General features: G+C 54.1%; 37 protein-coding genes and 1 riboswitch (1 of these 38 running past the window's edge). Of the genes, 30 read left to right on the top strand and 7 right to left on the bottom strand.

All coding sequences use genetic code 11. The features are described from left to right. The 17 genes from DFP98_RS30225 to DFP98_RS30145 all read left to right on the top strand — a co-directional run. On the top strand, positions 1–320 hold the 3' end of the coding sequence (locus DFP98_RS30225; RefSeq protein WP_116064370.1) for a response regulator transcription factor. 1,303 nt of this gene lie to the left of the window's left edge; 320 of the gene's 1,623 nt are visible here — the last part of the coding sequence; its start codon lies off the left edge, out of view; its stop codon occupies positions 318–320. A gap of 123 nt (positions 321–443) precedes the next feature. Next, complete coding sequence (locus tag DFP98_RS30220) at positions 444–2,180, top strand: extracellular solute-binding protein (protein WP_116064369.1); 1,737 nt, start codon at positions 444–446, stop codon at positions 2,178–2,180. Positions 2,181–2,296: 116 nt separating this feature from the next. Continuing rightward, entirely contained in the window at positions 2,297–3,211 is a 915-nt protein-coding gene (locus DFP98_RS30215; protein ID WP_116064368.1) for an ABC transporter permease, read from the top strand. Between the two features lie 16 nt (positions 3,212–3,227). Beyond that, positions 3,228–4,112, top strand: a complete 885-nt coding sequence (locus tag DFP98_RS30210) for a carbohydrate ABC transporter permease (RefSeq protein ID WP_116064367.1) — start codon at positions 3,228–3,230, stop codon at positions 4,110–4,112. A 37-nt stretch (positions 4,113–4,149) separates the two neighbouring features. Beyond that, positions 4,150–4,881: an MOSC domain-containing protein gene (locus DFP98_RS30205; RefSeq protein WP_116064366.1), complete on the top strand. Its 732-nt coding sequence runs from the start codon at positions 4,150–4,152 to the stop codon at positions 4,879–4,881. Positions 4,882–5,279: 398 nt separating this feature from the next. After that, the gene (locus tag DFP98_RS30200) at positions 5,280–9,131 is read left to right on the top strand and encodes a sugar-binding protein (protein ID WP_116064365.1); all 3,852 of its coding nucleotides are present in this window, start codon (positions 5,280–5,282) and stop codon (positions 9,129–9,131) included. 57 nt (positions 9,132–9,188) lie between these two features. After that, positions 9,189–10,508, top strand: coding sequence for a GH39 family glycosyl hydrolase (locus DFP98_RS30195; protein ID WP_116064364.1), 1,320 nt, complete (start codon positions 9,189–9,191; stop codon positions 10,506–10,508). A 243-nt stretch (positions 10,509–10,751) separates the two neighbouring features. Beyond that, positions 10,752–12,728 (top strand): beta propeller repeat protein, encoded by a 1,977-nt coding sequence (locus DFP98_RS30190; protein ID WP_116064363.1) that lies wholly within the window; start codon positions 10,752–10,754, stop codon positions 12,726–12,728. 225 nt (positions 12,729–12,953) lie between these two features. Then, positions 12,954–14,129 (top strand): GntR family transcriptional regulator, encoded by a 1,176-nt coding sequence (locus DFP98_RS30185; RefSeq protein ID WP_181918029.1) that lies wholly within the window; start codon positions 12,954–12,956, stop codon positions 14,127–14,129. A 179-nt stretch (positions 14,130–14,308) separates the two neighbouring features. Further along, positions 14,309–15,904, top strand: coding sequence for an ABC transporter substrate-binding protein (locus DFP98_RS30180; protein WP_116064361.1), 1,596 nt, complete (start codon positions 14,309–14,311; stop codon positions 15,902–15,904). A 95-nt stretch (positions 15,905–15,999) separates the two neighbouring features. Further along, positions 16,000–16,899 (top strand): carbohydrate ABC transporter permease, encoded by a 900-nt coding sequence (locus DFP98_RS30175; protein WP_116064360.1) that lies wholly within the window; start codon positions 16,000–16,002, stop codon positions 16,897–16,899. Then, positions 16,896–17,723 carry a carbohydrate ABC transporter permease gene (locus tag DFP98_RS30170; protein WP_116064359.1) on the top strand — a complete coding sequence of 276 codons (828 nt, stop codon included), beginning with the start codon at positions 16,896–16,898 and terminating at the stop codon, positions 17,721–17,723. The genes DFP98_RS30175 and DFP98_RS30170 overlap by 4 nt, the downstream gene beginning before the upstream one ends. A gap of 22 nt (positions 17,724–17,745) precedes the next feature. After that, entirely contained in the window at positions 17,746–20,529 is a 2,784-nt protein-coding gene (locus tag DFP98_RS30165) for an alpha-mannosidase (RefSeq protein WP_116064358.1), read from the top strand. Further along, a complete protein-coding gene (locus DFP98_RS30160) occupies positions 20,517–22,622 on the top strand; it encodes a glycoside hydrolase family 36 protein (RefSeq protein ID WP_147310299.1) in 2,106 nt (701 codons plus the stop codon). The genes DFP98_RS30165 and DFP98_RS30160 overlap by 13 nt, the downstream gene beginning before the upstream one ends. A 43-nt stretch (positions 22,623–22,665) precedes the next feature. Beyond that, a complete protein-coding gene (locus DFP98_RS30155) occupies positions 22,666–23,997 on the top strand; it encodes a glycosyl hydrolase family 28-related protein (protein WP_181918028.1) in 1,332 nt (443 codons plus the stop codon). A 34-nt stretch (positions 23,998–24,031) separates the two neighbouring features. Continuing rightward, positions 24,032–26,590 (top strand): glycoside hydrolase family 2 protein, encoded by a 2,559-nt coding sequence (locus tag DFP98_RS30150; RefSeq protein ID WP_116064355.1) that lies wholly within the window; start codon positions 24,032–24,034, stop codon positions 26,588–26,590. Positions 26,591–26,752: 162 nt separating this feature from the next. Next, positions 26,753–29,917 (top strand): glycosyl hydrolase, encoded by a 3,165-nt coding sequence (locus tag DFP98_RS30145; RefSeq protein ID WP_116064354.1) that lies wholly within the window; start codon positions 26,753–26,755, stop codon positions 29,915–29,917. Between the two features lie 91 nt (positions 29,918–30,008). Here DFP98_RS30145 and DFP98_RS30140 read toward each other — a convergent pair whose 3' ends face one another. After that, a complete protein-coding gene (locus tag DFP98_RS30140) occupies positions 30,009–32,090 on the bottom strand; it encodes a serine hydrolase domain-containing protein (protein ID WP_116064414.1) in 2,082 nt (693 codons plus the stop codon). Between the two features lie 230 nt (positions 32,091–32,320). Here DFP98_RS30140 and DFP98_RS30135 point away from each other — a divergent pair, with 230 nt between their 5' ends. The 11 genes from DFP98_RS30135 (at position 32,321) to erm (ending at position 48,306) form a co-directional block, all read left to right on the top strand. Further along, positions 32,321–34,360: a hypothetical protein gene (locus DFP98_RS30135; RefSeq protein WP_116064353.1), complete on the top strand. Its 2,040-nt coding sequence runs from the start codon at positions 32,321–32,323 to the stop codon at positions 34,358–34,360. Positions 34,361–34,545: 185 nt separating this feature from the next. Continuing rightward, positions 34,546–36,939, top strand: a complete 2,394-nt coding sequence (locus tag DFP98_RS30130) for a cellulase N-terminal Ig-like domain-containing protein (protein WP_181918027.1) — start codon at positions 34,546–34,548, stop codon at positions 36,937–36,939. 89 nt (positions 36,940–37,028) lie between these two features. Further along, a complete protein-coding gene (locus tag DFP98_RS30125) occupies positions 37,029–37,895 on the top strand; it encodes an ABC transporter permease (RefSeq protein WP_116064351.1) in 867 nt (288 codons plus the stop codon). 72 nt (positions 37,896–37,967) lie between these two features. Continuing rightward, positions 37,968–38,858: a carbohydrate ABC transporter permease gene (locus DFP98_RS30120; protein ID WP_116064350.1), complete on the top strand. Its 891-nt coding sequence runs from the start codon at positions 37,968–37,970 to the stop codon at positions 38,856–38,858. A 35-nt stretch (positions 38,859–38,893) separates the two neighbouring features. Then, complete coding sequence (locus tag DFP98_RS30115) at positions 38,894–40,615, top strand: extracellular solute-binding protein (protein WP_181918026.1); 1,722 nt, start codon at positions 38,894–38,896, stop codon at positions 40,613–40,615. A 49-nt stretch (positions 40,616–40,664) separates the two neighbouring features. Further along, entirely contained in the window at positions 40,665–43,142 is a 2,478-nt protein-coding gene (locus tag DFP98_RS30110; protein WP_116064348.1) for a GH116 family glycosyl hydrolase, read from the top strand. Between the two features lie 2 nt (positions 43,143–43,144). Next, entirely contained in the window at positions 43,145–44,218 is a 1,074-nt protein-coding gene (locus DFP98_RS30105; protein ID WP_116064347.1) for a LacI family DNA-binding transcriptional regulator, read from the top strand. Positions 44,219–44,237: 19 nt separating this feature from the next. Continuing rightward, complete coding sequence (locus DFP98_RS30100) at positions 44,238–45,053, top strand: AraC family transcriptional regulator (protein WP_116064346.1); 816 nt, start codon at positions 44,238–44,240, stop codon at positions 45,051–45,053. Positions 45,054–45,129: 76 nt separating this feature from the next. Next, a riboswitch (ZMP/ZTP riboswitch) is annotated at positions 45,130–45,209 on the top strand. A gap of 56 nt (positions 45,210–45,265) precedes the next feature. Further along, on the top strand, positions 45,266–46,114 hold the full coding sequence (locus tag DFP98_RS30095) for a bifunctional 5,10-methylenetetrahydrofolate dehydrogenase/5,10-methenyltetrahydrofolate cyclohydrolase (RefSeq protein WP_116064413.1): 849 nt from the start codon (positions 45,266–45,268) through the stop codon (positions 46,112–46,114). Positions 46,115–46,137: 23 nt separating this feature from the next. Next, a complete protein-coding gene (locus tag DFP98_RS30090) occupies positions 46,138–46,989 on the top strand; it encodes a nucleotidyltransferase domain-containing protein (protein ID WP_116064345.1) in 852 nt (283 codons plus the stop codon). A 480-nt stretch (positions 46,990–47,469) separates the two neighbouring features. Continuing rightward, positions 47,470–48,306 carry a 23S ribosomal RNA methyltransferase Erm gene (erm, locus tag DFP98_RS30085; RefSeq protein ID WP_116064344.1) on the top strand — a complete coding sequence of 279 codons (837 nt, stop codon included), beginning with the start codon at positions 47,470–47,472 and terminating at the stop codon, positions 48,304–48,306. Positions 48,307–48,372: 66 nt separating this feature from the next. Here erm and DFP98_RS30080 read toward each other — a convergent pair whose 3' ends face one another. Then, positions 48,373–49,557 (bottom strand): YhgE/Pip domain-containing protein, encoded by a 1,185-nt coding sequence (locus DFP98_RS30080; RefSeq protein ID WP_116064343.1) that lies wholly within the window; start codon positions 49,555–49,557, stop codon positions 48,373–48,375. Positions 49,558–49,582: 25 nt separating this feature from the next. After that, complete coding sequence (locus DFP98_RS30075) at positions 49,583–50,242, bottom strand: TetR/AcrR family transcriptional regulator (protein WP_116064342.1); 660 nt, start codon at positions 50,240–50,242, stop codon at positions 49,583–49,585. A 230-nt stretch (positions 50,243–50,472) separates the two neighbouring features. On the opposite strand from DFP98_RS30075, the gene DFP98_RS30070 reads away from it, so the two are divergent. After that, positions 50,473–50,976, top strand: a complete 504-nt coding sequence (locus DFP98_RS30070; RefSeq protein ID WP_116064341.1) for a CYTH domain-containing protein — start codon at positions 50,473–50,475, stop codon at positions 50,974–50,976. A 104-nt stretch (positions 50,977–51,080) separates the two neighbouring features. Here DFP98_RS30070 and DFP98_RS30065 read toward each other — a convergent pair whose 3' ends face one another. The 4 genes from DFP98_RS30065 to DFP98_RS30050 all read right to left on the bottom strand — a co-directional run bounded on the left by DFP98_RS30065 (position 51,081) and on the right by DFP98_RS30050 (position 56,509). After that, the gene (locus DFP98_RS30065; protein ID WP_116064340.1) at positions 51,081–52,073 is read right to left on the bottom strand and encodes an ABC transporter substrate-binding protein; all 993 of its coding nucleotides are present in this window, start codon (positions 52,071–52,073) and stop codon (positions 51,081–51,083) included. Between the two features lie 92 nt (positions 52,074–52,165). Beyond that, a complete protein-coding gene (locus tag DFP98_RS30060) occupies positions 52,166–53,773 on the bottom strand; it encodes an AraC family transcriptional regulator (protein ID WP_116064339.1) in 1,608 nt (535 codons plus the stop codon). A 29-nt stretch (positions 53,774–53,802) separates the two neighbouring features. After that, on the bottom strand, positions 53,803–55,461 hold the full coding sequence (locus DFP98_RS30055) for a helix-turn-helix domain-containing protein (protein ID WP_116064338.1): 1,659 nt from the start codon (positions 55,459–55,461) through the stop codon (positions 53,803–53,805). Between the two features lie 19 nt (positions 55,462–55,480). Beyond that, positions 55,481–56,509 carry an ABC transporter substrate-binding protein gene (locus tag DFP98_RS30050; protein WP_181918025.1) on the bottom strand — a complete coding sequence of 343 codons (1,029 nt, stop codon included), beginning with the start codon at positions 56,507–56,509 and terminating at the stop codon, positions 55,481–55,483. A 263-nt stretch (positions 56,510–56,772) separates the two neighbouring features. On the opposite strand from DFP98_RS30050, the gene DFP98_RS30045 reads away from it, so the two are divergent. Beyond that, positions 56,773–57,432: a DUF4386 domain-containing protein gene (locus DFP98_RS30045; RefSeq protein ID WP_116064336.1), complete on the top strand. Its 660-nt coding sequence runs from the start codon at positions 56,773–56,775 to the stop codon at positions 57,430–57,432. Positions 57,433–57,671: the final 239 nt, after the last annotated feature.

The following is a 57,671-nucleotide window of genomic DNA, read 5'->3' as shown; positions in this document are numbered from 1 at the left end:
ATCGGATTATTCACAGATTGAATCAACACATTCGCGAGCATTTGGATGGCGACTTGTCGCTCGATCGGCTCTCGGAGCTCGTTCATCTCAATTCGTCCTACCTTTCGACAATGTATAAGCAATATACCGGCCGCAATTTATCCGACTATATCTCGTTTCTGCGGGTCGAGAAAGCCAAGGAAATGTTAGCCGATTCCTCTTGCAAAATTCACGAAATTTCACTGCGGGTGGGCTTTGGAACGGCGGGTTATTTTACGCGTTTCTTCAAGAAATTCACCGGTCTTACGCCCAAAGAATACCGCAATTCACACTTGGAATGAATCGGCCGACAAGTGACAAACGAAAGATAAGCATTCTAGAAGAAGTGAAATATACGGAGCTCCCTTGCGGGTTTATACTGAAAACGAAAAATAAAACCTACGGTAATTAGGGGAGGAACAACGTTGATCCACTCATCGAAAATCAAGCTGTCCTATGCGTTGCTGACGATGGCCGTCGTCCTATCCGCATGTTCGGGAGGCAACAACGCCAAGCCGACAAACGGCTCGTCCGCGTCTCCGTCTGCGTCGCCTTCCGCGACGGCCTCCGCGACAAGCTCCGCCTCCGCTTCGCCGGCAACGAGCGAAGAGACGGAAGCCGACCTGCAGTTCGGCAAATACGATCCGCCGATCGAGGTGTCTACGGTTCGCGCAGTCGGCAGCGATTTGAAATTTCCGGAGGGGCAGTCTTGGGAGGATAACGTGTGGACTCGCAAGCTTATGGACTCCTTGGGGATCAAGCTTAAGCACCAATGGATCGTCAACACGGATCAAGGCACGGAGAAGATGAATATTTCCATTGCCTCGGGGAACCTTCCGGATTTCTTCTCCGTCTCCGCTACGCAGCTCAGCCAGTTGGTGGAAGGTGGACAGATTATGGATATGACTGAAATCTATCAGAAGCATGCCTCTCCGACCTTCAAGAAATATACGGAGAGCGTCACCAACGGCCTGGCGACAGCCACTTTCGACGGCAAAATGATGGCGCTTCCTACCGGACAGGCGACGAGCGACAGTGCGCCCTTGCTCTGGATTCGGAGGGACTGGCTGAAGAAGCTGGACTTACCCGAGCCCAAGACGATGGCCGACGTGCTGGCCATCTCCGATGCATTCACAAACCAAGATCCAGACGGCAATAACAAGAAAGATTCTTATGGATTGGCCGTCAATAAGACGCTGCTGATGTATAACGGCGGGCAGGCATTCGGCTCGTTGGAGGGCTTCTTCAACAGCTATCACGCTTATCCGCAGAGCTGGATTAAGGGCGAAGACGGCAAGCTGGTCTATGGCAGCATTCAACCGGAGATGAAGCAGGCGCTTGCTTCTTTGCAGCAAATGTACAAGAACGGGCAGATTGACAAAGAGTTCGGGGTGAAGGGCGACGCTAAGGTTCTGGAGCTCGCCAGCGCGGGCAAGCTAGGTATGGCCTACGGTCCGATGTTCTTCTCGCTGACGCTGCTGGATAGCCGCAAGAACGATCCGAACGCCGATTGGCAGGCGTATCCGATCGTCTCCACCGACGATCAAGCAGCCTATTCCCAGACGCAGGCGAACGCGATCAGCGACTACTACGTAATCAATAAAAACGCCAAAAATCCGGAAGCGATGTTCAAAATGATCAACGTCTCCGTCGATATGGACACCAACCCGAACGTCTCCCAGGAGGAGTACGAAGAATTGAACTACGTCGACGGTATCGAGGTCTGGCAGTACTTCCCGTTCTTCGTCGTGAATCCGAACAAAAATCTGGAGGTTCACAAGAAGGTCGTCGCGGCACTGGACAGCAAAGATACGACGGGATTGAACCAGGAGCAGTTGGATGCCTATAAGAATAGCTTGGCAATGGAAGAGGGCACGGGCGATGCGACTAATTGGGGCATGAGTAAGGTGTTCGGTAGAGAGGGCTCCTATTCGGTCATCGACAAGCTTCTGTCCGCAAACTTATTCAAACCAAGCGAATTCATCAAATCGCCGACTAAGACGATGACGATCAAGAACGCGACGCTGCAGAAGCTGGAGATTCAGACGTACACGAAGATCATTATGGGCGAGTCCCTTGATTCCTTCGATAAGTTCGTCGAGGATTGGAAGAAGCTCGGCGGCGATCAGATTACGGTGGAAGTCAACGAAGCAATGCAATAGAGACGATAGGGTCGACCACCGAGTCGGCGATGGAAAAGCGGGGGCGGTCAAGGGAGGTTCCTTGCCGCCCCAAGCTTTATCGAATGCCCCTCGGCGGGGAAGGAGCGCAATTAAAAATGAAGATTCGATGGACTGGACAAATAGGAAGAATGCGAACCCTTCCCTTGCATTTCATGATTTTGCCCGGCCTGGCTCTAGTGTTGATCTATTGCTACGGCCCAATGATCGGAATCGCCATGGCGTTCGAGAGATATATTCCGACGCGAGGAATTACGGGCTCCGAATGGATCGGATTGGACAACTTCCGGTATTTGCTCGATATGCCGGATTCCATGGACGTTCTAAGAAATACGATCGTCATCTCGTTCATGAAGATCGTCGTGGGTTTGTTCGTTCCGATTGTTGTCGCGCTTTTGTTAAACGAAGTGAGGAAGGAGAGCTTCAAGCGCGGAATTCAGACGATGATTTATTTGCCTCACTTCCTTTCGTGGATTATTCTTGGCGGCGTGCTGATCGACATCCTCTCTCCGACGAACGGATTCGTGAACGATATTTTGGGTTGGTTCGGGATCGAGCCGATCTATTTTCTGGGCAGCAACAATTGGTTTCGTGTCGTGTTGGTTACTTCGGACGTATGGAAGGAATTCGGTTTTAATACGATCGTTTATTTGGCGGCATTGACGGGTATCAATCCGAGCCTCTACGAGGCCGCGATCGTGGATGGGGCTAACCGCTGGAAGCAGACTTTTCATGTGACGCTGCCGGGTATGCTACCGATTATCGTGCTGCTGGCGGTTCTCAGTCTGGGCAATGTTCTGAATGCGGGCTTCGATCAAGTGTTTAATCTATACAGTCCCCAAGTATACGAAACGGGGGATATTATCGATACGTTCGTCTATCGAACCGGATTGGTTGAGACGCAATACGGCGTAGCTACGGCGGCCGGGTTGTTCAAATCCGTCGTGTCGTGCATCTTCGTCATCGCGGCGTACGTGATGGCATACCGTTTCGCCAACTATAGAATTTTCTAGAGGGAGCAACAATCCTATGGTAGAACGCTACTCCCGCGGCAGAGTCGCTTTCGTCGCGTTTAACTATATCTTTTTGGCCTCGATGGCTGCGGTTTGTTTATTGCCTTTAATTCACGTGCTCGCCGTATCGTTTAGTTCAAGCCAGGCCGCGGCAGCCGGATACGTCAAGCTGTGGCCCGTTCAGTTCACATTAAGAAGCTACGAATTCGTGAGCGGCAAACAAGAATTTCTCGACTCGCTGCTCATTACGTTGGAGCGGGTCGGCATCGGCGTTGCGCTTAACATGCTGCTGACCGTTCTTATTGCCTATCCGTTATCCAAGGAGACGTCGGCATTTCGTTCCCGAACGCTTTACGCATGGATATTTGTTTTCACCATTCTATTCAGCGGGGGACTAATCCCGCTGTACATGATTGTGAAAGATACGATGATCATGGATTCGATCTGGGCGCTCGTACTGCCCGGAGCCGTTCCCGTCTTCAACGTTATCCTGATGCTTAATTTTTTCCGCGGGCTGCCGAAGGAATTGGAAGAAGCGGCTTATATCGACGGAGCGGGGCATCTGACCGTACTGTGGAAAATCTACATTCCGCTCTCCATGGCATCGCTGGCGACGGTGACGTTGTTCTCGACCGTCGGCCATTGGAACTCCTGGTTCGACGGCTTGATCTTCATGAACTCGCCCACGGATTACCCGCTGCAGAGTTATCTTCAGACGGTCGTGATTCAGCAGGACCTCAGTTTGTTCTCGGTCAAGAGCATGGAGCGCTTCTCGGAAATCAACGATCAAACGGCTAAGTCGGCCCAGATTTTCTTGGGCGCGCTTCCGATTTTGCTACTTTATCCGTTCCTGCAACGTTTTTTCATCAAAGGGATTGTTCTGGGCAGCGTCAAAGAGTGACGCTCGCCCGCATTTCACGGGGAAGGGATGCACAAGGATGGCGATTGTCGGCACTGTTCGCGAAATGTACCGGTACCCCGTCAAATCCTTTGCGGGAGAACGGTTGGAAACGGAATGCAGAATTGAATCCTACGGGATATTCGGAGATCGTCTTCATGCTTTCATAGACGAGACGAAGGAAGGCTGGAACAGCTTTATTACCGCGAGGGGAATCCCGGCTATGTTAAGCTATCGCGCGATTCTTGAGGAGAAAAGCGCCGAGGACGGGGAACCCTGCGTCATCGTGACGGCTCCTGACGGGAAGCAGTACCGCTGGGACGAAGAGCTTCTTCGCGAAGTCCAGCAATTCGCCCGTGTGAAAATAAGCATGAAGAGCTATAGACCGAAGAGCGGGGGCGGGACCGGAATTGACGACAGCCATATTCTGATCGTCACGGACCGTTCGCTTCTCCGGCTCGAAGCGTTATGGGGGAAGGAGCTGGATCCGCGCCGATTCAGGGCAAATCTCATCGTTTCGCTCAACGACGAAGAGGCGGAAGAGTCGGAGTGGATTGGCAAAAACGTGACCATAGGAAGCGCGGAGCTGCGAATCGATAAAGGCTGCGAGCGCTGCGCGATGATCGGCCTGCATCCGGACACGCAGGAACGGGATCCTTCGTTGCTGAAAGTCGTCAACAAGGAGCTGAAGCTAATCTTCGGCGTCTATGCCTCCGTCGTTAAACCGGGTGCGATCGCGGTCGGCGACAAGGTTCTGCTGAGGAGTCCGTAAGATTCATATTTTGGAATCGAGTCAAGGGGCTGTCCCATAAGCGAAGTTGCTTAAGATGATCCATACACAAAGTAAGGGGTATGTACCTCCTGTAGATTGCCTCATACGCTCCCGAAATTACTCTGTAACGGGTTTACCCATTCAGATTTCGGGAGCGTATAGCATCGGAAGGAGGTACATACCCCTTTAACCTTTAGTAGGGATCATCTTTGAGAGCAACTTGAAGCGATTACGGGACAGCCCCTTGGCATATTCGTAGCCAATGAATCTTGCGAACGGAAGATAAGAGTTCTATAGAAAGTGACATATACGCTCTAATCCCCCTTTTGTATACTGGGAAGCGAAAGGCTTGGAAGCAAGGCTGGATCGCGCTACACCACTACTGAAGAGGGGTGTCCATGATGAGAGCTTCAAAGCACGGGAGCAGCAAAGGTTCGTTAATGACGCTTGCGGCAAGAGTATTCACGGTCTTACTGGCATTTGCAATGATCGCAGGTAATGCAGGGAACGTAGGCCGTTTTTTACCGCAACCGCTAACGGCTTACGCCCAACAAGGGACCGTCGAACAGACGATCAGCGATTTCGAAAGCAACGACGAAGGCTGGATTTTCCACAACGGGCCTGAATACCCCGGCGCGACCGGCGGCTTGGTTGCGGAAACTAACGATTCCTACGAAGGAACGAAATCCGGCAAGCTAACGGGGGACTTCTCCGGCGGAGGCAACTACGTCTCGATGTACATGGACTTGGCCGACGTAGACATGCAAGAGCTGCGGTTCTGGATCAAGACGGAGGATTTGGCTTGGCTGGCGCTCCGGCTCACAGACAGTACCGGCCAAATCCATCAGCAGGAAATCGATATTACGCCCGGTCCGAACTGGCAGGAGATCGTGATCACGGATCTGGCCGGCGGGAACGAACCCGGAACGTATCATTGGGGCGGAGCGGAAGACGGTTTATGGCACGGTCCCGCTATCCGCGTGGGCTTGAATCTCGAGTACGGGGCTTTCGTGAACACGCCGACCACCGGAACGCTGCTGGTCGACAAGGTGACCGCTACCGTCCCTGACGGTCCGGCCGGGCCGTATTACGACGACGAGATCATCAGCGACTACGAAGGGAACGACGTAGGCTGGGCGTTCCATAACGGTCCCGAGTTTCCGGGAGCGACGGGAACTCTTACCCGGGATACGAACGAGCATCATACCGGTGCCGCTGCCGGGAAGCTGACGGGGGATTTCACGAACGGCGGAGTTTACGTCTCGATGAACAAAGAATTGCCGGACATCGACATGGAAGAGCTCAGTTTCTGGGTGAAAACGCAGGATCTTAACGCGATCGCACTTCGTCTGTTCGACGAGACTGGACAAATTCATCAGCAGCGGATCGAAATCCAGCCGAACGGAAACTGGCAACAGATCGTTGTCACGCATCTAGCCGGATTGCCCGGACCCGGTACCTACCATTGGGGCGGAGCGGAAGACGGCCTATGGCATGGCCCGGCCATCCGCATGGATGTACTGATGGAAGAATCGGAACTTGTAGGGACACAAACAAGCGGAACGCTCTGGATCGACGACGTAAGCGCCCATGTGCCTAGGCCGACGATTCGTATTAAGCAGGATCATCTGGGGAATTCGTTCGGTACGGCCGAGACGATCGCTTTCCAAGTCGACCTAGCGCAGGACGCCGATCTGGTCTGGTCGGCGACCGACTTCTGGGGGCGTCGCGTAGCGGGCTCCGGCACCCAAACGATCGACGGCACGGCGCAGCTGCAGCTTCCGCAGTTAGGCAGCGGGTATTACCGCTTTAAGGTTGAGGCAAGCTCGGCGGGACAACCGGTCGGTACGGCCGAGACGACGTTCTCCGTACTGTCTCCCGTCGACCTGAGCCAGACGAACGCCTCCTTTTTCGGCGTAGCGACTCACTTCGCGCATGGCTGGAATCCCGATATGATTCCTCTGATCGAGAACGCTGGAGCGAAAAATTTCCGCGATGAGATGTATTGGAGCCGCATGGAGCCGAGCGCGGGCGTCTACGAGACGCCGGAGGATTACACGGAATACTACGAGACAGCGGTAGATAACAACCTGGAACCGCTGATGATCTTGTCGTTTAACAATGCGAATCACGACGGCGGAGCAACGCCTTATACGAACGCCGGCAGACAAGCGTTCGCCGACTACGGCAATGCGCTGTTGAGCGATTTTCCCGCCACCAAGTGGGTGGAGGTTTATAACGAATTCAATATTATGGGCGATTTCGGAGATGGACCGGCGGATAATCTGCCCTCTTACTACTACGAATTGTTGAAGACCAGTTACCAGACAATCAAAGCGGCCAATCCCAGCACGATCGTCATCGGCGGGGTAGTCGCGCATAACGACTGGAGCTGGATGGAGGAATTGTTCCAGCTCGGAGGGCTTCAATACATGGACATTCTGTCCGTGCATCCGTATAACTATCCCGCCTCTCCGGAAGGGATGGAGGCGGAGCTAAAGCAGCTCGACACTCTCGTGAAGCAGTACAATAACGGGCAATCCAAGCCGATCTGGGGAACGGAGACCGGATGGCCGACTCAATTGGACGCCAGAGGTATTAGCGAGTCCTCGCAAGCCTCGTACGTCGTGCGCGCGAATGTTACTCAGCTGGCGGCGGGCGTCGAGAAAGTATACTGGTACGATTTCATGAATGATGGGATCGACCCGATCATTAACGAACAAAATTTCGGCTTGATAAGGAATGCGAGGGATGCGCTCGGCAAGTACGCGCCTAAACCGGGATACGCCGCTTACGGCGTCATGACCCGACAGCTGGAAGGCAAGCCGTATGATCACAAGGAGACCGTCGCAGCCGATATTTACAGCTACATCTTCGGTAGCGGAAGCGGCCAGCAACGCGTTCTCTGGTCTTCCACACCGAAGCAAGTCGCGATCCAGACGAGCTCTCCGATCGTGATTACGGACGTGATGGGCGGAACGACGACTTTAAATCCGCACAACGGTTATGCATATTTGACGGTTACGGGAGCCCCGGTCTACATGAACGCAAGCTCGTCTACCGTTATCGCGAACAATCGATTTACGCTCACAGGCGGAGAGGCCGTTAAGGGGGAAGCGGCGGTTCTCACGTTGTCCGTCGATAACACCGCTTCGGGCAGCCAAGCGATCAGCGGAACCGTCGAGGTTCAAGGAACAGCGGTGGCGATCAACGTCGGGGCAGGCCAACAGCAGCAGTACCAGATCTCGGTTCCGGCTTTGAGCAACGATCAGACGTTGTTCGGAATCGTGAAAGCGGGAGGTCAGGCGATCGCGAAGCTGTCCGCCGACGTCCGTCTAGTGGATCCGGTCGTCTTCAGCGCCAAGCATGTTCTGACGGGAAGCGGGGATGCGATTCGCATGGCGGTCGTTAACCGAAGCTCGCAGCCCTATACGCTCGACGAAGTGGATTGGCAGGTTGGCACCCAAACCGGGACCTTGAACGCGGGGTTGACCGTTGCCGCCCATTCGTCGGGAAGCATCGACTTGCCCGTCACGGGGCTGACGGCCGGAACGCCTTACGCGACAACGTTGTCGTTCCTGGCGAACGGATCGATTGCCTACGTCTACGAAGGCAAGCTGATCGGCCGCAATCCATCCGCCATGAAAGATATGAAAAATCGGACCGTAACGGTCGACGGCACGGCGGATGCTAATCCGGGCACGCGGATCGCCAATCTAGCGACCGATGGCAACAACTTGATTCAGAACTACGGCGGAAGCTCGGATTTGAACGGCGACATCTGGCTGAACTGGGATCAGAACAACGTCTATATTACCGCCAAGATTCAAGACAATGTCTTCTCGCAGACGAGTCAAGCGGGCTCGATCTGGCAAGGCGACAGCTTGCAATTCAGCATTGCCCAGGGCACTCCGGGAGAGAGCGGGTTATGGCACGAGTTCGGAGCGGCGTTAACGCCGCAAGGGCCGGAACTGTTCCGTTGGTTAGGTACGGAAGGTTATACTTCGGGGCCGGTGAGCAATGGAAACGTGGCGATCACTCGCAACGAGACCACGAAGACGACTTTCTATGAAATCGCCTTGCCATGGACGGAATTGGCTCCGGCCGCTTCGGGCGACGGCATGCTCAGCGTATCCCTGCTCGTGAACGACAACGACGGCACGGGACGCAAAGGGTACATCGAGTGGGGAAGCGGCATCGGAGACGAGAAGGATAGCGCGCTATTCCGTTCACTCAAGCTCGTCCCGTAATTTGTACCTATCCGAGAAATCACATCCAAAAGGCTTATGAAGGGGTAGATCATCACGATGGATATTCAAGTTCGGCCCGATCGTACAAACGGGCCTCTGAAAAAGCTGCATGGGGTGAACAACGGACCTGTCAGCTTCGGCTCGTTAGTCGATCTAACGGAGCATTTTCGCAATGCGGCATTCCCGCTCGTCAGATTGCATGACGTGAATTGGCCGCATGCATGGGAAGTAGACATTCATACGATTTTCCCCAATTTCGACCGCGACCCGGAAGATCCGGCGAGCTACGATTTCGAGAGAACGGATGCTTATCTCGCGTCCGTTCTCTCGACGGGAGCTAAAATCGTCTATCGCCTGGGTGAAAGCATCGAGCATACCAAGACAAAGTATTATGTGCACCCGCCTAAGGATTACGAGAAATGGGCGAAAATATGCGTAGGCATTATTCGGCATTATAACGAGGGATGGGCGAACGGATTTCATTATGGAATCGAGTATTGGGAAATCTGGAACGAGCCGGACAATCCCGACAATCAGGTGATGTGGACGGGGACGGCCGAGCAATATTATGAGCTATACCGTGTCGCCTCGCTTGCGATCAAGCGGCATGACTCGACTCTTAAGGTCGGAGGACATGCGGCCACGATGGTCAATCACCCGTTCACTCAGGGATTTATCGAGTATTGCCGTACACACGTACTGCCGCTTGATTTTTTTACATGGCATACGTATGCCGGCGACCCGGAGGCGATCGCGGCGAACTCCAGGTTGGTGAATCGCTGGCTGGAAGAAGCGGGCTACTCCGACATGGAGTGTCACTTGAACGAATGGGGCTTCTTCAAATCCGCAGGCGAGCAGTTATGGAAGCCTGAAGGGGCGATGCAACGGCAAACGACTTTCGAACGGATCAAGAACGAAGAGGGCGCTTCGTTCGCGGCGGCGCTGTTCGCTCTGCTCCAGGATTGCCCGGTTCATGAAGCGAATTACTACGACGCTCAGCCCCATAACTTATTTTGCGGACTGTTTGATCGTTACGGCGTGCCGACGAAAGTCTACGATGTGTTCCGCAAATTCAACGAGTTATGCGGATACTCGCATCGGATAGAAGCCGAAACCGGAGATGGAGCGCAAGGGGTATATGCGCTTGCCGTAACGAACGACTCTGGAGGCTCGGCCCTGTGGATCAGCAATTTCGGCGGTGAGAGCAGAGAATACCGAATCTCTTGGCCGGAGCTCGGTTCGCGACAGGGCGAGTGGCTGATTATGGATCGGGAGCGGCGGTTCGATCGCTTGGAAGACTCCGGAATCGCGAGGGAGGGCGGGACGATTTCCGTATTTCTGCCTAAGCATTCCGTGCTATTCGCCAAGTTCGATTAAGAAAGGAATGCATTGAACTTTCTCTTAGAAGGGGCTGTCCCATAAGTAGGAGCGTACATGGTTATCGGTACGACTCTTTCACTTATTGGGCAGCCTCTTTTTCACTTTTTCATGATTGGAGAAAGATACTGCCGCGGCTTGCAAATCACCTTTTTTCGATTAGTCGGGACAACCTGTCGAATTATGTATATAATAAATGGAAAAGTTTACCGATATATCGACCGAAAAAGGAGATATTTTGCTATGCGTATGTTTCGCAGTTTGACCTTGTTGCTTGCATTCATTCTCGCTACTCCCTTGTATTCGTCGCCGATGGTTCAGGCAGAGGAGGTTGAATTCACGGATCCGACTCAGTCGGAAGCGACAGACGAAGAGCAGCTCGAATGGACGAAGCTCTATCCGGAGCTTACAGACCTCGCTAACCATAAGGATCTCTATGCTTACGGCAACGGAATATACGTCAGCTCGGACGGCTGCACGTCGAAGGACGGAGTCACCTGGAGTAAAAATCCGCAGCTCGAAAATTTCGAGATGCAGGCGATCGTCTGGGGCAAAGGCCGGTTCGTCGCGCTCGAATTTAAGTTACACAACAAATCGTCATTGTGGACTTCGGCGGACGGATTGAACTGGACGGAATACGATTCGACTATCGACAAGCTGGATTCGATCGCGTTTAACGGCAGCAGGTTCGTAGCCGTCGGCGGCGACAGCGACGGAGCGCTTGTTATGACCTCCGAAGACGGCTTGAAATGGACCCAGCGCAAAACCGGCATGAAGTCGGCTCTAGGGGATATCGTCTGGGGCAACGGCACGTTCGTCGCATTAAGCGGCGAAGGCACTTCCGCCGTGTCCAAAGACGGCATAACGTGGAAGAAGGTTGCGATCCCGACGAAGGATAAGACGATTCGCGATCTTCACTTCGGGGGGAGCACCTTCATCGTGGTTGGAGATTACTTGCTGCTTACGTCCAAGGACGGGGTCAAATGGACGTCCGTGCCATCGGACGGTATCTTCTGGAACAGAGTCATATGGGTAAAGGATCGGTTCTTTGCCGAGGGTTCGAAATATTCCAATGACAGGATCGAGTCGTTTTCCGTATTAAAGACGTCGAAGGACGGCAAGCAATGGGTCGACATGATAGGCGTCGGACCGCTGCCTTCCAAACAGTACTTGACGTTCGGAACCTACTATAATCTCAATATGCTGCATGACGGCAAGCAATATGTCATCTATACGGACGTCGGAATCTATACGTCCGCGAACGGGGTACAATGGAAGCTGCTCAAGAAAGTCGCTCTTCGGCCCGTTCATTTGAACAGCATGGCCGTCGGAGGGGGCAAGCTGGTCGCCGTTGGCGGCGAGGTGGACGACTACTACCCCCAAGCCGAGAAAGCGGCGGATAGGGAGCTATGGTCCATCGATTCCAAGGGGGTCGACCGCTCCAGTTTTGAGTTTGGCAAATTCCCGCTTTACGATGTTCTGTGGACGGGCAGTCAATTTTTTGCCGTTGGGGCGGAAGGCCTGATGATGACGTCCAAAGACGGGGTCAAGTGGAGCAAGGCCGCCGCTACGCCGATCAAAGAGTCGTTTTCTCGTATTATCAAGGCCAACGGAATTTATTATGTCACCGGTTCGAACGGACTTATTATGACTTCGAAAGATTTGAAGACGTGGACGAAGCACAAGACAAACACGACGGCGTCTATCTACTCCATTGCCTGGAGCGGCAAAAAGTTCGTTGCAGTCGGCGAATGGGGAGTTACGCTAGTCTCGGATAACGGCACGGTATGGAAGGCGGGCAAACAAATCAAAAGCCCTAACGGGGACGCCATATACAATCTGTCGGACGTGATATGGGGCAACGGAATGTTCATCATAACGGCTGCGCAGAGATATCATGTGGATCGGGAATACGCCTTGTTCAAATCCGAGGACGGTACGAAATGGAAGAAGCAAAGCCTTGAATATTCGAAACCGGCAGGAATGAGTACGCTATCTCCGAGTTTGTACAGTATTCGTTATTTCGAAGATACATTCGTAACGGTTGGCAATAACGGATCCGTATATCTGTCCAAGGATGGCAATCGCTGGTCGAGGCATGCGGTTCCCGATAACGTTATCCTGTACTCGGCACAGTTATTCAACGGCAAGCTGTATGCAACGGGGGGCTTTACGGATCAAGTATATTTGGCCGAGTTCATAACTGCCGACAGTCGGTGACGGACTCGGGCTAAAGAGGAGCTGACACGCCTTATCTGCAAGTGACCTGGCGAGTGACTTGTTGCGGCTCTCTTTAGGCTTTTCGGTATGTCCAAGATTCGTGTGAAGGTCCATGCAATTGTGCATGGACCTATTTATTTGTCTCACAACAGGATATGTTTGATTTGACATGACAATATCAAATTGAATATGATAAGTATATATCAAAGTTGCTGGAGGCCCCTGATGGATCAAGCGTCAAGAAAACCGCTGTACTCTGTTATTCAAGAAGACATTCGCGAAAGGATTCAAAACGGCGATTTGAAGCCTGGAGACAAGATTCCTACCGAGCATGAGCTTAAAGAACAATTTAAGGTCAGTCGCATGACGATATCGACTGCGATGATCCATTTGACCAAAGAAGGTCTCATTCGTCGGATTCCCGGCAAAGGGACGTTCGTAGCCGAGAGGCCGGAGAACGGCGAATCATCCGGTACCGCGCAATCCTCATCAACCGGGAAGGCGTCGGAGGCCGCGAGAAACGTAGCGGACGAGCAGAGGAAAATCGGTCTCGTCATGCCCAATATCGACAGCATGTTCGCGATGCGAATTGTGGACAGCGTTCAGAGAGCCTTGAACGAGAGGCAATACAGTCTGACCATGGCGCTCACGAACAACTCGAAGAAACAAGAGCGCGCCGCAATTCGGGAACTAATCGAGGCGGGGGTAAGCGGACTCATCATTTTTCCCGTGGACGACAACGCCTATAACGATGAAATACTGTCTTTAAAGCTGCGGCAATTCCCGTTCGTCCTGATTGACCGCTATCTGCCGGGCATTGAGACGCATTTCGTCGGTTCCGACAACCAAGCCGGTGCCCGTTTAGCGGTCTCCCATCTGTGGGATCTGGGCCATCGGGACATTGCGGTGTGCTCGGGAATCGATTTTCCTACCGTGACGATCCGGGACCGAATCGACGGCTACGTGAAGGAATTGACGGCTCGGGGAGCGATGATCAATCCGTCTCTGATGCTCTCCGATATCGACATCCAACATCTTGACTTCGATCAGGATCATCCTTTGTACCGTTATATCAAAGCGCGGCATGCGACCGCCTATCTGGCTTTGCATAATTCGATTGCCATTTTGATCTACCACGCGGCTAAAGCCAACGGCTTAAAAATTCCAGAGGACATTTCCATCGTCTCCTTCGACAACCCGACCTCCTTGCAGGACGAGTTCGCTTATTTCACTTATGTCGACCAGTCCGAAACGGTCATGGGCCGTACGGCCGCGGAGATGATCGTGGAGATCGCAGAAGCTGCGACGAATAGCGAAGGAACGGAAAGCGCCGATTATCGGAAAACCGTTCTTCAGCCTGTCTTGAAAACGAATCTTACCTCGATGAAAGCCCGAAGCTAGATCCCGGGAAGAGAAAAAATATACGATCTCTCGGCTTAAGAAAGTCGGGAGTTTTTTTTAGCCTTTTTTTTGTTTTCTCATTGACATGAGATAATTCGCATAATAAAATTGTTTTGTAAGTACAAACATGACAATATAAATCATGTTTGTACATAACTTATATCAAAAGGGGATATCGCATGCTCAGACTGAGAAAAGGCTCGGTAATTCTGCTTGTATGTATGGCGCTCATGTCCGGCCTGTTGACCGGGTGCTTCGGTTCTTCGAAAGAGACAAACGAGGTCAAAAATTCTGCTTCCCCCACTACCGCGGCATCAAATGAAAGCGGAACCACACGGAGCTTGAGCGGCGAGCTGCGTGTCGTCACGTTCATGGAAGATGAATGGGGCGATCAAATGCGGGCGGCGATCGCGGATTACAACGCTGCGCAGCCCGAGGTCAAGATCGAACTGGAGTCGATGCCTTACGCGAACTACGCGGAAGCTCTGAAAGCTCAGATGATCGGGGGCATATCCGCCGACCTGATGCTCGCGGAACCGGCGATGGTGAGCGCGTTCGAGGGGGCCGACGGCATTCTGGCGCTCGATGATTACCTGAATCAACCCAATCCGTACTCCGACTCGGGGAAGGCGTGGAAAGACGATTTCATCTCGCCGTTCCTTGATACGTCTCGCAATGCGGCCGGTCAAGCCAAGCTCGTCCCCTGGTCGCTCGTATGGGTCGGAATGTTTTACAACAAGGATGCCTATGCGAAAGCCGGCATCGAGACTCCGCCCGTTACCTGGAATGAATTTCTGACAGTGAGCGAAAAGCTGAAGAACGCGGGGTATTTGCCTTTCTATACGGCGATCAAGAATAACGACGCTCAAACATGGTGGATGTTCCAAACGATGCTGAACGCCATGTTCAGGGTTAAGACGGAACAAATCAACTTGCGGCATGCCGACGGATGGACGTACAAGTTCGATGATCCGGACAGTAACAACGGAGAAACGTATACGGTCGACGAGCTCTATGTCGCTTTCAAGAAAGGACTCATCGACCCGGCTAAGTCTCCGGAGTACCGCAAAGCGGTGGAACTCATCCTCCAGATGAAGCCGTACTTTAACGATAACCTGCTGACGGCCGACGGATCCGAACTCTTGTCCAAGTTCATCTCCCAAAACGCCGTTCAGAAGTATGACGGAACGTTCAGCTTCCCCAGCACGGACAGCGAGTTGGCCAAGCTCAAGGACGAAGGCAAAGCGGACCGCGTATTCCAGTGGGATGTCGTCAACTTCCCGACGATTACTACCGAGAACTACGAGGGCTTGACCGCGGGCGGATTGAATCCGCTGTCTGGTCTCCGCAACGGTTGGGTGATCAGCCAAAAATCCGATAATCGTGAGCTTGCGCTGGATTTCCTGCAATTTTTGACTTCCCCCGGCGAAGTGAACAAGTTGTACGAATTGAAGCGGGAGAGCAAGGATAACTCCTTACAACCCGACGCCTCGGCAATTGAGGGCATCACCTACCCCGCCGAAGCCAAGAAAGTAGACGCGGCGCTGAGGTATGCGGAAATGCCAATTTACGGGTTCGGTTTGCCGCCGGTATTCGATACGGGCAAGGATTTCGAAGAATTCCATTCCCAATGGCAGGGACTATGGTCCGAAGCTCTGACCGTTGACGAATTCCTGCAAAAGCGCAGCGCTTCCAACTTGGCCGCTCTGGAGAGAAATCTGAAGCAATTTCAGGATCAGGTCGACCAGGCCTTCATCGACAGCCATCTTAAATAGCAGCGTAATCGGAAATTCCCGGGAAAGGGGCGACGCGTACCGACCGTGTCGCTCCTCGGGAAATCGATCGACGCCGTGGAGAGGAAAGCCGTGTTATGCGCCATACATTGAAATCGGTCTATAAAGCTCGGTACCTTTATCTGTTTTTGCTTATTCCTTTTGCGTTTATCGCGCTCTTCATCTTCTATCCTTTCTTGCGCGGATTCCAGATTTCGTTGCTCGATTGGTCGGGGGGCAACCGTACGGAATTTGTCGGCTTCGACAATTACCGGGAATTGTTCTGGAACGAGCCCCTCTTGGGGCGCGCGGTGAGAAACATTCTGATCTTGGCTGTCGCGGGGATCCTCCAGGCCGTCGGCATTTCCTTCTTGATGGCCTGGGTTATACACCATATCCGGAGCGCGAAAAGCAAATACGTCATGCGGATTTTCGTTATCGTGCCGTCGCTCATTCCCGCGATCGTCGGGTATCTGCTCTGGAAGAAGTTCTACGAACCGGAAGGGCTGGTGAATCGGCTTCTGGGTCTCGTCGGATTGGATTTTTTGCAGCAGGCCTGGTTGGGCGACGTAACGGTCGTGGTGACCGCCATCGTGTTCGCCGGATTCCCTTGGCTCAACGGAGCCAATACGCTGATCTATTTAGCCGGTTTTCTGCAGATCCCGAAGGAAATGTACGAAGCCGCCAAAATCGACGGCGCTACCTCGTGGAGGACGCTGTGGCATTTGGAAATTCCGATGTTGGCCGGACAGACGAGAATTCTGCTTTTGCTATCGCTGATTTCCCTGCTCCAAAACTACGACAACGTGTTTCTACTAACGCAGGGCGGGCCGATGGACGCCTCCGTCGTGCCGGGCATATTGCTTTACAAAAATGCTTTCCTGTTTGGCCGTTACGGATATGCGTCCGCCATCGGCGTTTCCCTATTCGCGTTCATTTTCATTCTGTCTTTGCTTAGCATGAGATTGTCGAAAGAAAGCGGGGAGAAAGTCTCATGAGCATGCGTAAAACAGCCGAGATCATCCGATACGCTTTCGTCATTCTGATGCTGGCAGCCACGTTCTACCCGATTTTGTTCATGCTGTTCACCTCCGTGAAGTCTACCGGTTCTCTCGCGATCAACTTTTTCCTGCCGGATTTCACGGCTGTTCATTTCGAGAATTTCAGGACTGCCGCGCCGAAGGTGCTTCCCTATATCGGGAACAGCGTCAAGGTGTCGCTGTTGACGGTAGCGGGCATTCTGTTCGTCAGCGCCGGCTCCGCCTACATCTTCGCTCGGTTCACTTTTCCCGGCAAGGCGATCCTATACCAGGTCCTATTGGCGACGATGATGATTCCGATCGTTCTTACGTTCGTCCCTTCGTATCTTCTCGTGCGGGACTTGGGACTGCTCAATTCCCACAGCGCTTTGATTCTGCCCGGCATCGCGGTGGGTCTCGCCTTCGCCATGCTGCTGCTTCGAACATTCTTCGAAAGCATCGACCAGGGGTTGATCGAAGCCGCGCGGATCGACGGAGCCCGGGAAATTCGCATTCTGCTTCAGCTCGTGCTTCCGTTAACCGTTCCGATGATCGCGACGGTCAGCATTCTCAGCATTCTGCGAACCTGGAACGATTTTTTGTGGCCCTTGGTTACGATCAGTAGAGACAGTCTGCGGACGCTGCCGATCGGGTTGGCCTTTCTGGTCGACAAGCCGGGAAGCAATCAGTTTACGGTCATGATGGCCGGCTATACTTTGGCATCGATTCCCTTGGTCGTTCTTTTCCTGTTCGCCATGAAGCCGTTCATGGACGGAATCAACGCCGGGGCTATTAAAGGATAAACCCTATGAAAGGCATGAGTGCATGAAACCGTCGCTTACCAAAATACACGTCGTTTCCCATACGCACTGGGACCGGGAATGGTACCAGGATTTTCAGGGATTCCGCAAACGGTTGGTTTATCTGATCGATGAGCTTCTGGACGTGATGGAGAACGATCCTGAATATCGTTATTTCATGATGGACGGCCATACGATCCTCGTCGATGATTATTTGGAGATACGGCCGGAAAATAAAGACCGCCTGCTTGCGCTCATTCAGGCGGGAAGAATTTCGGTGGGGCCTTGGTACGTCATGCCGGATGAATTTCTCGTTAGCGGGGAGTCCCTGATCCGGAATTTGCTGGCGGGTTTTCGCCGCGCGAGGAGCTGGGGGGCAGAGCCGCTCAAAAGCGGATACGTATCGGACATCTTCGGACACAACAGCCAGCTTCCCCAGCTGCTTCGCGGCTTCGGCATCGACAACGCGGTACTCTTCCGCGGCTTCAAGGGAAAGGACCAGGCGTCTGAGCTGCAGTGGGAAGGAGCGGACGGTTCCGTCGTTTTCGCGCTGAAATTGGATGAGGACCGCTCCTACGGCGACTTTTACTTTTTCTTCCGTTGGCCGTTCGCGTCGTCCGGGTTTCAGTATGATAGCGAGAAGTTGAAGGAGCGGGCCTTGGAGATGCGCAGCTACAAAAGCGCGCGGGGGACGACCGGCTTGGGGCTGGGACTCGACGGCGTGGACCATGTGGAGGTCGAACCGCAGCTTCCGAATCTGATCCGAACGCTGAACGGGCTTCCGGATGTGGGAGTCTCCTTCGAACATTCCACGCTGGAGCGGTATTTGGACGAGCTGCGGCCGAAGCTGGGGGAACTGGAGCTGCTAGTCGGGGAACAAAGGTCGCCCGGGCAGGCGGGACTCAATAACATGGTGCTTGCCAATGTGCTGTCCTCCCGCATTCCTTTGAAGCAGGCGAACTGGAAAGCGGAGAAGCTTCTGGAAACATGGGCGGAGCCGTGGAGCGTATTTACCCGGCTGAAGTCGGGCAAGGCCTATCCGGCGCGGTTTCTCGAGAAATCATGGGAATTCCTGCTGCAGAACCATCCGCACGACTCAATCTGCGGCTGTTCAATTCGCCAGGTCCACAAGGACATGGAGTACCGGTTCGATCAAAGCCGGTTGCTGTCGGAAGGCATCATTCGGGAGCAGTTGCGTTTCATATCGAATCATATCGATGCTTCCGCTTTGACCGGGGAGCGGATCGTGACGGCCTTCAATCCGTCCCGTTTCGAGCGCTCCGGCGTCATAGCTCTCGAATTCTTCCTTCCCGCCGATGCGAAGACGGGTTTGCCCGGCCCTACCGTCGGCGCAGACGGATTCCGGATTTATGGAGAGAACGGGGAAGAGCTTCCTTATCAGTTGCTTGACGTCAAGAAAAACGCGACGCACACCTGGAGACCTTACCGAGATATTCCCTATGCGGAAGCCGCAGATTGGTATCGGGTCGCCGTATCCGCGAGCGTTCCTTCCTTCGGATACCGGACGTTCGGCATTCGGACGATCTCGTCCAAGCCCCCTGGCGCGGGAGAATACGCCGGATACGCGTTGGCCGTTCCCGTTCGGAATCCGGGGACGATGCGAGTTGACGGACGGTCCTGGGATAACGGCAGGGTTCGCTTAACGGTTCATGGGGACGGCTCCGTAACGGTTCTCGATCATGCGACGGGAGAAGCTTTCTCGGGTCTGCACCGTTTCGAAGACGACGGCGATGTCGGGGAAGGGTGGAACCGCGCGGCTCCGGCGCTTGATTCCGTATATACTTCGCTGGGAGGGAACGCCGGCATCTCGATCCGGTCGGACGGTCCTCTGGTGACAATCATCGTGGTGAACCTGGGGCTGCGCGTTCCGGTTGGCGCGGTTCCCGGAGGACTGCAGCGAAGCGCCGAATCGACCGAGCTTGCCATCGAGACACTGATCGAGCTTCGCAAAGACGATCCGGTCGTCCATTTCCGTACGAAAGTCGCAAATGCCGCCCGGGATCACCGGCTCTCGCTGAAATTCCCGACAGGCCGGGAAGCGGACCATTATTATACGAGTACGCCGTTCGATCTAGTGAAACGCTCGCTTGGGCGTCCGGATTACCGGGATTACCTGGAGACGGCTTCGGAAGTCGTTCCCCATAACGGCATCGTGGCCGTTCACGACGACAAGGCGGGTCTCGCCATTCTGAGCAAAGGGCTGTACGAGGCGGCGATGTCGGAAGACCAAGACGTGACCGCGTCGTTAACCTTGTACCGGTCGACGCACAAGGAGGTTCTGAGCGACGGCGATGACAGCGGACAGCTCCTGCAAGAGCTGACGTTCGAATACGCGGTATATCCTTACTCCCCGGGGGACGCGTTCGCCGAAAAACTATGGAAAGGCTGGCAGTCCTATGTCCAGGAACCCCGTACCGTCGACCGCGATCGTTGCAAGGTCGTTCGGGAGGACCCGTTTCATTATACCGGTTCTTTTCTTGCGACGGCTTCGTTCCTTACGGTGGAGGGCTCGGACGGCGTGCAAGTCTCCGCCGTCAAAGCGGGGGAAGACCGCGAGGAACGCGTCATCGTGCGGTTGTTCAACGCGACGGACACAGAGAAGTCATGCAAGCTGGAGTTTCACCAACCGATTGACGCTGCCTATCGCGTTGATCTGGACGAACGCCGCTTCGAACAGATCCGCGTGGATGGGACGAGTATTTCCGCATCGATAGGCGGGAAAAAGCTGGAGACGATCGAGTTATCTTTTTCATCACGAGAAGAGGAAGTGATCTTGTGCAACCCCTAACCTTTGAATTGGAGACAAACGGTTTTCGGAGATCGATCTCGATCGACGAGGCCGGAACGCTTCGAACGGCATCCCTCGGGTACCGCGGCATCGAGTTGCTGCAAGAAGGCGGATACGAGTTTGCTTTCGCCGGTTATATGAAGGAATCGATGAGGTTTTTCCAGTGCGAGCATTTCCGCTGCGTTGCTCATGAAACGACGAAATTCGCCGAAGGGGAGAGATGGATTTTCCGATTGGAGCTGAAACCGTCAGAAGAGCAGGTCTTCAAGCCGTTCGGACCGGAGCCGTGGGATGAATCGCGAGGCAATCTGCATGTCGAATTGGCGTTCGACGTCTACCGGGACTATCCCGTCATCCGCAAGAGAATCCGGGTTCGCAACCAGTTTCCGGATCCGCTGCGGCTTCAGTACATGACTTGGGAGGATTTGCGGCTCGCCTCCGGCGAAGGCAGGAGCGTATGTCATCAATATTTCACTAGAAATTCACTGGAAGCCGCCGACAACATGGACGAAAGCGCGATGGGGGTCGTATGGCCCGAGCTTGATGCCGGCATTCTGGTCGCGACCGAAGCACCCGGCTCCATGAAGCGGCTGGAGCTGTTCCGGGAACCGGACCGGATGCGAATCGCGTACAACTTCAACGAAGAAACCGTCTTTGAGTGGGTTTTGGAAGAGGGCGAATCGTTCGAGACGGACGCAGGGTTCCTGCTTCCGTTCGCGGGAGGCTTGCAGGACGCGGTGGATGGCCCGTTCCGCGATTTCGTGGGAAATATTCTGGCGATTGCCAGGGCGCGAGACATTCCGACTTTTACGGTCAACACTTGGGAAACTTTTCAAAGCGAAATTACGGAAGAGATCGTGCTGGAAAATATCCGGATCGCGGCGGAACTGGGGGTCGACGCTTATCAACTCGACTTTGGCTGGCATGTGGACCACGGCGATTACCGCCCGCATCCGCGGAAGTTTCCGAACGGTCTCGAGCCGGTCGTCGAGGCTTGCCGCAAACATAACATGAAGCTGGGGCTGTGGATGTCCGTCCCGAACGTTCATGTCGATTCGGAAATCGCACGGAGCCATCCCGAATGGAGACAGATCGACGAAGACGGCGGACGAAGCTTTATGGTCGGCTGGACGGATACGCAAATCATGTGCTTGGACTCCGGCTACGCCGATTGGATCATCGATCAAATCGATACCGTCGTCAAACGATACGGAGTTTCGCTGCTCAAGCTCGATCTGGCATCGGTGCGCGATCCCTATAATCCCGGGAAATCGATCGGGTGCCATGCTCAAGACCATCATCATCCGACTGCGAAATCCTCGCATTTGGGCATTTACCGCAGCATGTTCCGGATCATGGACGAGATCAGGCGCAGAAACCCGGATTGTCTCGTCGATTTGTCCTTCGAGCTATACGGGGTTTTGCACGGGACCGACTTGGCCCACATCCAGCATGCTCATCAGAACTGGGTCACGAATCAAGACACCGGATGGCTGGAGCCGCTTCGCCGGATTATCCATAACCGGAGTCGGATCGTCCCCAGCTACACACTGAATTTCGGCTCTTGTCACTTGACGGACCCGCTGGCGAAGAGCTACGGCTTCTGGTCGGCGCTTCTTGCGCACGGCTTGTATTACGGGGATTTGCGGCAGCTGTCGGAGGAAGACAAGGCGCATTACCGTTATTGGATCGATTGGGTCAAATCTTATCGCGGCAAGCTTGATGTCTACGACTTCTTCCGGGTTTCCGATTCGCTTCGCGCTCCGGACTGCCGGGAGCATGCGGATCGCCGCTATGAGCCGTATTCGACGGAGGGCGGAAGGGTTGCGTCCGCTTCCGGGATCTGGGACGGGGCGGCCAAGGTGTCAGAGAAGGGAGAGGGCTGGGTTCTTCTATTTCGGCCGGAGACAAGCGGGCTAAAGGAGGAGACGGTTCGTTTTCCCTGGGTGGACGCAAGCGGAACGTACCGTTTGCTGGACGTGCTTGGTCATGAGGAAATCGGCGTCCTAACGGGTGAAGAGCTGCAGCGCGGATTAATGCTGGCGATCCCGGATGCGCCAGGCGTTCTGGTTGTAGATTGCACTCGAATTTAGATGTACGGCTATTAAAATTCAACTCATGGGAGGAACGAACAAGATGGTAGGATATCGGATGATTTCAAACAGAATAACGGCTGCCCTTCTGGCAGCGTTGGTGATTTGGGGGGTTATCGGCGTGGTGCCTCCGAGAGCCGAAGCGGCAAGCGGCTCCGATTACAACGTCAAAGCCGCGCCGTATAATGCGGCTGGCGACGGCACGACCGATGATACGACGGCTATTCAGAGCGCGATTAACGATGCCCAAAGCGCGGGCGGCGGAGTCGTCTTTTTCCCGAAGGGGAGCTACAAGATCAGTTCGACTCTGCGCGTGACCGGTCATAACGTGCAACTCGAAGGCACGGGAAAAGGCTCGGCCATTTTTCTCGACAAAAGCACGGATGCGGTGATCCATATCGGCCATACGACGGATATGCATCAGACCACGCATAACAAAGTGAAAAACCTGACGGTCGATCGTTCCGTCGCCCCGAACTCGGATGTCGCGAATTCTCCTTCCTATGGAATCCGAGTCGAGTATGCCCGGTTTACGACGATAGACGGCGTTACAGTGTACAATGCCGGTTACGGCATTTCCGTCGGTGTGAAGGGCGCAACGGGATTTAATACGCAGTTTGCCAATATCCTCAACTCGAATGTGATGGTAAGCGGCAGTATGCGGGGAAATGCGGTTTTTCCGGGTGCTAACGTCGTTTTCTGGTCGGGAGCGGATTACAAAATGTCGGCCAACTTTCTGGAGCCGACCAACGTAGGCGTGTTGATGGAAGGGGATTCGAACGGTATCAATATCGACACGACGACCGTCATTAACGGAGCGGCGTATAACTATGGCATCGTGAGCGGGGGCACCGGGTTTGCCCGTTACATCGTCAACTGCATTATCGAGAATGCGCATCACCAGCAAATCTATATCGCCGGCAGCTCCTCTCGCGTAACGGTGGCGGATTCCTGGATTGGCGCGGGAGACGAAGAGGGGACGGCGACTCGCAGAGGAATCCTGATCGAGGCGGGAGCCAGTCGAATTACGATCGCGGATAACCGGATTGGCGATCAGCAGCTTCAGGGCATTTTCTCCATGGGAGACAACGTGACGATTACGGGGAATATGCTGGAGCGCAATGTCGTCTATAACCGCTTGAATGCCGGCAATTGCACGACTTGCGACAGCGTGCAGATCGAAGGCGGCAAGCATGTCATCGTCAGCAATAATCGCGTATACAGCGATTACGACCGGAACGGCATCGGACTGTTCGACGACGGAACCCGCGTATTGAATTACTACATCGTCACGGATAACGATACGTCCGAATCCGGCAGCGGGATTTATGACGGGGCCACGGGGACCAATAAAGTCGTTGCCGACAACCTGTAGCCGCTAATCGACGGGAAGATAGAGGTGACGTAAGTTGAAAAACCACTCATTAAACGGCAGCGACTGGACGTTGACCGGCTGGTACCGGAATCAATGGAAGTTTACGGTGTCGATGGAGCTCGGAACCGCCTTTCCTCCGGCGGTAGGTCCGCTGCCCGCGGCCGTTCCGGGCGCGGTTCAGGCCGACTTGCTAAGGGCGGGCCGAATATCCGATCCGAATATCGGGCTCAGGAGCCTGGAGTCCGAGTGGGTGGGCAACCGCGAATGGGCGTTCGAGAAGACGTTCGAGCTGCCGGACGGTTGGGTCGAAAGCCGCTGTGAATTGGTATTCGAGGGGCTGGATTACGCAGGAGAAATCATGCTGAACGGGACGAAGGTCGCCTCTTTCGAAGGCATGTTCACGCCGCATATCATCGATGTGACCTCCTGCATCAGAACGGCCAAGGACGGTCCCAACCACTTGTACGTGCTTTTCTATCAGACTCCGGAAGTGGACGGACAATACGGGTACACGGAACGGATCGACATGGTCAAATCGCGGTTCAACTACGTGTGGGACTGGTGTCCGCGAATCGTGCCGGTCGGCATTTGGAAAGGCGTCGGCGTGCGCACGTACAGCCAGGCGAAGATCGTCGATTTTTACCCGAGAACGGTTCCCGGAGAAGATCTGGAGTCGGGCGAAGTCGATTTTAACTTAAAGTTGGATGTTCTGTATGCCGGCAACTTGCTAGCGGAATACGAAATCGCGGATGCATCCGGACAATGCGTGGCTCTGGAACGGGCGATCGTGTCCTTGAACGGGGGAATCAACGCGGTAGGCCAGTCGATTCGCTTGGATAAGACGGAGCTGTGGTGGCCGGCCGGGTTAGGCGCGCCGTACCTGTATACCGCCAAAGTGCGATTGACGGATGAAAGTGGACGCGTGCAGGCGGAAGCGGAGAAGAAAGTCGGTTTCCGACGGATCGCGATGGCGGCCAACGACAACGGACCGGCCGGAGCCCTGCCTTACACGGCGGTCGTAAACGGGAGACGAATCTTCCTCAAGGGTGTCAACTGGGTTCCGATTTCCCCCTTTTACGGTACGATCGAGCAAAGGCATTACGAAGCGGATCTAAGTACGTTCAAAGCGATGAATATCAATGTACTGCGGGTATGGGGCGGCGCGATATTCGAACACGAGGCGTTCTACGATTTTTGCGACGCGAACGGACTGCTCGTCTGGCAGGATTTTCTGCAATCGTCTAGCGGCATCAACAATTGTCCTTCGAGCGAGGAGAGCTTCATGAATCGCTTGAGGCAGGCCGCGACGCACGCGATTCTGGAGAAACGGGCGCACCCGAGCCTGCTTCTCTGGTGCGGCGGCAACGAGCTGATGTGGGAGGGGTTCGTGCCCGTCGACGAGCGACATGCCAACATCGCGATGCTGAAGCGGCTGGTCGGCGAACTCGATCCGGGACGTCCCTTCTTGCCGGCGAGCGCATCCGGCCCGAGATTCACCGCGGAGGAACGCGATTTCGGGAAAGGCGTTCATCACGACGTTCACGGGCCGTGGCAATACTTAGGCGATACGGCTCATTACGCCTATTTCAATCGCGACGATGCCTTGTTCCGGTCGGAGACCGGAACGCCAGGGATGGCGAGTGCGGATACGCTTCATAAGTGGAAGGACGAATTTACGGTCTGGCCGCCGAACCGGAATAACCCGTATTGGGTGCATCGCGGCGCATGGTGGATTCAATGGGACCAGCTCGGGGAATGGTTCGGGCCGTGGAGCGAGAGCCGGGACGAATTGGAGATCTACGCGCAAGCGAGTCGCTATTTGCAATGGGAGTCTCTGCGTTACGCCGCGGAGGCGGTTAGACGGCGGGAACCCGCTGCGTCGGGCTTCATCGTGTGGATGGGCAACGAGCCGTTCGCCAACTGCGCCAACACTTCGCTTGTCGAATACGGCGGTATGCCGAAGCCGGCTTATTATGCGATGAAGAAAGCATTTTCTCCACGGTTTGTATCTGCGCGTTACGATAAGCTCTCTTATCGGGCCGGCGAGCGTTTCGTAGCGGAGCTATACCTTCATGACGAGCAAGGCGAGGCGTTGCCGTCCGGCAGCGGAGCCGTCGTATCGGCTTCGATCTACAGATTTAGCGGTCAATTGCTGGCGAACCGGCAGTTGGAGGGGGTCGTATCCGCTGGAAGCGGCGTCCTCTCGATCGGGCGTATCGAATGGCAAGTTCAGGCTGACGCGGCCGCCGGAGTTTTTCTGCTCAGGGTGGAGCTTGCCGTCTCCGGCCAGGAACCGCTGCGCGACGATTATCTGTTCGCGGTCGCGGAGAATGAGGGCGCCCCGCCGCTTGCTTCGTTGCGCTGCCTGCCCTCGGCCGAGATCGCCGTCAGACAAGTCGGCGATACGATTGAAGTCGAGAACGTAGGGGCGGTCGCCGCGCTTGGCGTATTCCTGAAGCCGAAGGGCGATACCGGACCAATCGTGTTGGACCGTAACTATTTGATGCTGCTGCCGGGGCAGAGAGAGTCCGTCTCCGGTTTAAATCGGCAAGCAGCCTTGGAGGATCTGGCCTGGGAAGGCTTTAACCTCTAGACGGGCGGATGCAGTCATCCCGTTGGTGTTTCCGATCCCCGATATCGGGTCCGTTTATTTGTCCGGGGCCTGAACGAATGGTGTAGACAAGCGGTTCCCGATAACGTTATCCTGTACTCGACGCCCAACGGCCGATCAACGGATACAGGGAGGGGATTTAGGATGAGTTTGTTCCATGACATTGAAGAGCAGTTCTTCGATCCTGCTTCGGAATACCGACCGCAGCCGTTCTGGTTCCTGAATCACGATTACAAGAAGGAAGAACTGGAATGGCAGCTTGAAGAGATGAAACGGCAAGGCGTCGGAGGCGTCGTGCTTCATTCGCGGCACGGCAAAAGCGCGGAGTACATGTCGCGCGAATACTTGGACATGCTGGCTTTCTGCACGGAAGAATGCAAGAAGCGGGGAATGGAAGTATGGCTGTACGATGAAGACAATTGGCCGAGCGGTACTTTCGGCGGAAAGCTGACTCGGCGTCATCCCGAATACCGCATGCGCTATTTGCGGCTGGAGGAGAAGCGGCACGAGGGCGGGGGGACGGTCCGGCTCGATTTTCGGCAGGAAGAGAATAACGAGCTGATCGCCTTGCTCGCCTACCGGGTGCTGCAGGAAGAAGGAGAACGGGTCGTTCTTGCGAAGGATCCGATCGAGATTACGGATTTGCGGGGACAGGACTGGGCTCCGTCCCATTCCGGCAAGTATGTCATTCTGGCTTGCTGGGAGTGCGAGATTGCCGAGAAGGTCACCTTCGGAGCGGGATATTATCTGGACACGATGAATCCCGAGGCGGTGCAAGCTTTCGTTGACGTCGGTTACGAGCCGTTTATGGAGCTGCGGGAGCATTTCGGTCACACGATCCGAGGCATATTCACCGATGAGCCGGGGTTGATGATACACGACGGATTTTTCGGCACGGAAGCCATCCGGACATCCGTCCGGACGTTAAACGACAATTTGCCGGGATACGTTCTGGGCTGGACGCGAAATCTGCTGTCGAGATTCGAAGCGGAACAGGGTTACTCGCTCCGTCCTTTGCTGGGCGCTCTTCTATATGAGCTTGAGGATGCCAGTCATACCGTGCGCGAGCATTACTACGGGGCCTTAACCCGTTGGTACGTGGACGCTTATCATGGCACGCTGAGTCGGTGGTGCGAGACGAGAGGCTTGGCTTACATCGGTCATACGCTTGAGGAGCCGCTCTGGGGGCAGGCGCGCTCCCAAGGAAACCAGACGAAGGTGCTGCAGCAATTTCATTACCCGGGCGTTGACTATCTGACGAAGGGGATCGGCACGAAAGAGAATCCTTATCGCATTTTATCGGTCAAATGCGCTTCCTCTGTCGCTCGCTTGGAGGGGAAGCCGAGAGTCGTGTGCGAGGCCTTCGGAGCGAGCGACCACGGGTATTCGATGAGAGACAGGCGAGTGGATGCCAACTTTATGGCGTTTCTTGGCGTTAACTTATTTATTCCGCATGCTTTCTATTATTCGTTCGAGGGGTATCGGAAAACCGACTTCCCCCAGACCGAATTCTATCATGCGCCCCATTGGGAGCATTATCGCAGCTTCGCCGACTATACCGGACGACTGTGCATGCTTGGCAGCCTGGGCAAGTCCGTATCGAAAATACTGCTGGTTTCGCCGATTCATACCGTATACCAGGAGATGTTTCGAGACGGAAAGGCATTTCGGGACCTGAAAGCGGACGAGTTGTTTTCTTTCCTATCAGACAGGCTGATCCGTAATAGATTGGATTTCGAATATGCGGATGAGGCGCAGATTGAGCGCGGAACGGTCTCGGAAGAGGGACTGGCTTTCCCGAATTGCGAGGGCGGATTCCCGATTGTGATTTTGCCGGCTATGAAGGTGATGGGACTGGAGACGGCGCGGAAGCTGCTCGAGTTCGTCCGTGCCGGGGGGATGTTGATCGCGCTTGATGAGCTGCCCATTCACAGTACTGTTGTTGCGAACGATCCCGAGCTGGCGGAGTGCGTCGATAAATGGTTTCCGGGCCCCGTCAGGATTGGCGGCGGACACGCGTGCGGCGCCGGTCGAACGCTCTTTATGACATCCGAACAGCTTCGCAGCGACGATACGTTAGCGCTGTGCGAGGAATTGCGCGATCGACTGTCCGACGAAGATCCGGCCGGTCCGTGGTCCGTTCCTCAGCAAAGCGAGGAGCAGGTCGTCATAACGGGGAAACGGATCGCCGGTCGAACGTTTACATGGCTGTTCAACTGGTCGGATTCCCCGGCGCAGCTTCAATATCGGCCAACCGGCGAACAATTGGAGGAATGGGAGCTGGAGACGGGACAGATTCGTGTGTTGGCCGAGCAAGATCTGCTGGAATTCCGGCTGGCTCCTGGGCAACTGCGCATCGTGGCTCCGAGTCCCGGGGACGCGCCGCGAGCGGCGACAGCCATGCCGCGCGCGATCGGCCAGCAGACGGTTGAGCTTTCTTCGGAATGGGATTTTGAACCGGCGGATCGCAATGCTCTCATTCTCGACCGTTGGGAAGTGACGATGAACGATCGCCAAGCGAGAATGCCGGTAAGAATGCCGGGCCAGGTCAATACGTTTCGTAAGACGATTCAAGTCAAGGAAGAGCTGATCGAGGCGCTGAAGGAGACAAACGGCGTACAGGCGGAGGCGCCTGATCGGGAGCGCCGCGGCGTATATCTGGTGCTTGACGATCTGAAGCAGGAAATCCAATCGCATATCGGGTTCCTGTCGCGTCGCCGCAGCATCGAAATCTTCGTTAACGGCGAGCGGCTCCCCGCGCTGGATCCGGCGCAGTGGCAGGATCGCTTTTATAGCTGGGTCGATATTTCCCCTTATCTTCGCAGCGGGGACAATACAATTGAGATTTTGACTTTCTCCTTGCTGGAGCCCATGCCTAATTTTGCTTATCCCGCATTTTTGACGGGCGAGTTCTCGGTGACCGGGGAAGGAGCGTTGACGGCTCCGGCGTCCCGGCTTTCGGGCTACTGGACGAATGGGGGATATCCCTATCTGTCGGGCAAAGGCGTATATCGGCAAAGCTTCGATTGGGCGCTCGAGACGACGGACGGAAGCGACGACGAGGAGATCGCGATCGAGCTCGAGGTCGAGGACATTCGGGAGACGGCGCGGCTCACCATTAACGGCAAGGACGCAGGAGTCAGACTATGGCCTCCGTACAACTGGGATGTGACGAAATGGGTAGTTCCCGGCGTGAACCGCATTGAGCTGCAGATTGCCAATACCCTGGATAACCTCTACGGCAAATCGGTGCTCCCGTCGGGCATCGGGGGGCATGCCAGATTGACGGTTAGATCTTACCGCGCTTAACGCAAAAGAAAAGGCTCGCATTGGCAGGATCGTAGAACTTTCCTGCTTAGTGCGAGCCTTTTTCGAACGGTATTTGCAGCAACAATGAGGACTAATTAATTAAGCGAATGTCAAACTTCGCTCCGGCTTCGCCGGCGAACACGATGATGCCGTTTTCGGGCAGCACAGTCGTATGGTCCGGATTGACGATGCCGAAATCCACGCAAATCCCGTTCTCGTCGTATACAGAATAAGAGCCTTTAGACGGCGGAGTTACTTTGATGGTCTTGCCGACGGCGCGATCGGGAATCGTGAACCATTTGGCGTATCCGTTGTCTGGAAGGGTAAGCGAGGAGCTGCCGCCCGAATAAATCGGCTTCAACGCTTCTTCGCCTACGAACAGACTGCCGCCGAGATTCAAATATTCAATGCCGTTATCCTCGAAAAAGCTGAATTCGTTGGCGTCTCTTCCGCCTACACCTGGAAGCTCCAGGTTGGCCGCGGCGGTATTCGGTCCCGTCATTTTCTTATCCAACACGTAGCCCGGAGCCTCTTCAATCAGCTGAATTTGCAGGGATGAGGCCAGCAAATAAGAGAGGGACGTATATTTCTCGTTGATCGGATAATAACGTTTGCCATCGCGCTTAGCCCAAGCCTCCGACGTCGTCTGCGGGACGGAGACAGACTCAAGCTTCTCGGCGGAATACTGCGACAAAGCCATCTGGCCGAGTCCCGGAAGAGAGAGGTATTGACGGGTCCACAGGTAGGTGCGTCCATTTTTCTCTTCCACCACGTTGATCTTCACGCTTCCGTCTTCGCTCCTGAACGAGCCGTCCGCCGCGTAGACGTATTTCTCGGGCGGATATGCCGGCACTTGGGGGAGGGAGATCGACATTTCTCCGTTCTCGGAGATGTCTACCTTCATCACTTGATTGGTAGAGCCGTAGATTCCCGAATCTTCCATCCGTTCCTTCGGCATTTCGGTTTTAATCGGTCTGCCGTACGACTTATCCGCTTTGAACTGTTCGATCTCGCCTTTCTCCTTCAGGGCGTGAAGAAGAATCTGGCTTGCCAGAAGCTGGTTGGTCGCGCTGGAGCCTCCGGACGAGAGTACAGCCGCTGCCATATTCTTCCCCGGAAGAACGACCAGCGCCGCGTGATACAGAATGGTGTCTCCGCCTTTAGTCAGCGCCTGAATGTCGTATTCACCGAACGGGAACAGATTCACGCTATCCCAACCCAATCCGTAGTCGATCGAGTTGTCGGCATCCTCGGGCCACAATCCCTTTTTATACTCCGCCTGGGCCATTTCTTCCGCGGCTTCGGACGATAGAACACCATCGGTTTGCCCTGTGAAAATCTGCGAGAAGCGAACCAGGTCCTCTGCCGTGGAGTAAATTCCTCCCGTTCCGATGACGTTCACCGTCTCGTTCGGAAGCTGATCTTCAATGCCGGGAAGATAGAGTCCCGCCATCTTGGAGCCGCTTGGCTCGTCCAAAGGCGTCTTCGTGTTCTTCAGATTCAGCGGCTCGGTAAAATTGCGATGGATGTAGGACGTGAAATCGATGCCGCCAACCTTTTCTACCAAAATTTCCGCTAGAGTAAAGCAGTCGTTGCAATAGACCGAATAAGCTCCCGGATCGGCTTTTAATTTCTGCCCAGCCAACTGCTCCAGCAGCGTATCGTGCGCGTATGTATCGTTATCTTCAAGCAGAAAAGCGTTCGCCAGAGACGATCCGTTAAATCCGGCGGAGTGGTTCAGCAGCATGCGCGGAGTAATCTGTTTGTACCGCTCGTCCTCCATCTTGAATTCCGGAATGTACTTAGTAACGGGCGTATCCAGATCGATTTTGCCTTCGTCCGCGAGCTTCATCACGGCTGCCGTTGTGAACATTTTGCTTACCGAGCCGATACCGTACATCGTCTCTGCCGAGAGCGGCTTCTTGCCTTCTTTGTCGTTGATGCCGGATTGTCCGGAGGCGACGATCTGGTCTTGGTCGATCAGCGCATATTGAATGCTTGTTGTGCCGTATTGTTGCGTCAGGAGATCCGCCGCCTCGGATGCGGCTTTCCGCGTGTCCTCGTAAACCGCCGGAGTATCTTCGCTTGAAGCGGCCGATGCTGCACCCGCCGGGGCTAGCACCGCCAAGGCCAATGTCAGGGACAAAAACCGGAACGATTTTTTGCTTTTCATAAATACCTCCTTGAATACGTTGTATACAATTACTACGAATAATCGATCCCGAGGTTCCGTTTCGCGATAGAGCAAGAATTGATACAAAATCACAGCAGCGGGCCGGTTATTGGCGATCGCTCCGCTTGACACGATTTTCGGAACCTCCTTATAATGTGGCAATTGTTCGGAACCGCCGTAGAGTGCAGACGGGGAACGGATGCCGAGCGAACAAACTGGGAGAAGGATCGGTGATCGACTTGATGCCGTCATGGTTGAAGCGTGACATGGAAGTTCTCTGGTACGACGGTTCTCATTGGGAGAAGTGCCGCTTGAGCCGGGAAGAGGCCGGCTGGAGAGGGAGTTCGGCAGATGGCGCCGCGTTCGCGGTTACTGTAGAGCTGTCCGGCCAACCGAAAAGTTCCGAGGGGGAACATTATGCGGTTGTCGCCAAAGTAACGCCGGGAGCGAGCGGGACGATTGCGGGGTTTCAAGTGATCTTGTCGGCGGATTCTTCCTTGCAATGCGTATGGAAGCCTCATCTGGCGCCCGAGTCACATATGACAATAGGTGATAAAGCGTTTCGTTCCCCGACGATCATCATGGAGGATGAGGAGCGCCTGTGCGCGCTTATTCCTGACTTGGCCCACCTGCAGGAGCATCGGACGATACCGCACATCATGGATTATGTACAGGAAGATTCGAAGCTCAGCTATGGCGTCTGCGATTACAAGGAAAGCGGCCATGTCTATTATGCCATGACCCCGCAGCCGCATCTGATGAGCCGGTCGTTGGAGGTTAAGTTCTATCTGGCATCTTGGCGGAAAAAGTCCGGCTCGCCGCGACGGGACTTCCGTCCGGTCGAGCGGCTGTTGTGGGAACTGACGGCGATGGACAACATGCGAATCGACGACACGGCGGCGCAGTGGATGCAGCAGCTGGAAAGCTATCCGCTGCGGGCATATGAATGGGCTTTGGACTCGAACTGGAGCGGTCTTACTTGGCAGCAGTTCCGGATCGGGGAGCGTGAGGCAGGGGGCGTCGTCTTTATTGTGGCCGCCAGACAGAAGCCTGGCGAAGGCAAGGAAAATCAATGGAGGGAGCCCAAGAGTATCTGGAATCAGGCCTGGTTCTGCAGTATACGGTCGGCATACGGCATTTGTCTGACGGGAGTGAGGACAGGCAAGGCCGATTGGGTAGACAAGGCTAATCTGATGCTGGAGCTGACTTTGAGCGCACCTCAGACGAACGGTTTGTTTCCGGGCTACTATGCTGCGGGAGAAGACGGGGACTGGGGGCGGGGAAGCTGGCATCTATCCTGTCCGCGCAGGCCGGACGGTCATGAGCGCTACGTGCATCTGTTGGATGCATCCTGGACATGTTATTGGCTGCTTAAATGGTATCGGGACGTGGAGCAGGATGAACGAATACTGCCTTATGTAAACCGATATGCGACTGCCCTGTTGCAGCTCCAGCGGGAGGACGGCCATTATCCCGCATGGGTCGATCCTGCGACGCTGGCTTGCTCGCCTTATCTAGTAAATAGCGCGGAAACCTCCGCTCATATCATGCTGCTAGGTTTATTGCAGGAAATCGAGCCGCGTCCAGGCAGAATAGAGGCGATGGAACGCGCTGCGTCCGCCGTTCTGAATACGATAGCCGCAGAAGGACGCTGGGAGGACTTCGAAACCTACTGGTCTTGTTCCGGTCAATGGGATCACAAACGATACGGAACGAGGGAGACGCGCAGCGGCCTGTATAACCAATGCAACTTCGGCATCTATTGGACGGCGGAGGCCATGCTGATCTTATTTCGCCTGACGGAACAGCGCAGCTGGCTGGATGCGGGAGAACGCATCCTGGCCGAGTTATCGCTCTACCAGCAAATTTGGCAACCGGCCTATATCGCTGTTCCCACGGTCGGCGGGTTCGGCGTCATGAACAGCGACGATGAGTGGAATGATGCTCGCCAAAGCTTGTTCGCCCTAACCTACTACGAATTTTATCGTCGTACCGGAGACGAGCGGTATTTGCTGCGGAGTCTGTGGGCGATGCGCGCTTCGTTTTACATGATGTACTGCCCGGAGAATCCGGAGGTCAAGGCGTTGTACGAGAAGGTACATCCGCATTTCGACGAAGGAGACTACGGTTTTCATATGGAAAATTTCAACCATCACGATGGCACGGAAGTAGGCGGATTGGGCGAGTTTACGATATTTGATTGGGGCTGTGGCGCGGCCGCTTCTTCTTGGGCGGAGCTGCGCGAACTCGTGGAACGGACTACGGGCTAGCTGTTTATGACTGACCGCCGAGGCAATCTTGGCGGTTTTTATTTTTTCTTTTAGTAAATTAAATAAAAATTATTTATATTTAATAATTAAATTTATTGACGAATATGAATAAATAATATAAATTGTTTTTTACAAACGTTTATGAATGTGCTTACATTGGGAAAATCATGAGGGGGATCGAGCATATGAACAGGGTCAGTTTGCTGGAAACTCAGGCGGGATTTTATCCCGCGGATCCGAAGCAGGCATTGCTAAGAAGCGCGGAGAGCCATCCTCCTTGCTGCCCGGAGGGGAAGCGCTTTGCGTTGCTGGAAGCGTCCACGGGGCGAGAGGTATTTGCCGGCACGGTTGAACGCTGGGGCGAGAAGTGGGGATCGTATTGGTGGAGGCTGGATTTTACCGAAGTCGAGCAGGAAGGGCGCTATCGGTTGTCCGTGCCGGAGCTGGGGTTGGACTCGTCCGAGTTCGAGATCTCCCGGACGGCGCTGACGCACTCCGAGCATGCGGATTTGACGATGGTGGCTCTGCGCCAACTGGAACAACGACAACTTCCCGGCGTGCCGGGCTGGCGGGATTGCGGCACCGAAATTCGCGAGCTGTCCTCGCATATCGTCACCGTGCACGGACTGATCGACTACTGGGACAATCGCGAATTGCGCGACAGATTGGGGCCGCAAGACAGACAACTGCTGCTGAATTACATTGCGGAAGGTGCGGATTATATCGTTCTGTCCCAGGAGAGCTCCGCCAATCCGCTTACGGACGGGCGATTTAACCACGATGCCGGTCGCCAGACGGGTTACGGGACGTCCGATTATCATAACTGGCACGGCACCGCGTACGCGATTACCGCATTGGCCAGAGCCTGCCGGACGATGAGGGAGTGCGATCCCGGCAATTTGATTGACGGAACGGATGAATCGATCTTGACGGAACGGTCGGAGCGATACTTGCAATGCGCCAAACGTGCTTATAAGAACGCAATGGCACGGCCGTACAACCTCGATTCCGATTTCTACGGCAGATCCGATGCCGATGGGCAAACCGATGGGCCGGATGAGACCGAGTACGTGCATGAATTGGCGAGAACGGTCTACAACAAGCCGGATGACTGGACGATCCCCTATTCGCTTCAGACCAAGGATAAGCTGACGTTCTTGTGGGGAGTCGCCTTATTGTATCGTCTGTCGGGCGAATCCGAATATTTGGAGACAGCCATTGAATATGCCAGAGCGGCGTCCGAACGGCAGTTCGTCGATCATACGCGTCCGATCGACGGTCTATACGGCAACTTCTACGCCTTCGAGCAAGACGACGAGACCTTCTGCCTGGAGTGGAATCAGAATCACCGGTTCCACATGGGGAATATTGAGCCAACCAACGTGCAAGGATTCATCGAACTGCTCAAGCTGCAGCCGGATCATGAGGAGGCGGCGAGTTGGCACAACGTCGTGCGAACTTACGCTTACGGGTATGCAGCGGCATCCGAAGAGCTGTCTCCGCTGGGCATCTATCCGTTGACGCTATATGCCGACCCCGAATATGGCGGAGCGAAATTCTTCCAGTCGACAAACCACGGTGCGACGGCGTTGTATGGCCAGATTGCCAAGAATCTGCTCGACATCGGCGAATACTTGAACGACCGGACGTTCGCGCGACTCGCTTCCCGCAACCTGCAATTCGTGGCGGGCTTGAATCCGGGTTTTCCCGATGCCTACGAAGAGAAGTCATGGCAGGCGATCTCCCTGATCAAGGGATACGGCGTTCGCTCCTTCGCCGGCGCCGGCAGCCAGATTGCGCCTCCCGACGGGAGCGGCATGAACGGTTTCAGCGCGGATGTGCAATTCCAGCCGCAGCGAATCTCGGTTACGAGCGACGCTCCGCGGGGCATTCTGTTCGCTGACGGCGAGCGCCAGTTCAATGAAGATTATTTGCCGCACAGCCACGGCTACGTCAGCGGAGCGGCACGCGCGGAACGGCCCTTCAGGCTGAATATCGAAACCCGTTACTTGGGTCGGCCGGTCGACGCTCAGATCGTCATCGCGCTCCAGTCCGCCGAGGAACTGATCTGCCGCACGGGAGAGGAAGGTCGGCTTGCGCTCGACGAGCTCCCGCTGCAGCGGGAAGCGACGGTGACAGTTTCCTACCGAGGGCTGTCCGTGGCAAGAACGCTGGAGACGTTGGCGGGAGCGACATGGAACTGGGATATCCATTTCGATAGCTGTATTGAAGCCGGCATCGAGGCACCCGACAGGATCGAAGCGGAGCCGGGGACGGAGGGCAAGCTCTTGGTTCATCTTCAGAATCGGGGAGGCGAGATAGCCGATGTCAAGGTGCGGCTGTCGGCCGATGGCGTGACGATATCCGCGGACAGTATCGAACAAAGCTGCACTTTACAACCGGGCGAGAAGACGGTCATCTCCGCAATATTCCATACAGGCGGCCGGACGAAGCCTTATACGTTAATGGGCCGGATTCAGTCCGGCAACCACCGCTCTACCGTCGTCAAGGACGGAAAGTTAATCGTTGGGGGAGGTGGAGCCGCCATAGAAGGCGGGTTAACAAGCAAGAGGCTGTAACGGGGAAAGCGTCCGGTTGATCGTTAAGGGGGGGGATTGCAATCGAGAGTCTGTGGAGTCGAATCAAGAGTCACAGGCAGTTATTCGTCATGCTGCTGCCTTGCCTGATCTGGTTTGTCGTATTCGCCTACGTGCCGATGGGCGGGTTGTTGCTCGCCTTCAAGGAGTTCAAATTCAATGCCGGCATCCTGCACAGTCCCTGGGTCGGGCTCCGTTATTTCGAAAACTTCTTCGCTTATCCGGGAGCCTGGCAGCTGGTGCTGAATACGATTATTGTCGGTCTGATCAAGATCGTACTCTATTTTCCGTTCCCGATTATACTGGCCTTAATGTTGAATGCCGTTAGGCGCCGGGGGCTCAAATCCGTCGTTCAGACGATTTCGTATTTGCCTCATTTTCTGTCCTGGGTCGTCGTCGCCGCGTTCACGTTCCGCATTCTGAGCCCGAACGACGGCATCGCAAATCAGCTTCTTGCCTGGCTGGGGGGAAGCGGAGAAACGTTCTTCATGATGGAAGAGAAGTATTTCTACCTGGTTATGTTTCTGACCTTCGTATGGAAAGGCATCGGATGGGGCTCCATCATTTACCTGGCCGCGATCACGAACGTGGATCCGACGCTCTACGAAGCGGCCCAGATTGACGGGGCGAATAAGTGGCAGCAGACGGTTCACGTGACGCTTTCCGGCATTCGCACCACGATCGGCATTTTGCTCATTCTGGATCTGTCGGGTCTGCTATCCACGGGCTACGAGCAGAATTTCCTGCTTCGAACGGCCGGCAACTCGAACGCCGCGGATATTCTCGACGTATACGTTCTGCGCACCGGTATGATGCAAGGACAATACGGCTATGCCACAGCGGTCGGCATGATGCAGGGCGTCATCGGGCTGGTGATGGTTCTGCTGATCAATAAAGCTGTCGCCAAGCTGACGGATCGGGAAGCGAGTCTGTGGTAGCTATATAGGTTGAACCAAAGATATCTCAATGGGCTTTCCTGCGCGCAACAAGAAAAGAAGGAGCGGTGAAACATGAGGGCAAAGAGCAACACGGCGGAGAAGATTGCCGGGGCGGTGAACATAACGCTTCTGCTGCTTCTGTGCCTGTCGATATTGTTACCGTTCGCGAATATTTTGGCGTTGTCCTTTAATGACGGCACGGATTCCGCGCTTGGCGGCATTAGTATCTGGCCAAGGGAATTCACTTGGGCGAATTATCAGGAAGTGTTCCATAACGATGACATTCTTCAGAGCTTGAAGATCAGCGTGCTGCGCACCGGAATCGGCACCGCGCTCAGCTTGCTGCTGACGGCGATGGCGGCGTTCGCGCTCAAGAAGAAGACGCTGCCGGGGCGTAACGTTTACATGTTTTTCATCGTCTTCACCATGCTGTTCGGCGGGGGAATCGTACCGTACTACATGGTGCTGAAATCCCTCTATCTGACGAATACGTTCTGGGTATACATTATTCCGGCGCTCTACAGCGCATGGAACATCATCTTAATGAGAACGTTCTTCCAATCGATAGACGATAGTCTGGAGGAGTCCGCCAAGATTGACGGAGCGGGAGACTACAAAGTGTTCTTTCGCATTATTCTGCCGCTCAGCCTGCCCGTCCTGGCGGTTATTGGACTGTTCAATGCCGTTGGGCATTGGAACGACTGGTATGCAGGCACCTTTTTCGTCAAAGACAAAGATCTGTATCCGCTGCAAACGCTGCTTAAGCAGATGCTGGATTCGGCGGAAGCTATGCGCAAAAAAATGATGGTCGTCTACTTGCCCGGAGATCCGCGCCAGAATGTGACAGGCGAATCGCTCAAGATGGCGACATTGGTCGTCGCCACCTTGCCTATCGTCTGTGTGTATCCGTTTGTGCAACGCTATTTTGTAAAAGGCCTCATGATCGGTTCAGTGAAGGGTTGAAGTCGATAACCCCAATCCAAGGAGGATGCATGACAATGACGAGATGGAAAAAAGGGATCGCCAGCATGCTTGCGTTGCTGTTGATTACGGCATTGGTTCTGTCTGCATGTACAAAGAGCGGCAATAATGAGGCGTCGGGAACGAACGGCAACTCGCCTGCGGCAACCGGGGATCGCGGGCCGTACTTCATCGCCGATCGCAAAATTACGGGACGAATATTTCTGGAGAACGACGGCGCCGGTCTGCCGGTCGATCAGATCAACAATGAAGTAGCCCAGAAAATCAAGGAAATGACAGGGATTACGCTGGAGTTTCAGTCGACCAATCATCCGGACGGATTGGAGGAATTGACGACGGCGCTGGCCTCCGGCGATCTGCCGGACGTGATCGTTAATTATCTGGACCACGGCGGCCGCCCGGAGAACTCCGTCATTCTAAAAGCGTCCCGCGAAGGCGTCTTTACCGACTTGGCCCCCTATTTGAAAAATACGAAAGTGTACAGCAAGTACTTCGAAGACGAGTTCCTGCCGCGCGATTCCAAGGAGAACATCATGTTTCGTCCCGAATTCGACGGCAAAGTGTATGCGGTGCATTTGAACATTCCAGGCTCAGATCTGACCGATGAGGAGCGCGTGCACGGTCGATCCGGCATGTGGGTCCGTCAGGACATCGTTCAAGCGCTTGGCGTCGATCCGAGCAAGATCAAGACAATGGATGAGCTGTATGATCTGGCCAAGCGAATTAAAGAGGGCGATTTCAAAGATAACAACGGCAAACCCGTTACCGTCATCGGATCGCGATTCTGGGGCGGTTCCATCACGAGCACACTGTATCGTAATTGGGATTTCGGCAACGGCACCCGATTTGACGTAGATACCGACGGCAAGGTGAAGCATCTGGCCGAAACCGAGTACATTACGAAACAGATCGAGTTCGTGCGCAAACTGCTTGCCGAAGGGCTGCTGGACAAGGAAGCCTTCACGATGGACAATGTGCGCGCGGAAGAGGCAATGGCCAACGGATCGTTCGCGATCACGACATATGCCAACGTGATGCCCGACAGATTCCTCAAAACAAGGTACGTACCGATGGACCAAATGTCCAATTACAAGGGCGAGGATGCGGTATACGAGAAGTATAAGTCGGGGTACATGAGCTGGGAAATTCCGTCGACGACCAAAAATCCCGAGGACATCGTCAAGTTCGCCGACTTTCTGGCGTCCAAGGAAGGCAAGCTGTTGTGGAAATTCGGTATCGAGGGCAAGCACTATACGCTCAAGGACGACAAAGTGGTGCTGACCGAGGAGTGGAAGAAACAACGTTCGGAGAGTCCCGATCGCGTCAAAGATATCGTGCCGACGTTATGGGGTTTGCTGCTCGGATCGACGGACAACAATGATGTCAGGGATTTCGGCGAGTCATGGCAGGAGGAAGAAAATCCGGAAATGTTCGGCTTGTCCAAGGAGCTGCAGATGTATGGCAATCCGACCTTCAAGTACTGGGACGGTTACTCCGCGCTCTCCTATCTGTCGGAAGTGCCGGATATCGAGGAACGGTTGAAGCCTGTGTTGGACAGCTACCCGGATATTGTCGTGAGGGCTTACTTCGCCGGTTCGATGGAGAAGGCGACCGATATCGTGAACGACTATCGAGCGCAATTGAAGAAGGCGGGCGTGGAGAAATTCGAAGCGTATCTGCAGGAGCAATATGACAAGGATCCGAGTTCCGTCGCTTTCTATATCGATGCGCTGTATTAATAGCTAACAGTCTAGCAAACAAAGACAGGAGAAATGGAGAGAAAAAGATATGAAAACTCATGATCGTATTTATAACTCCCAATATGAAGGGAAATACAACGCTAAAGTAGCCTTTCCGCTAGGCGGGCTGGGGGCAGGCATGTTCTGCCTGGAGGGCACGGGCGCAATGACGCACTTCTCCCTAAGGAATACGCCGGATCTGCTCAATGAGCCAATCATTTTCTCCGCTGTTCACATTCGCGACGGGAACGAGTCGATCGCGCGAGTGCTGGAAGGGCCGGTTCAGGATTGGAAAATATTCAACAGCCGGTCGACGGATTTCGGAGGAGCCGGCAACGGGCAGACGGGCAAGCATTATGGGCTGCCGCGATTCGCCGAATGTGCCTTCACCGGACAATTCCCGTTCGGACGTGTGAATCTGAGAGACGACACGCTGCCCATCGAAGCCGTCGTCACGGGCTGGAGTCCGTTCGATCCGGCGGATGTCGATCATTCCAGTCTGCCTGTCGCGGCATTGGAAATTACTTTAATCAACCGGACGAAGCGGCGTCTCGAATTGATTTATTCTTTTCACGCGACAAACTTTATGAAGATTGAAGACTCTGAGGGCAACCGGGTTGCAGCGGGGATCGTACCCGGCGGATTCATACTTGAGCAGGATCCGACGGAAGGGAAACCCTGGGAGCAAGGCGCCTTCTCCGCAGCCGTCGACCATCCGAACGCCGTAGCGGACTGCTCCTGGTTTAGAGGGGGATGGTTCGATCCGCTCACCATGTTGTGGAATGCCGTGGAGACGGGCGTGTCGCAGGAGAAACCTCCGTTGGCGGCGGGAGATCGGCCGAGTCCGGGCGCGAGCTTGTATGTGCCGTTGACGCTGGAGCCGGAAGGCGAGCAACAGGTGAGGCTGCAATTGTGCTGGTATGTGCCCGAATCCAATGTTTCTACTGAAGAGTTTGACAAGACGAACAAGAAATACGTCGAATGGCCGCATTTTCATAAACCCTGGTACGCTGGCAGATTTGGAAGTATCAAAGAAGTCGCTCAGTATTGGAAAACCCATTACGATCGCCTTCGGGAGAGAAGCGCCCTGTTCAGCGATACGTTCTTCGACACGACGATGCCGCCGGAATTGACGGAGGCGGTCGCGGCCAATCTCAGTATATTGAAGTCGCCAACCGTGCTTCGACAAACAGATGGCCGGTTGTGGGGCTGGGAGGGGTGCTTCGATTTAGGAGGCTGCTGCCACGGTACTTGCACGCATGTATGGAATTATGCCCAGGCGATCCCCCATCTGTTTCCTTCATTAGAGAGAGGGATCAGGGAGACGGAGCTTGGCGAAGGGATGGATGAACGCGGACATCAGACGATTCGGGTTCCTCTCCCCATCCGTCCGGCGGATCATGAGCATCGGGCAGCGAGCGACGGGCAGCTGGGCGGCTTGATGCGAGTGTACCGGGAATGGAAAATAAGCGGCGATACGGCCTGGATGAAGCGGCAGTGGCCCAAGCTGGCTCTCAGTCTGCAATATGCGATGGACACATGGGATCCGGACCGCCAGGGGATATTGGTTGAACCGCATCACAACACTTACGACATTGAATTTTGGGGCCCTGACGGCATGTGTACGTCCATTTATCTAGGCGCGCTGAAGGCAGCTTCGCTTATGGCTGCGGAAGCGGGAGAGAGTGCGGAGAGAATCGCAGAATTCGAGGAGCTGTACCGCCGAGGACGAGATTATATGGAGAACGAGTTGTTTAATGGAGAGTATTTCGAACAACAGATCAAGTGGATAGGTCTGAGGGAAGCGGCGCCTACCGGGGAGCAGGAGACGTGGAACGGGGATTACTCGGAGGAAGCGATCGAATTGCTGCGCAAGGAAGGGCCGAAGTATCAGTACGGCAAAGGGTGCCTGTCCGATGGCGTCATTGGGGCCTGGTTGGCCCACATGTGCGGGCTCGGCCACATTCTTGACCCGGGCAAGGTGCGCAGCCATCTGATCAGCGTTTACCGTTACAATCACGTCCGCGACTTGAGCGTGCACGCCAATCCGCAGCGTCCGGGCTTTGCGCTTGGCCGGGAAGGCGGCCTGCTGTTGTGCACTTGGCCCAAGGGCGGCAAGCTGTCGCTGCCGTTCATCTACAGCAACGAAGTGTGGACGGGAATCGAATACCAAGTGGCGTCTCATCTGCTGACGATGGGGTGCGTAGAAAAAGCCCTCGACATCGTGCGCGTATGCCGGGATCGTTACGATGGAAGTATCCGCAACCCTTATGACGAATACGAATGCGGCCATTGGTACGCAAGAGCGATGGCTTCCTACGGGTTGATTCAGAGCTGGAGCGGGGTCCGCTACGACGCAAGCAATCGGGTGCTCTACCTGGAGGATCATCCCGGCAAGCCGTTCCGCAGTTTCCTGAGCGTAGAAGGGGGATACGGGACGGTAGCGTTCGACGGCAACGAGGTGTCTGTGGAAGTGAAGTCGGGATCCATTCCAATCGATAATATCGTTAAAGCTGCAGGAGGATAACCATGAATACGAAGTTCGGCCCAAGCAGAAAACCCGGCGTCAAGAAGATAGCGGATAAGACTGGCTTCTCTCCCGCTACCGTGTCCCTTGTGCTAAATAACAAAGGCACGTTCACGGAAGAAACCAAGCACGCCATACGGCAAGCCTACACGGAGCTTAGTCACGATCTGGCCGTAAGCGAAGGCAAACCGTTCGTCCGACTATTGATCGAGGAAACGATCGCGGTGCACAACGATTCGTATAATGGCGAGATTCTCCGCGCGATTGAAAACGAGTGCCGCCTGCTTGGATTTGAAGTGATGCTGAATTTCGTAAGGGCCGGAGACGAGCCGCTGTCATGGTTGGAAAATATTTCGGGGCTTATCCTGCTCGGCGGCGGATTGATTACCGACGAGATCGTTCAGGAATTGAGAGGATATGCCGTACCGATGGTGCTCGTCGACAACTACACGCACACAGGCGACGGATTATCCGTTCACTCGGATCATTACGGGGCAGGTTACTTGGCGACGGAGTATTTGATCCGCAATGGACATACCCACATCGGTTTCATCAGCGGACCGGCGAAGTACAAGCCGCTGATCGACCGTTATGCGGGCTACTGCGCCGCGCTGAGAGAGAACGGATTAACGCTTGTGACGGACTACATTACGCCTAACTTCGACCGTAAGTACATTAAAGGATATTACGAAATGAAATATTTGCTCGAATTGCCCCGCAGGCCCACCGCGGTCTTCGCGGTTAGCGACCGATCGGCGTTCGGAGCGCTGCAAGCGCTGCAGGACGCAGGCTTGACTCCCGGGCGCGACATCGAACTGATCGGGTGCGACAATATTAGCGGCGACCAGGAGATTAAGCGGCGAATACCGACTGTACACATTCCGCGAGCAGAGGTAGGTCAGATGGCCGCTCGCTTCCTGCTGGAGGCGATGAGGGGCAATGAACTGAGCGGCAAGGTTATCATTCCCGGTCGGCTGGTGTTGCCGGAGACGTCGGAAGCGGCGGCGGGGGGCGCGCAGGACAATGCAGTAACCGCTGCGTCCGGCGGGAGCGAATCCGGCCAGCACTTCTCATAAGCGATGCGGAGGGATAGGCATGGGCAAGGATATCCGCCACTTTACGCCTTTCGTCAGAGTTGCCGCGGACAGCGTGCATCCTGTTCCGTGGATTATCAAAGAGCATATCGCGAAGGAATATGAAATTTTGTATGTGAAAGAAGGAGAGCTGTCCGTCGTGGCAGACAGCCGCAGCTATCGCGGTTTGCCGGGTGATTTATTCCTGTTCCGCCCGGGACAGAGCTATTCGATTCGCTCCGTTTCGAAGCAGGCGATTCGCAGGCTGTACCTTCAGTTCGGTCTGGAACGGGGAACGGGGGCGCACGAGGACCCTTCGCCGCTGCCTCTGGACTCGCTGCCGATCGGAATCCAGCTGCGGGAGCCGGCCATGTTCGAGCAGAAGCTGCTCGATATCATCCATGAACGCGATCAGCAGATGCTCTACTATGAGATCAGGACCGTCGGCATGGTTATCGAATTGCTCGCCTGCTTGATGCGGGAGCGCCACTGGCAGAGGTTGCCGTATGTTCACATCAACCGGGAAGTGCTGCTGAAGGTGCAGCAGTATTTATACCTTCGTGCAGACTGTCACGTTACGCTCGACGAGTTGTCGTGCGAATTCTGCTTCAGTAAGTTTTACCTGAACCGTATGTTTCGCGACGCGTTCCAGGTCAGCCCCATGCAATATCATCAACAGATTCGGTTGGAGAAAGCCAAACAAGTGATTCAGTTGACCAATCGGCCACTGACCCAAATCGCTGAACAATTCGGGTATCCCAACGTGCACGCATTCAGCAGATCGTTCAAGAAGAAGCAGGGGGTTCCGCCGTCCTTCTATCGAACCGGTAACACTTGAACGCTTGACCATATCGCTTTCCGGCTGATATTAGTGTTGAATCTGTAAAATATTTCTGTCAGAATGCAATTAGATGTTCGGTATGCGTAACTGGCGAAACGTGGAGTACCACGGGGGAGCGCATACTTCATACAGCCGGTCGCCTGGGCAGAGGTAAGGAGTAAATTTCCTTGCCTCTTTATGTTTTTAACTGGGAGAAAGGGATGATGAGTATGACAATCAGGCCGTTTATTCTGGATGGTAATGAGGTTGCCGCGAATATCAAGGCGCTCGTAGAAGGCGATGTAAAGAAGCTTATTGCGGGAGGAATCATTCCTTGTCTGGCCACGATTCTGGTCGGCGACGATCCTGCCTCGGCTACCTACGTACGGATGAAAGCAAATGCCTGCAAAAGGCTAGGAATCCAATCCGTTCGTATCGAATTGCCCGGAGAGACAACGACCGAACAGTTGATTAGAGAGATTCAGCAGCTTAATGAGAACCCGGGGGTTCATGGCATCCTGCTGCAGCATCCTGTGCCTCACCATATCGATGAGCGCGCTGCTTTTGACGCGATATCCATTGAAAAAGACGTAGACGGGGTAACGACGCAAGGGTTTGCTCAGAACGCATTCGGCTTTGCAGCTTTTCCTTCTTGTACTCCGGCTGCTATTATAGCCATTCTGGATCATTATCGTTTGCCGGTATTGGGAAAGCATGCGGTAGTCATCGGAAGAAGCCCCATTCTTGGCAAACCTGTATCGGCCATGTTGTTGAACAAAGATGCGACGGTAACCACATGTCATTCCAAGACAGTGAATCTGGAGGAGTTTGTGAGAGCGGCAGATATCGTTGTCGCAGCAGTCGGGAAACCGCGCTTCGTTAAAGGCGACTGGGTTAAGCCCGGGGCTGTTGTGTTGGATGCCGGATACAACCCGGGAAATATCGGCGATGTGGATTATGAGGCATGCCTTCCGCATGTATCCGCCATAACTCCGGTTCCCGCCGGAGTAGGTCCTGTGACCATCGCCACGTTATTGAAGCACACGGTTGCCGCCGCTATGAAAGCTCAAGGATACTAATTCCGGATGGGAGCGAGCGAGAGATGAGTGTGCAAAGCACAATTTCTTATATAGTCGAAAGTTTAAAGCACATCAACGGGATAAGCGCACTGGTTCTTGGCGGCTCAAGAGCCAGAGGGACTGAAGGACCGAGCTCCGATATTGATATCGGGATTTACTACGATTCCGATAAAGGGTTGGACATTCCCGAGCTTCGCCGGGTCGCGACTGTACTCGATGACGAGCATAGAGACAACTTAGTGACAGAGATTGGCGACTGGGGACCCTGGATTAACGGCGGCGGCTGGTTGAAGGTGAGTGAAACACCGGTCGATTTTTTATTGCGCGATCAAAATAATGTGTCGCGAGTGATCGAACAGTGTGCTGCGGGAGAGCTCACTATCGATTATCAGCCAGGGCATCCCCATGGCTTCGTCAACTCGATTTATTTTGCGGAAGTCGCATCGTGTAAAGTGTTATGGGACCCGTCCGGCGTTATAGATAAACTGAAGAACAGAACAACGCCTTACCCGCCCGCTTTTCAAAAAGCAACCCTACAGAAATTTTTTTGGGAGGCGTCGTTTTCTCTCGAAAACGGATATAAAGGAGTCTACAAAAACGATTTGTCTTATGTCGCCGGCTGTTGTTTCAGAGCGGTAGCCTGCTTGAATCAAGTTTTGTTTGCAATTAACGAAACCTGCTTGATGAACGAGAAAGGGGCTGCCGCGATCGCCGATTCGTTTAAAGCGGTGCCGGACAGCTACTCTCAAAGAATAAACCATATTTTCACCTTGCTCACAGCAGAACAAGATAGTTCAAGGGAAGCTTTAGGCCTGTTGCGCAAGCTTATTGATGAAACGGAGCGGCTCCTGAAAAGCGAAACGCTTTCGCGCTAGAGGGATATTAAGCCATTTCTTATCTTTTTGACGGCAGTGAGTGAGACAGTATGCCTTTCTTTGCATCCAGAGATGTGCTAAAATAACTTCAATTCGAGGATCGGAGGGTTGTCCTAACAATGGGTGTTATAAATTATTTCAGATTGCGTTCTGTCTCTTTGGCCACTAATTAAATAGTGAACAAAGGCTCTGTCTGCGTGCGGAGCACAACGGAATCGGTCTGCCCATTTTAGGATATCCTGCTGCATATAGGGATGAAGGGGACAGCGCGTCTGTCTCTTTTTTGCGTTCTTCAAAGACGTAATATCATCTGCAACGGAAAGCCCTGCCAATCGTTGTCCTCATCGACAGAGGAACAGCGGTTTATTCGAATGCGCATAACCATTCAATCCCATTTCCGTCGTTCCGCCGCAGGCCTATGCCTGCGGTTTTTTTTATGTTGGATTCGCGGATATATGCAAACTCGGGAGGAATGTGGCAATGCGCAGACAAAACAAGAAACATAGAACGATAAGGAAATGCATCTCCGGGCCAAACTTTACGGGCCAGCACCTGCTGCATCATCCTCAAACGATCAGGCAGCTTATGGAGACGGTACTTTTGCGGTCGACGGATACCGTATTGGAGATTGGCGCAGGGAAGGGAGTTCTTACTTTTCCGCTTGCCGAGAAAGTCGACAGAGTCATAGCGGTTGAAATGGATGCGAATTTCGTTAAGACGCTGCGCGAAAAAGCGGAAAATCATCCTAAAATCAAACTGATCCAAGGCGATATTAGAGAGATCGGTCTGCCGGCCAAGCCATTCTGCGTGGTGGCGAACATTCCGTTTTCCATCACCACGGCCATTCTTGAGAAACTGATGGGGGCCGAAGGCCACGCCTTTCAACGAGGAGCTTTGATTTTGGAAAAAGGGGCAGCCCGAAGGTTTACGAAAAGCTCTACGATGGACCCGCGATTGTTGATGTGGAGAATGAATTTTCAGTTCGAGATGCGAACGATGGTGCCGCGCACTCATTTTGCTCCGCCCCCGAGCGTTGATGCGGCAATTGTGCGAATTGTCCGAAGGGATCATCCGCTCATGTCCGCTAAAGAGGGGAATAAATTCATTGCATTCGCAGCTTATGCGCTGAGTGAGCCGAAACAGCCGGTGGCTGATACGTTTAGAGGGATTTTTACGCCGGTTCAGTTGAAAATGGCCTTAAAGAACGCAAAAGTTGATCGGGAACAAGCCGTGGCTTTCTTGTCGCTGGAGCAGTGGGCGTCGCTCTTTCATACGATGCTTCAATATGTGACACCTAATCGTTGGCCGAGAAAATAAGTCACTTTCTTGAACGGCAGGAAAGCATGCCAATCAGTCTCTCGATTCGCATGCTTTCCTATTGGTTTAAGCTTTTTGCTGTACCGGTACGGAGCGAGGCTTCAAGACGGAAGCCACGATAACGACGGCGCTCGTTAAGCCGATCCAGGTGAGGGAGGATACGGCGCCGTTCCAGTTCAGACCCTGGCCGAAGAAGAACAGCTCTCGAAGACCCTCGACCATAAAACGCATCGGCAGCCAAGAATAGATCCAATCCCGATAGAAGGGCGACATCATTTCCGGGGCCAGAGCAAGCAGAGGCGCGCCGAAGAACAGGGTTAAGGCAAAGATGGCAATTCCTTTAATGCCCAGCCACGACACGACGGCAGATATCATCAGGAAAAAGCTGAAGAAGGTAATCGTCAGGAAAAGCGCCGTGTCGGTAAATTGCGGGATATGCAGTCCCACCATGTCTTTTGCGAGCCATGTCAATCCGAAGCCAACGACGACCGCAACAACGGCTCCCGCTGCAATCTGAATGAGCTTAGCGGACAGGGTGTCCCTGCGGTTTTGGACCGTATGCTTGCTAATTCCGAGAAACAGGATCGCCGCGCTCGCCATGCATGCCATCCAAAGCGGCTGGAACAAGGATATGGGAGCGTTGCCGTTTGCGCTTTTCGTACCGATCTCGTTGACATTGGTTACCTTCTTGGCAATTGGGGTTGCCAGAAGGGACGCTTGCTCGACTGTCAGCGTTGCTCCTTGTTTTTGGAAGCCGTCGAGTATTTGAGTGCGAACATTATTGTTAAGGGTGTCCACGACTCCGTTCAGCATTTGTCCAGCCATTGTGGAAGCCGCCGTATTCATACCTTGATTGATGAAGATTTGCAGCTCGGGAGAAGCGGGCGTCTCGGTCCGCAAGGAAGCCTGCTTCGCGCTAAAGTCTTGCGGGATGACAAGCGCCGCATAGTATTCCTGGTTGTTCAGCCCGGATTGCATTTCTTCGACGCTGCCGACTTCCACCCATTTAATGGCGGGCTCCTCGCCGGCTGCCGACGAAACGTTGCTCCGCATCATATCGACGATCGTTTGCCCCATATTCATCTTCGGTTGGTTAGGAATCTCCACTCCCTGATCCTCGTTGATGACGGCGATCGGCAGATTTTTGGGCTGAGCTTGAACGGATGGGAAAAGGGTGAGCGAGAAAACGAATATTACTAGCAATGCGACAATCGGTGATAGCAGTACGAGTTTGTTCTTAATAGCTTGCATAAACGAATCGCTCCTTAAACAATCATTATGAATTTTTTGCAGGGAGTTTCCGAATGCCGTCCAAGACCATGCGAACGACATCTTCAACCTCCTCGTCGTCAATGGATTCCCGGTTCAACAGCACAAAACGGGAGGCCACAAAACCGCCAATGACGGTGAACAGCAGCTTTAGGATACTGCGGGTGGGCATGTCGGCCAGCTCGTCGCGCTCCTGGAACAGCTCAACGATTTTCGTTAAGCGAGTTGCCGCTACTTCGGCGATATAAGGGAAAAGCTCGTTTTTCAATTCCTCCTTATAAATGATCTCCTTAATTAGAACCAGAAATATGTCTCTGTTTTCCGTTATGAATGCGATGCGGTTTTTCAGGAGTGCCCGGAGAAATGCTTCAAAGTCCGAATAGGCACTGCTAAAAACTTGATTCATCGTCTCATCTGCCTCGAAAGGGAACATTTCTTTGATATAGGGGACGACAAGAGATAGCAGCAGTTTGTCCTTCGTGCCATATTGCTTGAAAATACTTGCTTCCGACACATCTGCGGCTTTAGCGATTTCCGCTGTTGAAGTGTTGGAATAGCCTTTTTCGGCAAATAAGCGAATGGCGGCTTCGACTATCCGCTGCTGTTTTTCCGTTCGCTGGGCGCTTTTAACGGCCAAGATTTCGTTAAATAGGTTGCGGGTAGTCAAATCGGATGCACCTCAATTCGTTTTCCCGAACTAAAAGTGAGTGATTACTTACTAAAAATACATCGATATACTTGTCTGTGTCAATGTAAAAGTGAGTGGTTACTCTAAAATAATCAAAAGGTGTCTGCAAGGGAAGCAACCAGAGGCTCATATTCGAATGAGCGCCGATGTCAGGTATAATAGTGGGGTCGATGTATGGCAATTCGAGGGTTTAGAGCGGAGGTTAGATAATGGCCAAGGAAATCGAAAGAAAGTTTATGCTGGCGGAGTTCCCCGATTCTCTGGTACAAGAGGGAGTGCTTGTTCCGGTGAAGGAGCAGCATATTGAGCAAACTTATCTGGCAATTGACGACACTCAGGAGCTAAGAGTTCGGAAAATCAGGGATATGGCTACAGGGAAGCATGAATTCACGCATACGTTCAAAAACGGCAACGGTCTTGTGCGCGAGGAAATCGAATATTCTATCTCGGAGAGCTTGTACGAGCAGCTTAGTAAGGCTTCCGGAGCGATTCCTCTGACCAAGGTGAGAACGACGGCCGACTGGGCCGGGACGACCATTGAGATCGATACGTACGACCAGCTTCAGCTCAGGGTGCTGGAGATTGAATTCGAGTCGGAGGAAGCGGCGTTGGGGTTCCAGGCACCGGACTGGTTCGGCCCGGATATCAGCTCGATGAAGCAGTACAGCAACAAGACGGTGTGGAAAAAGCTGCAGGAGGGACGCGTAAAATAGCAGCCGCGGAGTCGATTAAGAGCGCAATGTCGCCGTCCTGATACGAAGAGAGCCCCGTTGCAACAGCCGATGCTGCAACGGGGCTTTTCGTATTCACAGGGCTACTACTGCTGCTTCGTGAGCCAGGCTGCCAGCTCCTCCGTCTGAGCCAGCACCGCGATCGGGTCGTAGTACCACGAGCGTTCCTCCGGCCAGACGTACAGGCGATCGTTCTTCACTGCCGGGATGCTGCTCCAGATCGGGTCTTTCTTGAAGTCTTCCACAGTGCGGTCGTTAGCCGTCAACACAATGTAGTCTCCTGAGTAATCGCCGATCATCTCCGCAGAGATTTCCGCCCATTGCTTCTCCATAATTTGATCGGCCACGGCAGCCGGAGGCTTGCGACCGAGAGCTTGATAGACCGGCTGACCGCCTCTGCCGAAGTTATCTCCGTACGCATAGATCGACTTGTCGGTGCTTTCGATGATCGAGAAGGTGGCATCGGCCGGAATCGCCGCATCGACCTTGGCTTTGGCTTCTGCAATCCGGCGGTCGTATTCCGCTAACCACGCTTCGGCTTCTTTTTCCTTGCCGAGTACTTTGCCGAAGAAGGTCAACTCTTCATGGGCATTTTTTAATTGTCCATAGGGGATTTCCAGAGTGGGAGCGATCTTGCTCAGCGTCGAGTACACATCCTTGTTGCCCGTAATGATAAGATCCGGGTTTAAGCTTGTGATCACTTCGGGAGAAGGAGACCCATACGTTCCCGAATCGGCCACGCCGGTAAGAGCTTCCTTAAAGTAATAATTTTGCAGCGTCAGCCCGGGAGCGCCGACAGGAATAACGTCCAAAACGATCAGACTGCCCAAATACTCTTCCGCGACGATACGCTGCGGATGCATCGGAATTTGAATGGGGCCGTTCACGGTGTCGATCGTCCTAAATTCCGGTTCAGCGGACGGGCTCTCCGAAGCGGATGGCTTAGCCGATTCGGAGGCCGGCGGCGAGGATGATGCGGCGGGCGCGACATTGTTCGAACCGCAGGCGGCGAGAAGCGAGAGACAGAGTGCGGCTGCGATTACAGCGATTTTACGCGAGGTCAAAAAATGATGCAGCAATGCGAATACCTCCAGTATGCAATCGATAATGATTCTCAATGAAACTATACAAGGTATCCGATCGTTCGACTACAAGCAGAAATGACATTTGCTCATGTAAATTTGTGATCAGGCAGCAACTGCCGCGCCAATATATTCAATTGAGCTTGTGTGGAGAGCGGATCATAGCCGCAGAAGAGGTCGGCCTCATACAGCCAATACAGCTGGTTGCTGCGGACGGCCTCTAATCTCGACCACTGCGGAGCTTGGGACAGGCGCCGGAGGAAAGGACGGGACTTCGGGCAGGAGGGCGTCCCCGTTATAAAAATATGATCTGACGGATACGAATACAGTTCCTCGACCGATGTCTCTACGTAACCATGGGAGAACAAGGCCGGCTCTGGGGGCCGAAATCCGAGGTCCCCGTACAAAATATGTGCGCCTCTTCCGTAGCTGCCGCTGCACGCAAACGCCTTATCACCCGCCAATTCCCACACGATAGCAGTTCCTCTTTGGCCGAGCCTCTCGTCCAAGGCCCGGTTGATCCGGTCGACTAGTTCGTCGTAGCGGGCCAGCCATTGCTCGGCTTCTCGTCTTTTGTCCACCATATTGGCGATCATAAGCAGCTGTTCCCGCCAGTTCATCGTGCGAAACGGCAGCTCGATCACGGGAGCAAGCGGAAGCAGACTCCTGTTCTCAGCTGCGGTATTGTAATGGATAATCATGTCCGGGCGCGCTTCGGCCACCGCATCGTACAAACTGGTCGGGGTATGCCCGTTCGGATTCAGCGAGACGCCGGAATGCCCTGACGTTCTGGATTTGTTTTTCTCCAGCCAGGAGGTGTAGACGCCAAGCTCCGGCGTTTGGCCGAGCGCCATCAGAATACCGGTATGATTCAGATTCAGCGTGGCGATCCGCTTGGGCTTGCGCCTGAAGGCGGTCGGGGACATTCCGACGACGTCCTTGAATTTGCGACTCAAGTAGAGTCCTTCCTTGAACCCGACTTGACGGGCCAGCGCGTTCAACGCCGTATTGTCCACGAGAATGCGGCTTTGAGCGCTGCGAATCCGCAGCATCGTCAAGTAGTCGATGAAGGTGCGGCCGGTATGTTTGCGGAACGCGCGGGAGAAGTGCTCGGGACTGACGTTTGCCCTCTCCGCCAGCTGTTCCCTCGTTAGATCCTCGGTATAATTGGCTTCGATAAACTGCACCGCCCGGGATAACCAGTTCGCGGACGCCACCCGAGTCGACGACAGTTCCCGGCGAAGCTCGGACAGCAAGCGGCTGAACAAGAGCTGCACTCGATAAGGCTCGCCCTCGTCGGGCTGCTCTTGCCATGCGGCATACAGCTCGGCGGCCAGCCTCATGCAATCGGCAGAGCAGCGCTGCACCGTTTCGAATTCCGGATCGGAATTGCGATTATCCGCGGCGCTTGGCGGATAGTGAACGAATTCGATATAGAGGCCCTGTAAGGAAGTGCCGAGCCCGATAGCGACAGCCTGCGATGCGGAGCGGCCAAGCAGCGCAAATCCGCGAGCTACTTTGTGCGGATGCTCGTAGAGATGCAGAGCCCCTTTGCCTCCCCAAACAACGAGAAGCTGGGAACGGTTCGGCATCGGTTCCAGGGGTCCGGATGCAGCATATTCGGCAAGCTCAACAATCCGCATAGGAATGGCGTAAGGATGCGGGGCGGGAGAAGGGGGCAAGGAACTAAACGGCATCGTAGTTTCACTCCTCTATTGAATAGTCTTTATGACCATAGATCCGGAAACCGTTCCAGCGTCAATTGACTCGTAAACGCGTCGTCCGAATTCCAGAAAGAATCCAGATAGTGGATTTTGCCCGCCTGAACGGCGGGCAGCCGATTCCAGCCCGGCCATCGGTTAAGCTCCGACAACGAGTCGGAAGTATGCCGACCGGGATGCGTAAAAACGAATAGCCGATCGCCTACGGCGTATTCGCTTAGACGATCAGAGGCAATTGAAATGTAGTAATGACCGCGGGCGGGACGCAGGCGTTGAACGCGCTCGTCCATGCGGAACCCAAGGGGGTGGTACAGCAGCTTGGCCAGCCCGCGAAGCCGATGAAGCAAATACAGCCTTCCGTTGCAGTCATAGAACAGAACCGTCGCCGATTCGTGGCGCGCCTTGCGGGATTGGAGCCGATGCCACAGTTTCTCGCGGCGCATGTCGTACGCGTCGAGCCATTGCCGGGTTCTCTCGCGAATGCCGAGCACTTCTCCAAGCTTCTGCATTCGCAGATGCATGGGGGCATATTCGTTCAGTCCGATTGTCGGCGCGATCGCGGACAGCTCCGGATGCCGATCGCTCCCGTAACGGCTCAATAGGACGAGATCGGGATTTAACGTACGGATCTTGTCCGGATTGAGAGGAAAACCGATCTCCTGGGTGGACTGAATTTTGTCGGTAAACGAGTCGTTGTCGCAAAACCGCAAATTGGCTCCAACCGGGGCGATATCCAATGCGAGCAAGTCGCCCAGAGTGCCGGCATCGTCGTAGACGATACGTTCGGCCGGTGCGTGAAAACGATGCGGGGTTCCCCGGCGGTCCGTCGCGTCGGGCCTGTGGGCATAGATTCGGGCGTACTGGCCGGGAGATATTCCGGTTGCAAGCTTGAATCTGCGGTTGAAATAGTGCTCGTCCTGGTAGCCTACGCGGTGGGCCACCTCCCACACTTGCCCGTCGGAGTCGCTCAGCAGCCTTTTGGCCTGTTCGATTCTCAATCGGGTCATGTAGCTGCTCGGATTGCTGCCGGTCATTTTCTTGAACACGCGCAGGTATTGCCAACGCGGAAGCCGCGCCATATCCGCCAGTTGCTGTATGGTGAGGTTTAACGAATAGTTTTTTTGCATGAAGCTTAACGTTTGCTTCACGGCATGCTTCGGATCGCAGAGCTGCTTCTTCTCCTCGAGAACGCATTGCTCCAGAAGCAAAGAGAGCAGGGAAAGAAACCGGCTCTGTCGACCGAGCCGGGGAAGTCCGTCCTGATGACGATTCTCGCATTTCAGACTATCGGCATATTCATGAAGAACGGCCGCAGGGAGCTTCGTCCTGCCGGACAGCAGCTGTAATATCCGCTGTACAGCGGAGCCGTTGGCGCGGGCGTTTAGTGCGGTAAAGGAGAGAAGGCATACGTCGCATCCGGCCCCCTGGCTAATCAGCGAGGCATCGCTGCCGGAAACGATCAAGAGGCAGACCCCGGGGCCTGCCGATTGCGCTCGCTGTTCGATCTTCGCCTCCAGCGTGCCCTGAAGCACCAGAAGGAGGCGAAGATCGTCGGTCTTTTCAAGAGTAAGAGATTCCGGGCCTTCGCACGTCAGGCGAAGGGCATCCGTTAGAACGAACGTTAACGGAGATGCCGATCGGCCGTTTGAAGAAGGTAGAAACATAGGCTTGCTCTCCTGTTGCTTACTCGAACATCTCGCTGTCCAGTATCTGCGGAAAGACGTCGACGAGCTTACGAGTAGTAATCAAATCATTGTCGTTATATTCGAGCGGGATGTAATGGATTTTTCCGTTTTTAACCGGCGGTAAACTCTGGAAAACCTTGCTCTGCTTCAATTGCTTAAAGCCTTCTTTGGCATCGGCGTTGCTGTCGTACAGCAGGAACAGACGATCGGCGATCAATACGTCGTGCAGCGCTTCCTCTGTAATTTCGATATAAGGAGAAGGGGAAGACGACGACAGTGAAGCCACCTTGTCCGACATTTTGAATCCCATAGGATGATTGATTAGGTCGAATACGCCGAAGTTTTTCATCAGGTACATTTTCTTATTCCAGTAATAGACGACGACAGCCGCGGTCTCTCCCTCGGCTATTTTCCCTTGCTCGCGAACCTGCTGCCACATCGAACGGGTTTTCTGCTCTAAGTCGGACAGGATCGCCTCGGACTCTGTTTGTTTGCCGAGAATTTCACCGATAACGGTAATTCGCTGCTGCAGCGGCACAGATTCGTCGAAAGCGGCGACAGGGCCGATTTTCTGGAGCATGTTATATTCGTTGTCCTGTGTCTCGTAGCCCATAATCATCAGGTCGGGTTCGAGCGCTGCTAATTGCTCCAGATTGGTGGGCATGCCTATATCGGGCGCTGCGACGCTTAAGCTCTCGTGAGTCGACTTGAGAATGCTGGAATTGCTCATATAACGATGCGGATAGGCGATCGGCTGGAATCCCAATTCCTTAACGTCGATAATGGCTCCCGATCCGGCAATCACGGCGATCCTTTGCGGATGGACGGGGATCTCGGTTGTCTTGTCCTGAAAGTCTTTATACTTTTTGAACGCCGGAGAGGCTTCGGATGCGGCGCCGTTATTCGCACTTCCCTCGGGCTGCGCTTCGGAGCGCGATTGCGTGGCAGAGGGGCTACAGGCGGCGAGCAAAATAATCAGTGCAAGGAATAAGGCGGTTGTCGATACAAAGGAAGGCAGTCTGTTCATGGCGTTGCATTCTCCTGTTCTATCTGTACTGTACACCATTTGATAATGATTATCATTATCTTTTTTCGCCATTTTAGATTACACCGGACTCTTCGGAAACGGCAATGGATGAAAGTTACGACTTTTTGCACGGAAGATACGGGTTGTCCATACAAACGCTCTAGCTCAGATCGATACTTTAGTAGCTACAAGCTCTAACCTTCCGGGGGATACAATTCAGGTTAACGAGGCGGAACGGTCCGCCTATTAACGGGAGGGGAATTATGGATACGTATAGGAAATCAACGGCCTTTGCTGGTGTGCTGTTTTTGGTGGCAACGGCTGCATACATGTCGGGGAATGCGCTTATCGAATCGGTTTTAGGCGCTTCCGATTATCTGGAACGCGCCGCAGATTATCAAAGCCGGATCGTCTTGGGGGTGGTGCTGGAGTTCATTAACTCCGTCTCCGTTGTCGGTATCGCGATTGCGCTGTTCCCGATTTTAAAGCTATGTAACGAAAAAATCGCGCTGGGATACGTAGGATTTCGAGTGATTGAGGCAGTTTTGCTGCTTGTCGGCTCCGTCGGTCCGCTGCTGCTTGTCGCTTTAAGCCGGGAATATGCTGCAGCCGACGTTTCGTCTGATCTTCACGTGTTGGGGACGCTTATTAAAGAGGGAAGTACTTACGCATTTCAATTGGGCATGCTGGCACTCGGGGTATACAGCTTATTTTTCTGCTATTTGCTGTATCGGTTCAGGCTCGTTCCACGCGTATTGTCCGTGCTGGGCTTCATAGGTTATGCGGCTTTGTCGGCTAGCGCGATTACGGAACTGATGGGCCATGACGGAATGCTGCTGTACATTCCGGGAGCCGTGTTCGAGCTTGCGCTGCCGCTGTGGCTGATGATTAAAGGGGTCAAGCTTCCGGAAGGAGCGCGGTAACGACGAACGTGCTATCGGTAGCGAATTTGTACGATTTTCCCTACAAACGTCCGCCGTTTGAGCCTGATCCGAGCTACTTTGTACGATTTTCCCTACAAACGTCCGCTGTTTGAGCCCGATTCGAGTTGCTTTGTACGATTTTCCGTTACTACTTAGGTCTCCCGAAAATAGGGAGACTTTTTCATAAATTTTAAAGGAATTTGGATACCACACGACGAACTATTTCTAATATACAAGTG

The organism is Cohnella phaseoli, from assembly GCF_003386235.1.
Lineage (GTDB): Bacteria > Bacillota > Bacilli > Paenibacillales > Paenibacillaceae > Cohnella > Cohnella phaseoli.
This window is presented reverse-complemented; position numbering and strand designations above follow the sequence as displayed.

Excerpts from the sequence above, each read along its gene's own strand:
- DFP98_RS30175 (WP_116064360.1), top strand. The coding sequence starts at position 16,000 with ATGCGCCATACATTGAAATCGGTCTATAAAGCTCGGTACCTTTATCTG.
- erm (WP_116064344.1), top strand. The coding sequence starts at position 47,470 with ATGCGCAGACAAAACAAGAAACATAGAACGATAAGGAAATGCATCTCC.
- DFP98_RS30205 (WP_116064366.1), top strand. The coding sequence starts at position 4,150 with ATGGCGATTGTCGGCACTGTTCGCGAAATGTACCGGTACCCCGTCAAA.
- DFP98_RS30190 (WP_116064363.1), top strand. The coding sequence starts at position 10,752 with ATGCGTATGTTTCGCAGTTTGACCTTGTTGCTTGCATTCATTCTCGCT.
- DFP98_RS30095 (WP_116064413.1), top strand. The coding sequence starts at position 45,266 with ATGACAATCAGGCCGTTTATTCTGGATGGTAATGAGGTTGCCGCGAAT.
- DFP98_RS30185 (WP_181918029.1), top strand. The coding sequence starts at position 12,954 with ATGGATCAAGCGTCAAGAAAACCGCTGTACTCTGTTATTCAAGAAGAC.
- DFP98_RS30045 (WP_116064336.1), top strand. The coding sequence starts at position 56,773 with ATGGATACGTATAGGAAATCAACGGCCTTTGCTGGTGTGCTGTTTTTG.
- DFP98_RS30180 (WP_116064361.1), top strand. The coding sequence starts at position 14,309 with ATGCTCAGACTGAGAAAAGGCTCGGTAATTCTGCTTGTATGTATGGCG.
- DFP98_RS30165 (WP_116064358.1), top strand. The coding sequence starts at position 17,746 with ATGAAACCGTCGCTTACCAAAATACACGTCGTTTCCCATACGCACTGG.
- DFP98_RS30125 (WP_116064351.1), top strand. The coding sequence starts at position 37,029 with ATGCTGCTGCCTTGCCTGATCTGGTTTGTCGTATTCGCCTACGTGCCG.
- DFP98_RS30130 (WP_181918027.1), top strand. The coding sequence starts at position 34,546 with ATGAACAGGGTCAGTTTGCTGGAAACTCAGGCGGGATTTTATCCCGCG.
- DFP98_RS30060 (WP_116064339.1), bottom strand. The coding sequence starts at position 53,773 with ATGCCGTTTAGTTCCTTGCCCCCTTCTCCCGCCCCGCATCCTTACGCC.
- DFP98_RS30200 (WP_116064365.1), top strand. The coding sequence starts at position 5,280 with ATGATGAGAGCTTCAAAGCACGGGAGCAGCAAAGGTTCGTTAATGACG.
- DFP98_RS30155 (WP_181918028.1), top strand. The coding sequence starts at position 22,666 with ATGGTAGGATATCGGATGATTTCAAACAGAATAACGGCTGCCCTTCTG.
- DFP98_RS30215 (WP_116064368.1), top strand. The coding sequence starts at position 2,297 with ATGAAGATTCGATGGACTGGACAAATAGGAAGAATGCGAACCCTTCCC.
- DFP98_RS30055 (WP_116064338.1), bottom strand. The coding sequence starts at position 55,461 with ATGTTTCTACCTTCTTCAAACGGCCGATCGGCATCTCCGTTAACGTTC.
- DFP98_RS30170 (WP_116064359.1), top strand. The coding sequence starts at position 16,896 with ATGAGCATGCGTAAAACAGCCGAGATCATCCGATACGCTTTCGTCATT.
- DFP98_RS30105 (WP_116064347.1), top strand. The coding sequence starts at position 43,145 with ATGAATACGAAGTTCGGCCCAAGCAGAAAACCCGGCGTCAAGAAGATA.
- DFP98_RS30195 (WP_116064364.1), top strand. The coding sequence starts at position 9,189 with ATGGATATTCAAGTTCGGCCCGATCGTACAAACGGGCCTCTGAAAAAG.
- DFP98_RS30090 (WP_116064345.1), top strand. The coding sequence starts at position 46,138 with ATGAGTGTGCAAAGCACAATTTCTTATATAGTCGAAAGTTTAAAGCAC.
- DFP98_RS30120 (WP_116064350.1), top strand. The coding sequence starts at position 37,968 with ATGAGGGCAAAGAGCAACACGGCGGAGAAGATTGCCGGGGCGGTGAAC.
- DFP98_RS30110 (WP_116064348.1), top strand. The coding sequence starts at position 40,665 with ATGAAAACTCATGATCGTATTTATAACTCCCAATATGAAGGGAAATAC.
- DFP98_RS30070 (WP_116064341.1), top strand. The coding sequence starts at position 50,473 with ATGGCCAAGGAAATCGAAAGAAAGTTTATGCTGGCGGAGTTCCCCGAT.
- DFP98_RS30080 (WP_116064343.1), bottom strand. The coding sequence starts at position 49,557 with ATGCAAGCTATTAAGAACAAACTCGTACTGCTATCACCGATTGTCGCA.
- DFP98_RS30145 (WP_116064354.1), top strand. The coding sequence starts at position 26,753 with ATGAGTTTGTTCCATGACATTGAAGAGCAGTTCTTCGATCCTGCTTCG.
- DFP98_RS30210 (WP_116064367.1), top strand. The coding sequence starts at position 3,228 with ATGGTAGAACGCTACTCCCGCGGCAGAGTCGCTTTCGTCGCGTTTAAC.
- DFP98_RS30100 (WP_116064346.1), top strand. The coding sequence starts at position 44,238 with ATGGGCAAGGATATCCGCCACTTTACGCCTTTCGTCAGAGTTGCCGCG.
- DFP98_RS30115 (WP_181918026.1), top strand. The coding sequence starts at position 38,894 with ATGACGAGATGGAAAAAAGGGATCGCCAGCATGCTTGCGTTGCTGTTG.
- DFP98_RS30140 (WP_116064414.1), bottom strand. The coding sequence starts at position 32,090 with ATGAAAAGCAAAAAATCGTTCCGGTTTTTGTCCCTGACATTGGCCTTG.
- DFP98_RS30050 (WP_181918025.1), bottom strand. The coding sequence starts at position 56,509 with ATGAACAGACTGCCTTCCTTTGTATCGACAACCGCCTTATTCCTTGCA.